This is a genomic window from Streptomyces diastatochromogenes (genome assembly GCF_002242805.1).
Taxonomy (GTDB): Bacteria; Actinomycetota; Actinomycetes; order Streptomycetales; family Streptomycetaceae; genus Streptomyces; species Streptomyces diastatochromogenes.
This window is the reverse complement of record NZ_MCGQ01000013.1, coordinates 389,387-444,940: the sequence shown is the minus strand read 5'-3', so window position 1 is coordinate 444,940 and position 55,554 is coordinate 389,387. Positions and strand designations below refer to the sequence as shown.

General features: G+C 70.1%; 55 protein-coding genes, 1 tRNA gene and 2 pseudogenes (2 of these 58 only partly in view). 33 read left to right on the top strand and 25 right to left on the bottom strand.

Annotated features, from left to right (window positions below; translation table 11 throughout):
* From BEK98_RS16870 to mscL, 5 genes are all read left to right on the top strand, one after another.
* A protein-coding gene (locus BEK98_RS16870; RefSeq protein ID WP_094217334.1) for an MFS transporter crosses the window boundary here: on the top strand, positions 1-580 show its final stretch. It extends 716 nt beyond the left edge of the window; the window shows 580 of its 1,296 coding nt (coding positions 717-1,296); the start codon falls outside the window, past its left edge; it ends in the stop codon at positions 578-580.
* Between the two features lie 68 nt (positions 581-648).
* Complete coding sequence (locus tag BEK98_RS16865; protein WP_094217333.1) at positions 649-969, top strand: FmdB family zinc ribbon protein; 321 nt, start codon at positions 649-651, stop codon at positions 967-969.
* A 102-nt stretch (positions 970-1,071) separates the two neighbouring features.
* On the top strand, positions 1,072-1,905 hold the full coding sequence (locus BEK98_RS16860; protein ID WP_094217332.1) for an S-methyl-5'-thioadenosine phosphorylase: 834 nt from the start codon (positions 1,072-1,074) through the stop codon (positions 1,903-1,905).
* Between the two features lie 187 nt (positions 1,906-2,092).
* The gene (locus tag BEK98_RS16855; protein WP_094217434.1) at positions 2,093-2,668 is read left to right on the top strand and encodes a CpaB family protein; all 576 of its coding nucleotides are present in this window, start codon (positions 2,093-2,095) and stop codon (positions 2,666-2,668) included.
* 138 nt (positions 2,669-2,806) lie between these two features.
* A complete protein-coding gene (mscL, locus tag BEK98_RS16850) occupies positions 2,807-3,265 on the top strand; it encodes a large conductance mechanosensitive channel protein MscL (protein WP_094217331.1) in 459 nt (152 codons plus the stop codon).
* A 55-nt stretch (positions 3,266-3,320) separates the two neighbouring features.
* On the opposite strand, the gene BEK98_RS16845 is transcribed toward mscL, so the two are convergent.
* Positions 3,321-3,497 carry a hypothetical protein gene (locus BEK98_RS16845; protein ID WP_094217330.1) on the bottom strand — a complete coding sequence of 59 codons (177 nt, stop codon included), beginning with the start codon at positions 3,495-3,497 and terminating at the stop codon, positions 3,321-3,323.
* A 136-nt stretch (positions 3,498-3,633) separates the two neighbouring features.
* On the opposite strand from BEK98_RS16845, the gene BEK98_RS16840 reads away from it, so the two are divergent.
* The 4 genes from BEK98_RS16840 to BEK98_RS16825 all read left to right on the top strand — a co-directional run bounded on the left by BEK98_RS16840 (position 3,634) and on the right by BEK98_RS16825 (position 8,203).
* Positions 3,634-4,872, top strand: coding sequence for a low temperature requirement protein A (locus BEK98_RS16840; RefSeq protein ID WP_094217329.1), 1,239 nt, complete (start codon positions 3,634-3,636; stop codon positions 4,870-4,872).
* A 40-nt stretch (positions 4,873-4,912) separates the two neighbouring features.
* Positions 4,913-5,938, top strand: a complete 1,026-nt coding sequence (locus BEK98_RS16835) for a P1 family peptidase (RefSeq protein ID WP_094217328.1) — start codon at positions 4,913-4,915, stop codon at positions 5,936-5,938.
* A gap of 143 nt (positions 5,939-6,081) precedes the next feature.
* Positions 6,082-7,299, top strand: a complete 1,218-nt coding sequence (locus BEK98_RS16830) for a L,D-transpeptidase (RefSeq protein ID WP_094217327.1) — start codon at positions 6,082-6,084, stop codon at positions 7,297-7,299.
* 157 nt (positions 7,300-7,456) lie between these two features.
* Positions 7,457-8,203 (top strand): DUF6227 family protein, encoded by a 747-nt coding sequence (locus tag BEK98_RS16825; RefSeq protein WP_094217326.1) that lies wholly within the window; start codon positions 7,457-7,459, stop codon positions 8,201-8,203.
* 31 nt (positions 8,204-8,234) lie between these two features.
* Here the strand turns inward: BEK98_RS16825 and BEK98_RS16820 are convergent, their stop codons facing one another.
* The 5 genes from BEK98_RS16820 to BEK98_RS16800 all read right to left on the bottom strand — a co-directional run bounded on the left by BEK98_RS16820 (position 8,235) and on the right by BEK98_RS16800 (position 14,394).
* Positions 8,235-8,468: a hypothetical protein gene (locus BEK98_RS16820; protein ID WP_094217325.1), complete on the bottom strand. Its 234-nt coding sequence runs from the start codon at positions 8,466-8,468 to the stop codon at positions 8,235-8,237.
* 111 nt (positions 8,469-8,579) lie between these two features.
* Positions 8,580-10,664 (bottom strand): PTS fructose transporter subunit IIABC, encoded by a 2,085-nt coding sequence (locus tag BEK98_RS16815; RefSeq protein ID WP_094217324.1) that lies wholly within the window; start codon positions 10,662-10,664, stop codon positions 8,580-8,582.
* A gap of 304 nt (positions 10,665-10,968) precedes the next feature.
* Positions 10,969-11,916 (bottom strand): 1-phosphofructokinase, encoded by a 948-nt coding sequence (gene pfkB, locus BEK98_RS16810; RefSeq protein WP_094217323.1) that lies wholly within the window; start codon positions 11,914-11,916, stop codon positions 10,969-10,971.
* Positions 11,913-12,674 carry a DeoR/GlpR family DNA-binding transcription regulator gene (locus BEK98_RS16805; protein ID WP_094217322.1) on the bottom strand — a complete coding sequence of 254 codons (762 nt, stop codon included), beginning with the start codon at positions 12,672-12,674 and terminating at the stop codon, positions 11,913-11,915. Before BEK98_RS16805 ends, pfkB begins: the two co-directional genes overlap by 4 nt.
* Positions 12,675-12,882: 208 nt before the next feature.
* Entirely contained in the window at positions 12,883-14,394 is a 1,512-nt protein-coding gene (locus tag BEK98_RS16800) for an MFS transporter (protein ID WP_094217321.1), read from the bottom strand.
* A gap of 62 nt (positions 14,395-14,456) precedes the next feature.
* Between BEK98_RS16800 and BEK98_RS16795 the strand changes: the two genes are divergently transcribed.
* A complete protein-coding gene (locus BEK98_RS16795) occupies positions 14,457-15,440 on the top strand; it encodes a helix-turn-helix transcriptional regulator (protein ID WP_094217320.1) in 984 nt (327 codons plus the stop codon).
* Between the two features lie 6 nt (positions 15,441-15,446).
* Here BEK98_RS16795 and BEK98_RS16790 read toward each other — a convergent pair whose 3' ends face one another.
* Both BEK98_RS16790 and BEK98_RS16785 read right to left on the bottom strand, forming a co-directional pair.
* Positions 15,447-16,058, bottom strand: coding sequence for a TetR/AcrR family transcriptional regulator (locus BEK98_RS16790; RefSeq protein WP_094217433.1), 612 nt, complete (start codon positions 16,056-16,058; stop codon positions 15,447-15,449).
* Between the two features lie 607 nt (positions 16,059-16,665).
* Positions 16,666-17,670 carry a sigma-70 family RNA polymerase sigma factor gene (locus BEK98_RS16785; RefSeq protein WP_094217319.1) on the bottom strand — a complete coding sequence of 335 codons (1,005 nt, stop codon included), beginning with the start codon at positions 17,668-17,670 and terminating at the stop codon, positions 16,666-16,668.
* Positions 17,671-17,860: 190 nt separating this feature from the next.
* Between BEK98_RS16785 and BEK98_RS16780 the strand changes: the two genes are divergently transcribed.
* Positions 17,861-18,379, top strand: coding sequence for a GNAT family N-acetyltransferase (locus BEK98_RS16780; protein WP_094217318.1), 519 nt, complete (start codon positions 17,861-17,863; stop codon positions 18,377-18,379).
* A 30-nt stretch (positions 18,380-18,409) separates the two neighbouring features.
* On the opposite strand, the gene BEK98_RS16775 is transcribed toward BEK98_RS16780, so the two are convergent.
* Positions 18,410-19,201, bottom strand: a complete 792-nt coding sequence (locus BEK98_RS16775; protein ID WP_094217432.1) for a dioxygenase family protein — start codon at positions 19,199-19,201, stop codon at positions 18,410-18,412.
* Between the two features lie 147 nt (positions 19,202-19,348).
* Here BEK98_RS16775 and BEK98_RS16770 point away from each other — a divergent pair, with 147 nt between their 5' ends.
* Positions 19,349-19,858, top strand: coding sequence for a MarR family winged helix-turn-helix transcriptional regulator (locus BEK98_RS16770; RefSeq protein WP_094217317.1), 510 nt, complete (start codon positions 19,349-19,351; stop codon positions 19,856-19,858).
* Positions 19,859-19,874: 16 nt separating this feature from the next.
* Here the strand turns inward: BEK98_RS16770 and BEK98_RS16765 are convergent, their stop codons facing one another.
* Both BEK98_RS16765 and BEK98_RS16760 read right to left on the bottom strand, forming a co-directional pair.
* Positions 19,875-21,413: an MFS transporter gene (locus tag BEK98_RS16765; protein ID WP_094217316.1), complete on the bottom strand. Its 1,539-nt coding sequence runs from the start codon at positions 21,411-21,413 to the stop codon at positions 19,875-19,877.
* Positions 21,414-21,556: 143 nt separating this feature from the next.
* Entirely contained in the window at positions 21,557-22,198 is a 642-nt protein-coding gene (locus BEK98_RS16760) for a TetR/AcrR family transcriptional regulator (protein ID WP_094217315.1), read from the bottom strand.
* A gap of 384 nt (positions 22,199-22,582) precedes the next feature.
* On the opposite strand from BEK98_RS16760, the gene BEK98_RS16755 reads away from it, so the two are divergent.
* From BEK98_RS16755 to BEK98_RS49030, 11 genes are all read left to right on the top strand, one after another.
* Positions 22,583-23,860: a M6 family metalloprotease domain-containing protein gene (locus BEK98_RS16755; RefSeq protein WP_094217314.1), complete on the top strand. Its 1,278-nt coding sequence runs from the start codon at positions 22,583-22,585 to the stop codon at positions 23,858-23,860.
* A gap of 60 nt (positions 23,861-23,920) precedes the next feature.
* Positions 23,921-25,534 (top strand): IclR family transcriptional regulator domain-containing protein, encoded by a 1,614-nt coding sequence (locus BEK98_RS16750; RefSeq protein WP_094217313.1) that lies wholly within the window; start codon positions 23,921-23,923, stop codon positions 25,532-25,534.
* Positions 25,535-25,638: 104 nt separating this feature from the next.
* Entirely contained in the window at positions 25,639-27,279 is a 1,641-nt protein-coding gene (locus tag BEK98_RS16745) for a glutamate--tRNA ligase (protein ID WP_094217312.1), read from the top strand.
* Between the two features lie 91 nt (positions 27,280-27,370).
* A tRNA-Arg gene (locus tag BEK98_RS16740) sits at positions 27,371-27,443 on the top strand.
* 378 nt (positions 27,444-27,821) lie between these two features.
* Positions 27,822-28,187, top strand: coding sequence for a hypothetical protein (locus BEK98_RS16735; RefSeq protein ID WP_094217311.1), 366 nt, complete (start codon positions 27,822-27,824; stop codon positions 28,185-28,187).
* Positions 28,177-32,496 (top strand): DUF6531 domain-containing protein, encoded by a 4,320-nt coding sequence (locus BEK98_RS16730; RefSeq protein ID WP_279635468.1) that lies wholly within the window; start codon positions 28,177-28,179, stop codon positions 32,494-32,496. Before BEK98_RS16735 ends, BEK98_RS16730 begins: the two co-directional genes overlap by 11 nt.
* Positions 32,496-32,963 (top strand): hypothetical protein, encoded by a 468-nt coding sequence (locus tag BEK98_RS16725; RefSeq protein ID WP_094217310.1) that lies wholly within the window; start codon positions 32,496-32,498, stop codon positions 32,961-32,963. Before BEK98_RS16730 ends, BEK98_RS16725 begins: the two co-directional genes overlap by 1 nt.
* A gap of 33 nt (positions 32,964-32,996) precedes the next feature.
* Complete coding sequence (locus BEK98_RS16720; protein ID WP_094217309.1) at positions 32,997-33,434, top strand: hypothetical protein; 438 nt, start codon at positions 32,997-32,999, stop codon at positions 33,432-33,434.
* A 503-nt stretch (positions 33,435-33,937) separates the two neighbouring features.
* Positions 33,938-34,144: a hypothetical protein gene (locus BEK98_RS16715; protein WP_094217308.1), complete on the top strand. Its 207-nt coding sequence runs from the start codon at positions 33,938-33,940 to the stop codon at positions 34,142-34,144.
* Positions 34,141-34,602: a hypothetical protein gene (locus BEK98_RS16710; protein WP_094217307.1), complete on the top strand. Its 462-nt coding sequence runs from the start codon at positions 34,141-34,143 to the stop codon at positions 34,600-34,602. The genes BEK98_RS16715 and BEK98_RS16710 overlap by 4 nt, the downstream gene beginning before the upstream one ends.
* A gap of 36 nt (positions 34,603-34,638) precedes the next feature.
* Positions 34,639-34,785 carry a hypothetical protein gene (locus BEK98_RS49030; protein ID WP_167444185.1) on the top strand — a complete coding sequence of 49 codons (147 nt, stop codon included), beginning with the start codon at positions 34,639-34,641 and terminating at the stop codon, positions 34,783-34,785.
* Positions 34,786-35,227: 442 nt separating this feature from the next.
* On the opposite strand, the pseudogene BEK98_RS16705 reads toward BEK98_RS49030, so the two are convergent.
* The 9 genes and pseudogenes from BEK98_RS16705 to BEK98_RS16665 form a co-directional block, all read right to left on the bottom strand.
* Positions 35,228-35,716, bottom strand: a pseudogene (locus BEK98_RS16705) (tyrosine-type recombinase/integrase); the annotation flags it as partial.
* Positions 35,717-36,042: 326 nt separating this feature from the next.
* A complete protein-coding gene (locus tag BEK98_RS16700; protein ID WP_143684123.1) occupies positions 36,043-36,690 on the bottom strand; it encodes a hypothetical protein in 648 nt (215 codons plus the stop codon).
* Positions 36,691-36,841: 151 nt separating this feature from the next.
* A complete protein-coding gene (locus BEK98_RS16695) occupies positions 36,842-37,465 on the bottom strand; it encodes a hypothetical protein (protein WP_143684122.1) in 624 nt (207 codons plus the stop codon).
* Between the two features lie 967 nt (positions 37,466-38,432).
* A pseudogene (locus BEK98_RS16690) lies at positions 38,433-38,714 on the bottom strand (dihydroxyacetone kinase subunit DhaK); the annotation flags it as partial.
* Between the two features lie 17 nt (positions 38,715-38,731).
* Positions 38,732-40,417 (bottom strand): phosphoenolpyruvate--protein phosphotransferase, encoded by a 1,686-nt coding sequence (locus tag BEK98_RS16685; RefSeq protein WP_094217303.1) that lies wholly within the window; start codon positions 40,415-40,417, stop codon positions 38,732-38,734.
* Positions 40,414-41,055 carry a dihydroxyacetone kinase subunit DhaL gene (gene dhaL / locus BEK98_RS16680; protein ID WP_094217302.1) on the bottom strand — a complete coding sequence of 214 codons (642 nt, stop codon included), beginning with the start codon at positions 41,053-41,055 and terminating at the stop codon, positions 40,414-40,416. The genes BEK98_RS16685 and dhaL overlap by 4 nt, the downstream gene beginning before the upstream one ends.
* 138 nt (positions 41,056-41,193) lie before the next feature.
* The gene (gene dhaK / locus BEK98_RS16675; protein WP_094217301.1) at positions 41,194-42,192 is read right to left on the bottom strand and encodes a dihydroxyacetone kinase subunit DhaK; all 999 of its coding nucleotides are present in this window, start codon (positions 42,190-42,192) and stop codon (positions 41,194-41,196) included.
* Complete coding sequence (locus BEK98_RS16670; RefSeq protein ID WP_094217300.1) at positions 42,189-42,956, bottom strand: MIP/aquaporin family protein; 768 nt, start codon at positions 42,954-42,956, stop codon at positions 42,189-42,191. Before BEK98_RS16670 ends, dhaK begins: the two co-directional genes overlap by 4 nt.
* A gap of 350 nt (positions 42,957-43,306) precedes the next feature.
* Positions 43,307-44,086 carry an IclR family transcriptional regulator gene (locus BEK98_RS16665; protein WP_094217299.1) on the bottom strand — a complete coding sequence of 260 codons (780 nt, stop codon included), beginning with the start codon at positions 44,084-44,086 and terminating at the stop codon, positions 43,307-43,309.
* Between the two features lie 60 nt (positions 44,087-44,146).
* Here BEK98_RS16665 and dhaM point away from each other — a divergent pair, with 60 nt between their 5' ends.
* From dhaM to BEK98_RS16650, 3 genes are all read left to right on the top strand, one after another.
* Entirely contained in the window at positions 44,147-44,539 is a 393-nt protein-coding gene (dhaM, locus tag BEK98_RS16660) for a dihydroxyacetone kinase phosphoryl donor subunit DhaM (RefSeq protein WP_094217298.1), read from the top strand.
* On the top strand, positions 44,523-44,822 hold the full coding sequence (locus BEK98_RS16655) for an HPr family phosphocarrier protein (RefSeq protein ID WP_094217297.1): 300 nt from the start codon (positions 44,523-44,525) through the stop codon (positions 44,820-44,822). The genes dhaM and BEK98_RS16655 overlap by 17 nt, the downstream gene beginning before the upstream one ends.
* A gap of 73 nt (positions 44,823-44,895) precedes the next feature.
* Complete coding sequence (locus BEK98_RS16650; RefSeq protein ID WP_094217296.1) at positions 44,896-45,351, top strand: ATP-binding protein; 456 nt, start codon at positions 44,896-44,898, stop codon at positions 45,349-45,351.
* A gap of 148 nt (positions 45,352-45,499) precedes the next feature.
* Here BEK98_RS16650 and BEK98_RS48570 read toward each other — a convergent pair whose 3' ends face one another.
* Entirely contained in the window at positions 45,500-45,958 is a 459-nt protein-coding gene (locus BEK98_RS48570; protein ID WP_143684121.1) for a hypothetical protein, read from the bottom strand.
* A gap of 381 nt (positions 45,959-46,339) precedes the next feature.
* On the opposite strand from BEK98_RS48570, the gene BEK98_RS16640 reads away from it, so the two are divergent.
* The 3 genes from BEK98_RS16640 (at position 46,340) to BEK98_RS16630 (ending at position 48,493) form a co-directional block, all read left to right on the top strand.
* Positions 46,340-47,518 (top strand): PP2C family protein-serine/threonine phosphatase, encoded by a 1,179-nt coding sequence (locus BEK98_RS16640; protein WP_244201877.1) that lies wholly within the window; start codon positions 46,340-46,342, stop codon positions 47,516-47,518.
* On the top strand, positions 47,515-47,808 hold the full coding sequence (locus BEK98_RS16635) for a hypothetical protein (RefSeq protein WP_094217294.1): 294 nt from the start codon (positions 47,515-47,517) through the stop codon (positions 47,806-47,808). The genes BEK98_RS16640 and BEK98_RS16635 overlap by 4 nt, the downstream gene beginning before the upstream one ends.
* A gap of 475 nt (positions 47,809-48,283) precedes the next feature.
* A complete protein-coding gene (locus BEK98_RS16630; protein ID WP_094217293.1) occupies positions 48,284-48,493 on the top strand; it encodes a hypothetical protein in 210 nt (69 codons plus the stop codon).
* 218 nt (positions 48,494-48,711) lie between these two features.
* Here BEK98_RS16630 and BEK98_RS50000 read toward each other — a convergent pair whose 3' ends face one another.
* A complete protein-coding gene (locus tag BEK98_RS50000) occupies positions 48,712-49,917 on the bottom strand; it encodes a M23 family metallopeptidase (RefSeq protein ID WP_107428277.1) in 1,206 nt (401 codons plus the stop codon).
* 276 nt (positions 49,918-50,193) lie between these two features.
* Here BEK98_RS50000 and BEK98_RS16620 point away from each other — a divergent pair, with 276 nt between their 5' ends.
* The 3 genes from BEK98_RS16620 (at position 50,194) to BEK98_RS16610 (ending at position 52,644) form a co-directional block, all read left to right on the top strand.
* On the top strand, positions 50,194-51,123 hold the full coding sequence (locus BEK98_RS16620) for a slipin family protein (RefSeq protein WP_094217291.1): 930 nt from the start codon (positions 50,194-50,196) through the stop codon (positions 51,121-51,123).
* Positions 51,124-51,205: 82 nt separating this feature from the next.
* Positions 51,206-51,712 carry a glutathione peroxidase gene (locus BEK98_RS16615; protein ID WP_094217290.1) on the top strand — a complete coding sequence of 169 codons (507 nt, stop codon included), beginning with the start codon at positions 51,206-51,208 and terminating at the stop codon, positions 51,710-51,712.
* Positions 51,713-51,786: 74 nt separating this feature from the next.
* On the top strand, positions 51,787-52,644 hold the full coding sequence (locus tag BEK98_RS16610) for a MerR family transcriptional regulator (RefSeq protein ID WP_094217289.1): 858 nt from the start codon (positions 51,787-51,789) through the stop codon (positions 52,642-52,644).
* Positions 52,645-52,767: 123 nt separating this feature from the next.
* Here BEK98_RS16610 and BEK98_RS16605 read toward each other — a convergent pair whose 3' ends face one another.
* The 3 genes from BEK98_RS16605 to BEK98_RS16595 all read right to left on the bottom strand — a co-directional run bounded on the left by BEK98_RS16605 (position 52,768) and on the right by BEK98_RS16595 (position 55,005).
* Positions 52,768-52,959, bottom strand: a complete 192-nt coding sequence (locus BEK98_RS16605) for a DUF397 domain-containing protein (RefSeq protein WP_094217288.1) — start codon at positions 52,957-52,959, stop codon at positions 52,768-52,770.
* Between the two features lie 191 nt (positions 52,960-53,150).
* On the bottom strand, positions 53,151-54,008 hold the full coding sequence (locus BEK98_RS16600) for a helix-turn-helix domain-containing protein (protein WP_094217287.1): 858 nt from the start codon (positions 54,006-54,008) through the stop codon (positions 53,151-53,153).
* 241 nt (positions 54,009-54,249) lie between these two features.
* On the bottom strand, positions 54,250-55,005 hold the full coding sequence (locus BEK98_RS16595) for a GOLPH3/VPS74 family protein (RefSeq protein WP_094217286.1): 756 nt from the start codon (positions 55,003-55,005) through the stop codon (positions 54,250-54,252).
* A 195-nt stretch (positions 55,006-55,200) separates the two neighbouring features.
* Here BEK98_RS16595 and BEK98_RS16590 point away from each other — a divergent pair, with 195 nt between their 5' ends.
* Positions 55,201-55,554: the 5' end (the start) of a D-alanyl-D-alanine carboxypeptidase gene (locus BEK98_RS16590; RefSeq protein WP_167444184.1), read on the top strand. The gene runs 2,019 nt beyond the window's last position; only the first 354 of its 2,373 coding nucleotides appear in the window; the start codon lies at positions 55,201-55,203; its stop codon lies off the right edge, out of view.

Sequence of the window (55,554 nt, the reverse complement as noted above, 5' to 3'; positions counted from 1 at the left end):
GACCTTCCTGGGCATCGGGTCGGTCTTCGGCGGCATGCAGGTGTCGCTGGCGGCGTTCACCGAGTCGATCGGCGAGCCCGGCCTGAACGGCGTCCTGTACGGCACCTTCGCCGCGGGCAACATGCTCTCCGGCATCGTCTGCGGCGCCATCGCCTGGAAGGTCGCCCCGCAGCGGCGCCTGGTCCTCGGCTACGCGGCGCTCGCGCTGACCGCGTCCGCGCTGTGGACGGCGCACTCCGTGCTGCTGCTGGCCGCTCTCGGCCTGCTGGTCGGCATGTGCATCGCACCCGCCCTGATCACCGGCTACACGCTGGTCGAGGGTCTGGTGCCGGCCGGGGCCCGCACCGAGGCGTTCACCTGGCTGACCGGCGCCGTCGCGCTCGGCCAGGCGGCCGCCGTCACGGTCGCCGGACAGCTGGAGGACCGCCTCTGGGGCGGCGCGGGATTCCTGGTGCCGATGGCCGGCACCGTGCTCGCGCTGGCCACCCTGGTCGCCCTGCGTTCGCGGCTGGCCGCCCGGCCCCGGACCCTGACCGTCGCACGTGGCGTCGGTCACCGAGTGCCGGTGACGGTGGACTGATCCCCAGGGAATACGTCACTATGGACCGTTGTTAGCACTCATTGAGCGAGAGTGCCAGGAGGAAGACAGTGCCGACCTACCAGTACCAGTGCACCGAGTGCGGCGAGGGCCTCGAGGCGGTGCAGAAGTTCACCGATGACGCCCTCACCGAGTGCCCCAACTGCGGTGGCCGCCTGAAGAAGGTGTTCTCCGCGGTCGGCATCGTCTTCAAGGGCTCCGGCTTCTACCGCAACGACTCCCGCGGCTCCACGTCGAGCAGCAGCCCGGCGTCGAAGCCGTCCAGCTCCTCGTCGTCGAGCTCTTCCTCGTCCGACTCGAAGTCGTCCTCGTCGACGTCCTCGTCGTCCTCGTCCTCGTCGGGCTCGACCAGCAGCAGCTCCGCAGCCTGAGACCTCGCTCCCCGGGCCCTGCCGTCACGCGACGGCAGGGCCTTAGGCGTACCCCTCGGCACCGGCTCCCCCACCCTTTCCTGGCCAGCTAATGTGCTCGTCATGGCGAACGCAGAGATCGGCGTAATCGGTGGATCGGGCTTCTACTCGTTCCTCGACGACGTGACCGAGATCCAGGTGGACACCCCCTACGGGCAGCCCAGCGACTCCCTCTTCCTCGGCGAGATCGCCGGCCGGCGGGTCGCCTTCCTGCCCCGGCACGGCCGCGGCCACCACCTGCCACCGCACCGCATCAACTACCGCGCCAACCTCTGGGCCCTGCGCTCGGTCGGCGTCCGGCAGGTCCTCGGACCGTGTGCGGTGGGCGGGCTGCGCCCCGAGTACGGCCCGGGGACGCTCCTCGTACCGGACCAGTTCGTGGACCGCACGAAGTCCCGGGTGCAGACCTACTTCGACGGGCTGCCGCTGCCCGACGGCACGGTGCCCAACGTGGTGCACGTGTCCATGGCCGACCCCTACTGCCCCGCCGGACGGGCCGCCGCGTTGAAGGCGGCGCGCGGACGGGACTGGGAGCCGGTGGACGGCGGCACGCTGGTCGTGGTCGAGGGACCGCGCTTCTCGACCCGCGCCGAATCGTTGTGGCACCAGGCGCAGGGCTGGTCGGTGGTGGGCATGACCGGCCACCCCGAGGCGGCGCTCGCCCGTGAACTGGAGCTGTGCTACTCGTCACTGACCCTGGTCACCGACCTGGACGCCGGTGCCGAAACCGGCGAGGGGGTCTCGCACGAGGAGGTGCTGCAGGTGTTCGCGGCCAACGTGGACCGCTTGCGGGGTGTGCTGTTCGACGCGGTGGCGGCGCTGCCGGAGACCGGGGCGCGGGACTGCCTGTGCAGGAACGCGCTCGGCGGGATGGATCCGGGCTTCGAGCTGCCGTAGCGCGAGGGGGGCGGGAGCGGGCGAGAGCGGGCCGAGGCGGGAGCGGGCCGGGGCGGAATTTCCCGTTCGAGTGGGCGGGTTGTCCACAACCTGCCAGTAGTCCACCGGCTCCGGCGGGCTTCGGCGCGAGACGTCATCGTGGCATCGCAAGCCGAATTCCTCGTCGCAGGCGGTGATCCCCGTGCCCTTGACCTCGTCGTCCCCCACTCCCCCCACTCCCTCCGCGCCCTCTCCCTACCTCCCGCGTCCACTGGGCACCGATGCCCCGGCGACCTGCGAGGTCCCGCACTTCGCCCCGGTGCGGGTGCGCGGCGGGCGGTATCAGCTGCAGCGGCTCGTACGGCATCGCAGGCGGGCTCTCGCGGCCGGCCTCGCCGTGACGGCGGCCGCGCTCGTGGCGGCGGGGCCGCGGACCGCGGCGGAACCCCACCGCGCCGAGCGGGTCCGCGGGCACCCGGTCACGGAACCGGTACGACGGCACGCAGCGGCGGACGTGGTGACGGCGCCGGTGCGGATCTCGGACGCCGCCACCGTCCGGTTGCTGCGGCCCGGCGACCGCGTCGACGTCATCGCCGCCGAGGACCCGTCGACCGGAGGCGGCGCCCGGGTGCTCGCACGCGGCGTGCGGGTGACGAAGGTGCCGGAGCCCCTGGAGGGCGCGTCCGAGAGCGGGGCGCTGGTCGTGCTGTCGGTGCCGCGCACCACGGCGGCGCGGCTCGTCGGTGCGAGCGCCACGGCACGACTGGCGGTGACGCTGTGCTGAGCCGCCTCGGCCGCTTCCTCGGCGGCCCGCCGTCAAGTCCTTCGATCAAGCTACGGAATTGGACACAATGGCCTACCCGTGCCGTAGGTTGCGGAGCGTTTCGTTCCACACCCGGTGCAGGCGAGGAGAGTCCCCGAAGTGAGCGTGAAGAAGCAACCGAGCATCTTGCAGGGCTTCAAGGCCTTCCTGATGCGCGGGAACGTCGTCGATCTGGCAGTCGCGGTGGTCATCGGCGCCGCCTTCACGAACATCGTCAACGCGGTGGTGAAGGGGATCATCAACCCGCTGGTGGGCGCGATCGGCACACAGAACCTGGACAACTACAGCTCGTGCCTCAGCGCCTCGTGCAAGGGGACGCACGGCATCCAGCTGATGTGGGGCTCCGTCCTCGGCGCCGCACTGACCTTCCTGATCACGGCGACGGTCGTGTACTTCCTGATGGTGCTGCCGATGTCGAAGTACCTGGCGCGGCAGGAGGCCCGCAAGAAGGCGCGCGAGGGCACGCAGGAGGTCATCGAGGTGACCGAGCTGGAGGTGCTCAAGGAGATCCGCGACGCGCTGGTCGCGCAGCGCGGATCGGGACACGACCAGCGCTGACGGCGATCCCGCGGGCGGCTCGGAGCCTGCGAGCGGGCCGGAGCCCGCGGGCGGCTCAGAGGTGGTGGGGCGGCTTCTCGTCGAGGAAGCGCTTGAGGTCGGCGGCGCTGTCGCCGTCCGGGCGCTCGCCCCACCCGCGGTCGGTGTCGTCCGAGGACTGCTGGCTCAGCGGGTCGTCGAAGATCAGCGCGGGCTTCGGGTCGCGCGGCTCGGGTGCGGGGGCGGTGCTCATGCCCCAAGGGTACGGCCCCGGCCCGAAAGCCAGGAGACGCCTTCCGACCTGGGGCTTCTCCCGGGGCTGTGGACCCCCGATTCCTTGTGAACGCGTTCACAAGATATTGCGGCGGTTTTCTGCTGTCCTGGGAGGCATGACGTCCAGTTCCACTCCGGCGCCCGCTTCACAGGGCGCGCAGAAGTCCCGGGGGCCCCTGCGGAGGCTCACAGCGCGTGGGCGCGACGAGGCGCACCGGGTCTCCTCACCACTAGAGCTGTTCTTCGACCTGTGTTTCGTCGTGGCCATCGCGCAGGCGGGCATGCAACTCGTGCACGCCGTGGCCGAGGGGCACGCGGGCAACGGGATCCTGAACTACGCGATGGTGTTCTTCGCCATCTGGTGGGCCTGGATGAACTTCACCTGGTTCGCCTCGGCGTACGACAACGACGACCCGCTCTACCGGGTGGTGACCCTGGTCCAGATCGCCGGCGTGCTGGTGCTGGCCGCGGGCGTCTCGCGGGCATTCGAGGAGCACGACTTCCTGGTGGTCTGGCTCGGCTACGTGATCATGCGGCTGGCGATGGTCGCGCAGTGGCTGAGAGTGGCGAGATCGGCCGAGGGCGCGGAGCGGACCGCGGCGCTCAGATACGCGTGCGGTGTGCTGGTGTGCCTGGTCGGCTGGCTGGGGCTGATCCTGCTGCCCGAGCCGGCCCGGCCCTGGGTGTTCCTGGTGATGGCGATCGCGGAGCTGTGCGTGCCGGTGTACGCGGAGAGGAACCACGAGACGTCCTGGCACGCGCACCACATCGCCGAGCGGTACGGGCTGTTCACGATCATCGTGCTGGGCGAGACGATCGCCGCGGCCACGGTGGCCGTGAAGTCGGCGGTGGACGAGCACGACGCGCTGGGTGAGCTGCTGCCGATCGCGGCGGGCGGCCTGCTGATCGTCTTCTCCGCGTGGTGGATCTACTTCGTGGTGCCCATCCATGGTCACCTGGCCTCCAACAGACAGGCGTTCCTGTGGGGCTACGGCCACTACCTGATCTTCGCCTCGGCCGCGGCGATCGGCGCGGGCCTGGAGGTGGCGGTGGAGCAGGCGGTCGGCAAGGCGCACATCTCCACGTTGTCCGCCTCGGCGGCCGTGACCCTGCCGACGGCGCTGTACCTGCTGACCGTGTGGGCGCTGCACTCGCGGCACTTCAAGGTCGGCATCAGCCAGCAGCTGATCCTCCCGGTCACCGCGCTGCTGGTGGTCTGCTGCACCTTCCTGGGCCAGTGGGCGGTGCTCGCCGCGGGGTTCGTGGCGGCGGCCGCGGTGGCGGTCGGGGTGACGCTCACGGCGCGCATGGTCGGCCGCGAGCGGCGCGCGAACGCGACGGCACCGGCCGCCTGAACTCTTCGGACGCGTCCTGGGGGTGGGCCAGACTGCCCCCATGACAGTTGACGCATTGACGGATGTGGCCGGGCTGCGGGTGGGACACGCCACCCGCAGCGGGGACGGCTGGCTCACCGGCACCACAGTCGTCCTCGCGCCCGAGGGCGGCGCCGTCGCCGCCGTGGACGTGCGCGGAGGCGGCCCCGGGACCAAGGAGACCGACGCCCTCGACCCGCGCAACGTGGTGCAGAAGGTCGACGCCGTCGTGCTGACCGGAGGCAGCGCCTACGGGCTCGACGCGGCGTCCGGCGTCATGGCCTGGCTCGAGGAGCGGGGACGCGGGGTGCCGGTCGGGACGGATCCGGCCCACGTCGTGCCGGTGGTCCCCGCCGCCTGCGTCTTCGACCTGGGGCGCGGCGGGAACTTCCGCGCCCGCCCGGACGCGGCGACCGGGCGCGCGGCGGTGGAGGCGGCCGCGGCGAGCGCGCCGGGCGCCCGGGTGCGCGAGGGGTGTGCGGGCGCCGGTACGGGCGCCGTGGCGGGGCAGCTCAAGGGCGGGGTGGGGACCGCGAGCGCGGTCCTCGGCTCGGGGGTCACCGTGGCCGCGCTGGTGGTCGCGAATGCCGCGGGGGCGGTGGTGGATCCCGAAACGGGCGTGCTGTACGGGGAGTTGTTCCAGGGGCGGGTGGAGTACCCGGAGGCGCGCGTGCACGAGGCCGCGCGCCGGCGGCTCGACGCGGCCGCGTCCAAGAACGCGCCCCCGCCGCTGAACACGACGCTCGCGGTGGTCGCGACCGACGCGGACCTCACCAAGGCGCAGGCACAGAAGCTCGCGGGCACGGCGCACGACGGCATCGCCCGCGCCGTACGGCCGGTGCACCTGCTGCACGACGGCGACACGGTGTTCGCGCTGGCGACGGGCGCGCGCCCGCTCGGCGGGCATCCGCTGGCGCTCAACGACATCCTCGCGGCCGGCGCCGATCTCGTGACGCGGGCGATCGTACGGGCCGTGCGCGCCGCCGAGTCGGTCGACGGGCCGGGTGGAGTGTGGCCGTCGTACGGGGAGTTGTACGGGGGCCGGTAGGACCGGGGTCGAGCCCCGGATTGTCGCGGTTCTGTCACGTGATGGCGTGCATGGGCAACGGAGGGAACCTCCCCCGGGGCCGGATCCCTCTTTCTCCACGCACTGGAACGGATCACGCACATCACACGAACCTGGAGCAGCCCGTGACAACGCCGGACATTGCAGCGCGGCGCGCACTGGGGGCCTGTGCCGCCCTGATGGTCGGCGCCCTCACCCTGACCGCCTGCGGCGGAAACGCCAACGCCACCGACGACAGCAAGGGCGGCAAGGACTCGCCCAAGACGTCGACGGCGAAGGTGGTGATCTCGGCCAAGGACGGTTCGACCGGCGCGTCCATCAACGCGACCGGCGTGAAGGTCAGCGACGGCAAGCTGACGGACGTGAAGATGACCGTGGCGGGGTCGGGGCAGACGGTGCCGGGATCGATATCCGCGGACGGCAGCGGCTGGAAGCCGAAGGAGCAGCTGGAGCGCGGCACGAAGTACGAGATCGACGCGACCGCGAAGGACGCGAGCGGACGTACGGCGGCGGCCAACTCCATCTTCACCACCGTCAGCTCGGCGAACAGCTTCATCGGCACGTACACGCCGGACAACGGTTCGACGGTCGGCGTGGGCATGCCGGTGTCGTTCACCTTCGACAAGTCCATCACCGACAAGAAGGCCGTGCAGTCGCACATCACGGTCAACTCCAGCAGCGGGCAGCAGGTGGTCGGGCACTGGTTCGGGGACCAGCGGCTCGACTTCCGGCCGCAGGAGTACTGGAAGGCCGGCTCCAAGGTCACGATGAAGATCGACCTGGACGGGGTGCAGGGCGCGAGCGGCGTCTACGGCGTGCAGAAGAAGACGGTGTCCTTCACGGTCGGGCGCTCGCAGGTCTCCACGGTCGACGTCAACACGCAGACCATGACGGTGGTTCGGGACGGCAAGACGCTCAAGTCGGTGCCGATCTCAGCGGGCAGCGCGCAGCACACCACGTACAACGGGCAGATGGTGATCTCCGAGAAGTTCGTGCAGACCCGGATGAACGGGTCGACGGTCGGCTTCGGCGGGGAGTACGACATCCCGGACGTGCCGCACGCGATGCGTCTGACGTCGTCCGGCACCTTCATCCACGGCAACTACTGGTACAACCGGGGCAACCCGCCGTTCGGCCGGGAGGGCACCAGTCACGGCTGCGTCGGCCTGGCGGACGTGCAGGGCGCGCAGGGCGACACCACGGCCAAGTGGTTCTACGACAACTCGCTCATCGGGGACGTCGTGATCGTGAAGAACTCCCCGGACACCACGGTGTCCCCGGACAACGGGCTCAACGGCTGGAACATGGCGTGGAGGGCTTGGACCGCCGGAAGTGCCGCCTGACCGGCAGGTTCTGACGGGTTGTGAGGCCGCGCGGGAACTTCTCGCGCGGCCCTCACGTTTTCCCGGCATACGTTTTCTCGGTTCCCGGACATGATGTCCGACCGAGGGGCTACGGTATGCACCCACAAGGTGACATGCAGCAACGCCGGGAGAAGCCTTGAGCGTTCCGTACGAGACGGCAGCGTACGAACCAGCCGAGTCGCCCGAGTCTCCGGAGGAGCATCTCGAGCGACTCCTCGGCCGTGCCCTCAACTCCTTCGAGCTGCCCGACGAGGTGATACGGCGGCTCGACTGCGCCCTGGCGCACGACAGTTCCCTGCGCTCCGCCCACCACAGCGCGGGGCTGCACCGCGAGACGTACCGGCACACCTGGCTGCTCGCCGACGGCTCGGCGGTGACGCTGTGGGAACTCGTCCACAACACCGTGCCGGGTGGCGACGCACAGCACGAGGTGTACGTCGACGAGGAGGAACTGCACACGGCCACCGCCCGGCTCGCGCTGCCGCCGGACACGCCAGACTTCGAGCTGCCGGTGCTGATGCAGCTGTCGTCGATTCCCGAGCCCCGGCATGTGTACGCCCCGGACGACTCGGCGGACCACGCGCGCCGGCTGCTGCGCCGTGCGGAGAACCCCGACCGGCCGGGCGCGGAGACCGCGGCGCTGCTGGCGACGGCGGTCGCGCACCAGATCACCCAGGCGTTCGGGCGGCCCGGCCGGGTCGGCCGGGCGGGGCTGAGCTTCGCGCTGTACGAGCACGCGTTCCTGCTGGCGGACGGCCGGGAGGTCTCCCTGTGGGAGGTCGAACACACGGCGACCCCCGATGGGCGACACATGTGCGAGGTCTACACGACGGAGGACGCGGCCCGGGACGCCATGGAGCGGCGCGCGGCGCGGCAGGGCTGAGGCGCCCGGCAGGAGCTTCGGCGTTCTTCCGTCAGCGGCCGTCGAGGCGTCGCACGAGGCCCGCGAAGGCATCCTGTTCCGCCGGGGTCAGTTCGACGTACTCGTGGACGGGGCCGACGTCCGGCTGGTGCGGGAGGGCCGGCAGAGCGGCGGCCTCGACGCGGGCGCGGCGCATCAGGCGCGTCACCGCGAGGGCCCAGACGACGCCCGCCACGGTGAGGACGGTCACGCCGATCAGTTGAAGAGTCGAGACGTGCTCAGGCATGCGGTCCAGTACACACCACGGTCCGGGACTTTGGCCCCGGACCGTGACGTATCTCGCATGAGCCGTGAACAACTCACAGCTCACCAAAGGGACAAGAGGTGGCCCTGCCGATCAGGCGGCGACCGGCTGCTTAGCCTCCTTGGGCGCCGTGGCCGGGTTCGCGGCGGGGTCGGTGGCCGCGGTCTCCGGGGCCTGCTTGCGCATGCCCTTGAGGAGGACGACCAGGGCCGTGGTGACGCACACACCGATCGCGATGGCGATCAGGTAGAGGAACGGGTTGCCGATCAGCGGGACCACGAAGATGCCGCCGTGCGGGGCGCGCAGGGTGGCGCCGAAGCCCATCGACAGGGCGCCGGTGATCGCGCCGCCCACCATGGAGGACGGGATGACCCGCAGCGGGTCCGCCGCGGCGAACGGGATGGCGCCCTCAGAGATGAAGGAGGCGCCCAGCACCCAGGCGGCCTTGCCGTTCTCGCGCTCGGTCTGGGTGAAGAGCTTGCCGCGGACCGTCGTGGCCAGGGCCATCGCCAGCGGCGGGACCATGCCGGCCGCCATCACCGCGGCCATGATCTTCATCGCGGAGTCGCTCGGGGTGGCGACCGCGATGCCGGCCGTGGCGAAGGTGTAGGCCACCTTGTTGACCGGGCCGCCCAGGTCGAAGCACATCATCAGGCCGAGCAGGGCGCCGAGCAGGATGGCGTTGGTGCCGGTGAGGCCGTTGAGCCAGTCGGTCAGGCCCTTCTGGGCCGAGGCGATGGGCTTGCCGATCACGACGAACATCAGGAATCCGACGATCGCCGAGGAGATCAGCGGGATCACCACCACCGGCATGATGCCGCGCAACGCCGCCGGGATGTTGACCTTCTGGATCGCCATCACCACGCCACCGGCGATCAGACCGGCCGCCAGACCGCCGAGGAAGCCCGCGTTGATCGTGAGGGCGATCGCGCCGCCGACGAAACCGGGGACGAGACCGGGGCGGTCCGCCATGCCGTAGGCGATGTAGCCGGCCAGGACCGGGACGAGGAAGCCGAAGGACACCACGCCGATCTGGAACAGCAGCGCGCCCCAGCTGCCCGTCTGGGTCCACACGAAGTGGTCCATGACCGACGGCGCCTTGTTGACCTTCCAGCCGCCGATCGCGAAGCCGAGGGCGATCAGCAGACCGCCGGCCGCGACGAACGGGACCATGTAGCTGACGCCGGACATCAGCCACTTGCGGAGCTTGGTGCCGTAGCCCTCGGTGGAGTCGCCCGCGCGCTCGACCGGCGTGCCCGCGGCGGCCGCCGCGGTGACCTCGCCGCGCTCGGCCTTGCCGCGCACCTCGGCGATCAGCTCGGCGGGGCGGTTGATGCCCGCCTTCACGCCGACGTCGACCGTCGGCTTGCCCGCGAAGCGGTCCTTGTCGCGTACGGGGACGTCGTGCGCGAAGATCACGCCGTCCGCCGCCGCGATCGCCTCCGGGTCGAGCCGGGTGAAGCCGGCCGAGCCCTGGGTCTCCACGATCAGCTCGACGCCCGCCTCGCGGCCCGCGTTCTCCAGGGACTCGGCCGCCATGTAGGTGTGGGCGATGCCGGTCGGGCAGGAGGTGACGGCGACGATACGGAAGGGCCGTTCGGCGGAGTCAGGGCCGGTGCTCGCGCCCGGCGCCGGTGCCGTACTGCCCGCCGCGGCGCCGGCGGAGGCCGCCCCCGGCGCCGCAGCGGTGTCTTCGGAGGCGTCCACAACGCCCTGAGCGCCTTCCGCCGAAGGCGCCTCGTCCCCGCGGATCAGCGCCGCCGCCGTCCCCGCGTCGCCCGCCGACCGCAGCGCATCCGTGAACTCGGTGTTCATCAGCTGGCGGGCCAGGGACGAGAGGATCGTCAGGTGGGCGTCGTCGGCGCCGGCCGGGGCCGCGATCAGGAAGATCAGGTCGGCGGGGCCGTCCGGAGCGCCGAAGTCGATGCCGGCGGCGCTGCGGCCGAAGGCGAGCGTCGGCTCGGTGACGTGGGCGCTGCGGCAGTGCGGGATGCCGATGCCGCCGTCGAGGCCGGTCGGCATCTGGGCCTCACGGGCGGCCACGTCGGCGAGGAAGCCCTCCAGGTCGGTCACCCGGCCCTTGGCCACCATGCGCTCGGCGAGGGCGCGCGCCGCCGCTTCCTTGGTATCGACGGACAGGTCGAGGTCGACCAGGTCCGCGGTGATCATGTCGCTCATCGCGGGCTCCTATGCACGCGTATCGCCCGGGGAGTGAGGTGGGCGGGGGTGGGGACGGGGGTGCTGTGGGGGGAGGCAGCGGGTTGGGCGGAGGCGGGGCCGGGGAGACCCCGCCTCCTGGGGGCGTCGGCAGAGCGGCTCGGGGCGCTCTGCCGGCCCGCTGAAGCGGCGAGTAACGGGGAGCCTCGCCGCTTCAGGACCGGTGGGTGGAGCGGCGCCGACGGCAGGGCCGGCGTGGTCGTACGGGCAGTGCCCGGCGGCATGGTCCGCATGGCCGGGGTGGTCGTACGAGCAGTGCGGACGTTCATGACACCGGCTCCGTCAGTTCGCGGTCGATCGGGATGTCGGCCGTGACCGTCACCGCGGCCGGGTCGAGGTCCGCGGGGGTCGGCATCACGCTGCCGGGGAGCTGGACGGCGGCGGCGCCGTGGGCGACGGCGGAGGCGAGGGCCTCCGGGCCGCTGCCGCCGGCGATCAGGAAACCGGCGAGGGAGGAGTCGCCGGCGCCCACGTTGCTGCGTACGGCGTCCACGCGCGCGCTGCCGAACCAGGCGCCCGCGTCGTCCACGAGCAACTGCCCGTCGGCGCCCAGGCTCGCGAGCACGGCGCGTGCGCCCATCTCGCGCAACTCCTCGGCCGCCTTCACCGCGTCGCCCACCGTGACCAGGGGCCGCCCGACGGCTTCCGCCAGTTCCTCGGCGTTCGGCTTCACCACGTCGGGCCGCGCGCGCAGCGCCTCCAGGAGCGCACGCCCCGAGGTGTCCAGGGCGATGCGCGCACCCCCGGCGTGCGCCCGCGTGACCACGTCGGCGTACCAGGAGGGCGCGAGCCCCCGGGGCAGGCTCCCGCAGCACGCGATCCAGTCCGCGTCGCGGGACTGCGCGCGGACGGTGTCCAGGAGCAGTTCCTGTTCGGCCGGGGACAGCTCGGGGCCCGGCGCGTTGATCTTCGTGAGCACCCCATCCGCCTCCGCGAGCGCGATGTTCGAGCGGGTGGCTCCGGTGACCGGGACCGGCGCGACCTCGATGCCCTGCGCGTGGAGCAGATCGGCGACGAGCGCCCCCGGCGCACCACCCAGGGGCAGAACGGCGACCGTGCGCCGCCCGGCGGCCGCGACGGCGCGCGAGACGTTCACACCCTTGCCGCCGGGGTCCATGCGCTCGCCGGTGGCGCGGATGACCTCGCCGCGCTCCAGGGAGGGGACCTCGTAGGTGCGGTCGAGGGACGGGTTGGGGGTGACGGTGAGGATCATGCGCGCACTACTTCCGTGCCGCCGCGCTCGATGACGGCGGCGTCTTCGGGGCTCAGCCCGCTGTCGGTGATCAGCAGGTCCACATCGCTCAGGTCGCCGAAGCGGGCGAAGTGCTCCTGGCCGTGCTTGGAAGAGTCGGCGAGGAGGACGACGCGGCGGGCGGCGGCGATGGCAGCGCGCTTGACCGCGGCCTCGGCGAGGTCGGGGGTGGTCAGACCGTGCTCGGCGGAGAAGCCGTTGGCTGCGACGAACAGGACGTCGGCGCGGATCTCGCCGTACGCACGCAGCGCCCAGGCGTCCACGGCGGCGCGTGTGCGGTGCCGTACGCGCCCGCCGACCAGGTGGAGCTGGATGCCCGGATGGTCGGCGAGGCGGGCGGCGATCGGCAGGCTGTGCGTGACGACGGTGAGGGAGGCCTCCAGCGGGATGGCTGCGGCCATCCGCGCCACCGTCGTACCGGCGTCGAGGACCATCGTGCCCTCGGCGGGCAGCTCGGCGAGGGCCGCCTTGGCGATGCGGTCCTTCTCGTCGGCGGCGGTGGACTCGCGTTCGTTGAGGTCCGGCTCGAAGTCGAGGCGGCCGACCGGGATGGCACCGCCGTGCACCCGGCGGACCAGGCCGGCCCGGTCGAGGGCCTTCAGATCCCGGCGGATCGTCTCCGCGGTGACCTGGAACTCCTCGGCCAGCGACAGCACGTCCACCCGGCCGCCGTCACGGGCGATCCGGAGGATCTCCTGCTGCCGCTCCGGTGCGTACATGTCCGTTCGCCTCCGACTCATGCCCGAACGTGTGGTTTCACCGCGAGAGTACGCGCGGATTTCCGGGAAGTAAACAGGTTCGGGCCAGAATCGGGCATGAACGGACTTCCGGCTGTGTCCGGGCGTCTGCCCGGCAGCTACCAGGACAGCTGCCCGGACACAGAAGGGCCCGGTACCTGGTCGGTACCGGGCCCCTCGTCGTGCCTGGTCAGGCCACCAGCTCGGGCTCCCGCTCCACCGCCGGAGCGTCGGCCGCGCCCTCCACGTGCTGCGCCGGACGCTTCGGCAGGGCGGACATCAGCAGGAAGATCACGCCCATCACGCCGGCCACCCACCACAGCGCGTGCTGGAAGCCGTGTACGAAGGCCGGGCCCACCTGGGCGCGGGTCAGCCGGTCGCCGATCACGCCGAAGAACACGACCGAGACCAGTCCGAGGCCGAGCGCGTTGCCCATCTGCTGCACGGTGTTGATCAGGCCGGACGCGGACCCCGCGTGCTCCTGCGGGACCTCCGAGAGCACCGCGTCCGTCAGCGGGGCGACGATCAGGCCCATGCCGGCGCCCATCACGACCAGCGGGAGCGCCATCTGCCAGGAGGCGATGGCGAGGCCGTACCGGTGCGCCTCCCAGATGTAGAGGAGGACACCCGCGGCCATCAGCAGCGCGCCCGCCTGGAGCACCTTGCGGCCGAAGCGCGGGACCAGCTTCTGCACGGACATCCCGGCCGCCGTCGAGACCGCGAGGGAGAACGGCACACCGGTCAGGCCCGCCCGCAGCGGGCGCCAGCCCAGGCCCACCTGCATGTACAGCGTCCAGACCAGGAAGAAGATACCGAGCGCGACACCGAAGACGGTCTGTACGGCGATGCCGGCGGCGAAGCTCTTCACGCGGAACAGCGACAGCTCGATGAGCGGGGAGCCGTCCCGGGCCGCCTTGCGCCGCTCGTACGCCACCAGCGCCGCGAAGACGCCGAGCGCGCCGGCCATCGAGACGTACCCCCACAGCGGCCAGCCCAGCTCGCGGCCGCGGGTGAGCGGGTAGAGCAGCATCAGCAGGCCGAGCGTCACCAGGGCGACGCCGACGAGGTCCAGCTTCAGGGCCTTCGGGGCGCGGGACTCGGTGATGTAGCGGCGGCCGAGGAGGAAGGCGGCGACGCCGACGGGGAGGTTGATCAGGAAGATCGGGCGCCACTCCAGACCGAACAGGTTCCACTCCGTCAGCAGGGCGCCGAGCAGCGGGCCGGAGACCGCGCCCAGACCGACGATCGCGCCGAAGAGACCGAACACCTTGCCGCGCTCGTGGGCGGGGAAGGTGGCGTGCACGATCGACAGGACCTGCGGAACCATCATCGCCGCCATGCCGCCCTGCAGGATCCGGGAGGCGACCAGCATCTCCGGGTTCGCGGCGAAGCCGCACAGGGCGGAGGCCAGGGTGAAGCCGCCGATGCCGATCAGGAACAGCCGGCGGCGGCCGTGGATGTCGCCGAGGCGGCCGCCGGTGATCAGACCGGCGGCGAAGGCCAGGGCGTAACCCGCGGTTATCCACTGGATCTGGCTGAAGGAGGCGCCCTCGTTCTGCTTGATCGAGGGGATCGCGATGTTGACGATCGTGACGTCGACGAGGTCCATGAAGGCCGCGGTCATCACGATCGCCAGGGCGAACCATCGGCGGCGGTCGCCTGGGGACTGCTGCGTACTGAGGGGCTGTTCCGTGGAGGTCATGCGCCCAAGCTAGGACCCCATTAGGTCAGATCGCGTCCTATTTCTACGGCATCCTCGACAGCATGACGACGGACACTCCGGCTCGGCTCCTTCAGCTGCTCTCCCTCCTGCAGACCCCGCGCGAGTGGCCCGGCGGTGAGCTGGCCGACCGGCTCGGGGTGTCCCGCCGTACCGTGCGGCGGGACATCGACCGGCTGCGGGAGCTGGGGTATCCCGTGCAGGCCAGCAAGGGTGCCGACGGCGGCTACCGGCTGGTCGCGGGCAAGGCCATGCCGCCGCTGGTGCTCGACGACGAGGAGGCGGTGGCGATCGCGGTCGGGCTGCGGGCCGGGGCCGGGCATGCGGTGGAGGGGGTGGAGGAGGCGTCGGTGCGGGCGCTGGCGAAGCTGGAGCAGGTGCTGCCGTCGCGGCTACGGCACCGGGTCTCGACGCTTCAGGCCGCGACGACGGCGCTGACCAGCGGGGACGGGGCCAGTATCGCGCCGGAGACGCTGACCGTGATGGCGTCGACGGTGGCGGGGCGGGAGCGGTTGCGGTTCGCCTACCGGGACAAGGACGGCAGCGAGTCGCGGCGGCTGACCGAGCCGCATCGGCTGGTGTCCACGGGGCGGCGCTGGTACCTCGTCGCGTACGACCTCGGGCGCGAGGACTGGCGGACGTTCCGGGTGGACCGGGTACGGGAGCCGTTCGCCACCGGTGTGCGGTTCGCTCCGCGGGAGTTGCCGGAGGGCAGTGCGGCGGAGTATCTGCGCCGGTCGATCCGGCGGGGGCCGGAGGCGCGGGAGACGTACGAGTTCGAGGTGCGGTTCGCCGGGTCGGTGGAGGTGGTGGCGGCGAAGGTGCCAGGGTGGGTCGGGGTGCCGGTGGCGGACGGGGAGGGTGGGTGCGTGGTGCGGGGGAGCAGCGGGGATCCGGTGGAGTGGCTGGCGGTGCGGTTGGCGATGGTGGGGTGTGAGTTCACGGTTCGGGGGCCGGATGAACTGGTGGAGTGCGTAAGGGAGTTGGGTGGGCGGTTGAGTCGGGCGGGGGGAGTTGGGGAGGCCTAGCGGGTTTCAGGACTCCTCGCCCCAGTCGAAGCCCGCCAACGCCTCCAGGTTCTGCAGGGCCAGGGCTGCCGGCCCGTCAGGGCCCGCCGGTGGGGACGTCGTCGTGGACCAGGATTCGACGGCCACCCGGATAGCCGCGCCGGCAACTGCCGCTGCGAAGCGGAGGTGTTGAGGGGCCGATGCCGGGTGGGCAACGTTGTCCTGGGGTTTGCCGGCGGACGCCAACCGCTCCGCCAGGATGTCCGCGAGCGTGCTCTCCGACGCCTGGCAGACCTCCGCCCAGACCTTGCGCAGGGCGGGGCTCGCGTCGGCCAGGCGGATCAGGGTGCGGACCCACTCCCAGGACGAGGCCGAGACGCCGACGCCCGGGGTGAGGGTGTGGTGGACCGCGTGGCGCAGGGCCTCCGGGACGGTGAGCGCGGGCGGGGCCTCGCGGACCGCCTGCGTCCAGCGCTGGGCACCCGCTGCGTAGAGCGGGGCCACCGCCTCTTCCTTCGAGGCGAAGTAGCGGTAGAACGTGCGCGGCGCGATGCCCGCCGCCTGGGCGATGTCCTCCGCGCGGGTGGCGCGCAGGCCCTGGCGGACGAACAGGGCGGCTGCCGCGCGGGCGATCTCCATCCGGGTCTCCGCCTTGCGGCGCTCGGTGAGGGACGCCGGGGCGGAGGCGGAGGCGGGGGCCGTGGCGGAAACAGGCTGGTGGGCGGTGTTGCCGGTGGTGCTGGGGGTGCTCACCTCGGCAGGCTATGCCGATGTGGCAGAATCTGCCATCCGGCGGGCCACCCCGGGGTTCAGGTACGGGGTGGCCCGCCGCTCCAGCATGTCCGCACCGCCGGCCTTCGGCACGCCCGGTGCTCCGCACCATCGGCCATACGCGCCGCGGCTCTCGCCCAACAAAAAGCCGGGCCCCGGCGCCTGGGGGGGGTAGGCGCCGAAGCCCGGCTCTGGGAAGGTCCCGGCGCCGGGGGGGTGGCGCGGGGACGTGGCTCACAGCTCGCGTCGGATCAGGTTGCTACGACGTGCTCGTCATGGCAGGTGTGGGGTGTCTGCGAAAAGCGGGAGTGCGGGCCCTCGGGGTCCAACTCCTGGGCCCTGAAGGGTTGTTCCCTCGGGCCCCGGGGTTGAAGCGATGGGACCACGCCATGTTTGCGCCGTCTTTCGCCACCGGGCGCACGCGGTCGTACGCCCGGTTGAGTCAGGGTCCGTCATAAACCGTAGGGCCGGTCCGTCAGGCTGCCGCGTCGAAGCCGGTGCTCCGGGCCAGCTTCTTCAGTTCGAGCAGCGCGTGCTTCTCGATCTGGCGGATGCGCTCGCGGGTCAGACCGTGCTCCTTGCCGACCTCGGTCAGGGTGCGCTCGCGGCCGTCATCGATGCCGTACCGCATCTTGATGATGGAGGCCGTGCGCTGGTCCAGACGGCCGATCAGGTCGTCCAGCTCCTCGCTGCGCAGCAGCGTCAGCACCGACTGCTCCGGCGACACCGCCGAGGTGTCCTCCAGGAGGTCGCCGAACTGGGTCTCGCCCTCGTCGTCCACCGCCATGTTGAGGGAGACCGGGTCACGGGACCAGTCGAGCACGTCGGTCACGCGCTCCGGCGTCGAGCCCAGCTCGGCGGCGATCTCCGCGGGCTCCGGCTCGCGCCCGTGCTCGCGGTTGAACTCGCGCTGCACGCGGCGGATACGGCCCAGCTCCTCCACCAGGTGGACGGGGAGCCGGATCGTGCGGGACTGGTCGGCGATGGACCGGGTGATGGCCTGACGGATCCACCAGGTGGCGTACGTCGAGAACTTGAAGCCCTTGCGGTAGTCGAACTTCTCGACCGCGCGCACCAGACCGGCGTTGCCCTCCTGGATCAGGTCGAGCAGGGGCAGGCCCGCGCGGGGGTAGCGCCGGGCCACTGCCACGACCAGGCGGAGGTTGGAACGGATGAAGACGTCCTTGGCCCGCTCGCCCGCGGCGATCAGGGCCTCCAACTCCTCGCGGGAGGCGTCCGTCCCGGACTCCTCCTCGCCGTCGAGGACCTGCCGCGCGAACACACCCGCCTCGATGGTCTGGGACAGCTCGACTTCCTTGGCGGCGTCGAGCAGCGGTGTACGCGCGATCTCGTCGAGGTACATGCCGACCAGGTCGCGATCGGCGATCTCGCCGCCATGGGCGCGAGCGCGAACACTGCTTGCCGAGTCGGCCGTCTCGCCGGTGGCGGACTGACGACGGGCGACGGCACGGGTTGCCATGCGTGCTCCCTTGCGATGGTGGGCGGGCGGGTGTCCTTTAAGGGATGCTCAGCACTCCTGGAACTCCTGGGACTCTCCCCGAGTGCCCGGCATCCGAAGGAAACAACGACTGGAATCCGGACAGAATTCCCAACCCTCCCCTCAATTTTTCTGATCATGCAGTACCCTGTCCGACCACAGGGGAGGCCAGATGCCGTCGGCACGTACAGAAGTGCAGGTCAGGCCGGGATTCGAGAGCGACCTCGAAGCCCTCACGGACATCTACAACCACTACGTACGTGAGACGCCCATCACGTTCGACACTGCGATCTTCACGCCGGAAGAGCGCCGCCCTTGGCTGCTCTCCCACCCGGAAGACGGCCCGTACCGCCTGATGGTTGCCACGGACGGACGCTCTCAGCGAATTCTGGGGTACGCCACATCCAGCCCTTACCGGGTGAAGCCCGCGTACGCGACATCCGTGGAGACTTCGGTGTACGTCGCTCCGGACGCGGGCCGCCGCGGGATCGGCACCCTGCTCTACGACGCTCTCTTCAAGGCCCTGGCCGACGAGGACGTCCACCGCGCCTACGCCGGCATCGCCCAGCCCAACGAGGCCTCCGAGCGGCTGCACACACGCTTCGGCTTCCGGTACGTCGGCACCTACCGGGAGGTCGGGCGCAAGTTCGGCCGCTACTGGGACGTGGCCTGGTACGAGAAGGACCTGTAGGACCTGCAGGACCCGTAGAGACCAGTCGGCTCAGCCGAACTGCACCGACCGCTTCGCCATCCCCATCCAGAACCCGTCGATCACGGACTTCTGCGCGTCCAGCTCGCCGCCCGCCTCCGCCGCGCCCATGGTGACGAAGAGCGGGGCGAAGTGCTCGGTGCGCGGGTGGGCGTAGCGGCCGGCCGGGGCCTTGTGGAGGAAGTCCAGCAGGCCGTCCCAGTCACGGGCCTCCAGGGCGTGCCGGCCCCAGTCGTCGAACTCGGAGGACCAGCTGGGCACGCCGCTGCCCGCGTGGCGCAGGGCGGCCAGGTTGTGGGTGAAGAAGCCGGAGCCGACGATCAGCACGCCCTCGTCGCGCAGCGGGGCGAGCTTGCGGCCGATGTCCATCAGGCGGACCGGGTCGAGGGTCGGCATGGAGATCTGGAGGACCGGGATGTCGGCCGCCGGGAACATCTCGACCAGGGGGACGTAGGCGCCGTGGTCGAGGCCGCGGTCGGGGATGTCCTGGACGGGGGTCCCGGGGGCGTGCAGCAGCTTGCGGACGGACTCGGCGAGTTCGGGTGCGCCGGGGGCGGCGTACTGGACCTGGTAGTAGTGCTCGGGGAAGCCCCAGAAGTCGTAGACGAGCGGGATGGTCCGGGTGGCGCCGAGGGCGAGCGGGGCCTCCTCCCAGTGGGCGGAGACCATGAGGATCGCCTTGGGGCGGGGCAGGTCCGCGGACCAGGCGGCGAGCTGGCCGGGCCAGACCGGGTCGTCGGCGAGCGGCGGGGCGCCGTGGCTGAGGTACAGGGCGGGCATGCGCTCCTGGGTGGCGGCGGACATGACGGCGGCTCCCAATGCTTCGGTGCGCATCACCAGGATGCGCTTCACTCAGATGTTCCGACCTGATGCTTTAACTCTCAAGCTCTGGATAACAGAGTACGCCCGACTTGTTCAAGTTTCAAGGAGATGCCCCGTACAGTGGGATACATGAACACGGCAACGGACCCCGCCGGCCGGCACCGCTGGCTCACCGACGAGGAGCAGCGCGTCTGGCGCGCCTACCTGCATGCCACTTACCTGCTGGAGGACCATCTCGACCGGCAGCTGCAGCGCGACGCGGGCATGCCGCACATCTACTACGGCCTTCTCGTCGGCCTCGCCGAAGCACCGCGCCGTCGGCTGCGGATGACCGAGCTGGCCATGAAGGCGAAGATCACCCGCTCCCGGCTGTCGCACGCCATCGCGCGCCTGGAGAAGAACGGCTGGGTCCGCCGCGAGGACTGCCCCTCCGACAAGCGCGGCCAGTTCGCGGTGCTCACCGACGAGGGCGCCGAGGTGCTGCGCCGGACCGCTCCGGGCCATGTGGCCGCCGTACGGCAGGCGCTGTTCGAGCGGCTGACCCCGGAACAGCAGAAGACCCTCGGCGAGATCATGGAGATCGTCGCCGAGGGCCTTCAGCCCAACGAAGCGGGTGCGGACCTGCCCTGGCTCCGCTAAGTCACGGTCCCGGGGGTCAGTGGGCGACCACCGGCACCGGCACCTCGTCCTCGACTCCCTCGCCGGAGGCCACCGTGGTGGAGCCCGGCCGGCCGGCGTTGACGAAGGTGAAGGCGATCAGCGCGGCGAGGCCCAGGATGCCGACGGCGAACCAGATCGCCGCGCTGTAGCCGTGCACCATGCCCTGCAGCTGGACCAGCTGCTGCTGCGGCTTGGAGGCCGCACCGCCGATGTGGTCCTTGATGAACGACGTCTGCGCGGAGGCGGCGATCGTGTTCAGCAGGGCGGTGCCGATCGCGCCGCCCACCTGCTGCGAGGTGTTGACCATCGCGGAGGCGACACCGGCGTCCCGGGGCTCGACGCCCATGGTGGCCAGGGACATGGCCGGCATGAACGCCGTACCCATACCGAGGCCGAGCAGCAGCATCGCGGGCAGCAGCAGGGTGGTGTACGAGGAGCCGACCTCCAGCTGGGTCAGCAGCAGCATGCCGAGTCCGGCGACCAGGAAGCCGGGGCCCATCAGCAGCCGGGCCGGGACCCGGGTCATCAGCCGGGTGCCGATCTGGGTGGAGCCCGTGATCATGCCCACGATCATCGGCAGGAAGGCGAAGCCGGTCTTGACCGGCGAGTAGCCCTTCACGATCTGCAGGTAGTAGGTCAGGAAGAGGAACAGGCCGAACATGCCGATGATCGCGAGGCCGAGCGAGAGGTAGATCCCGCCGCGGTTGCGGTCGGTGACCACGCGCAGCGGCAGCAGCGGGGCCTTGACCTTGGACTCGACCAGCACGAACGCGAGGAGCAGCACCGCGGACGCGACGAACATCGAGACGGTCACGGCGTCGCCCCAGCCGTCGGACTCGGCGCGCGTGAAGCCGTAGACGAGCGCGACCAGACCGAGGGTGGACAGGATCACGCCGGGGATGTCGAGCGGGGAGCGGTTGCGGCCGCCCTCGGGCTCACGGATGACGAAGTAGGCGCCGGCCGCGGCGACGATGGCGAACGGGACGTTCACGAAGAAGGTCCAGCGCCAGTTCAGGTACTCGGTGAGGAAGCCGCCGAGGATCAGGCCGACGGCACCGCCGCCACCGGCGATCGCGCCGTAGATGCCGAACGCCTTGGCGCGCTCCTTGGCGTCCGTGAACATCACGGCGAGCAGGGACAGCGCGGCCGGGGCGAGCAGGGCGCCGAAGACACCCTGGAGGGCGCGGGCGCCGAACATCATCGCGCCGGTGGTGGCGATACCGCCGAGCACGGAGGCGGCCGCGAAGCCGCTCAGGCCCAGGACGAAGGCGCGCTTGCGGCCCCACAGGTCGGCGATGCGGCCGCCGAAGAGCAGCAGCCCACCGAAGGCGAGGGCGTAGGCGGTGACGACCCACTGCCGGTTGCCGTCGGATATGCCGAGGTCGGTCTGGGCGGAGGGCAGGGCGATGTTCACGATGGTGGCGTCGAGGACGACCATCAGCTGGGCGAGCGCGATGAAGACGAGCGCCTTCCAGCGGTTGGCGTCGCCGCTCGGTGCGGCGGCGCCGGGAGCCTTGAGGGCTGTTTCGGACATGGGGATACCCACTTCGGGACTTCGTGACGGAAAAATGATCAGAAAACGGAAGACTGTCGGGCGTGCTGGAGGGACGGCTCGTCGTCGGTGACGGCCTGGGCTTGCTCGTACAGGAGACCGGTGTCGCGGTCCGAACTAATCGGTCAGGACCGGCGCAGCTCCTTGATGGTCACGGCCGTGCCGGGCAGGGTCGAGCGGGCCGGAGCCCGCAACCCGTCCAGGAACAGCTGCAGATGGCGGTGGACGAAGCGGTCGCTGCTCAGGCAGTCGGTGCCGGCCGGCGGCCGGCTGAGCTGGGCCACGACGACCAGCAGGTCGCCGACGCCCACGTCGGGGCGGAGCTGGCCCGCCTCCTTGGCCCGGCCCATGACCTCCTCGACGAGCTGCTCGACCCGTCCCTGGGACTCCACCAGGTCGGGGTGCTCCTTGTCGAAGGTGCTGGAGACCATCGGGCACAGCGCGCTGATCCGCTCGTCGGCGGCGGTGTGCACGAAGTGCTCCAGGGCGGCGAAGGCGTCCCCGGTCTCCGCGAGGGCCTGCTCGGCCGCTTCGGCCGTACGGTCCATGACGGAGCAGACGACCTCGCGGACGAGGGCATCACGATCCGGGAAGTTGCGGTACAGCGTGGCGTTGCCGACGCCGGCCCGGCGGGCGATCTCGTCGAGCGGCACGTCCGGGCCGTGCTCGACGAACATCTCGCGGGCGGCGGTGACGATCCGCTCCCGGTTGCGCAGGGCGTCGGCGCGGGGCCGGGGTGCCTTGCGCGTGGGGGTTGCGGTCTGCACGGTGTACTCCCTGAATCGGTGCGGCGGTCTTGGTCGGTGAGGCGGTCTTGGTCGGTGACAGCCGCCTGGGTCGGTGACTGTGGTCTGTGTCGGTGAGGCGATCCGGTGAGGCGATCCGGGGAAGGCGTCCCCGCTTCGATCGGACACAGGTCTAAACGGGGAGAGCTTCCCCGGTTATTTCCCGCCGCCGGAAAGAATTCCTGTGACCTGAACCACACTTGCCGAGCGCGGTCCCCACACTCACCGAGCGCGGTTCCCACCCGCGCGCACGCGGATTTCCCACGATCGGTCTCCTCCAGCGCGCGCCCTCCACCCCGGCGACACAGGGTGAGCGCAAGGGTGCAGCCGGAGACCAGCGGCTGCCGTGGAGCGGAAGGCCCCTGCATGCAGCCGCACTCGCCCCGCCGCCGCATACGCCCGCGCCGTGTGGCCGCCCTCGCCGCGGTGACCGTACTGACCCTCACGGTCAGCACCTCGGCCGGGACCGGGCATCTGACGGCGCCCACCACCGCCGGGCCCATCGGCCTGGCCCGCTCCACCGCCCTCTCCCCCTGTCTGATCCGCAGCGGCCTGGACGTCCAGATGACGGAGGGCCTGCCCACCCCGGCCGGTTACTCCCGCTCCACCGGCACGGTCCACGCCCTGACCCTGATGGTCGACTTCTCCGACGCACCCGGGCAGGGCAGCGCGCTCGACCGCTTCCACGAGTTCTTCCCGCAGACCCAGGACTGGTTCCGCACGGCGTCGTACGGCCGGCTCGACTACCACCCCGAGACCCCGATCACCACCTGGCTGCGGATGCCGAAGTCCTTCAAGGAGTACGGGATAGAGCGCGGCGCGCCCTTCGACCCCGGCTACCGGCAGCTGGTGCAGGACATCGTGGCCGCCGCCGATCCCGAGGTGGACTTCCGCTCGTACGACCTGCTGAACGTGCTGGTCACCCCGAACGCCGGCCCCTCCGCCCTGGACACGGTGCTGTCCGTGACCTTCGCGGGCAACGGCGACGCCCCGGTCGCCGACGGCGTCCCCATCTCCAACGCGTCCTTCGTCTACTCCCGCCAGGACGACGGCTCCGGCTCCTACGCCCGCACCGGCTACCGCGTCCTGCCGCACGAGAACGGCCACACCTTCGGCCTGCCCGACCTCTACACCCAGGACGGCGGGGGCACGGTCGGGCACTGGGACATCATGAGCGAGGACTGGGGGGCCAACAACGACCTGCTCGGCTGGCACAAGTGGAAGCTGGGCTGGCTGGACGGCAACCAGGTCGGCTGCGCGGCGGCCCCGGGCACCGTCACGTACACGCTGACGCCGCTGTACAAGGCGGGCGGCGGGAAGCTGGTCCTCGTGCCGGTGAGCGCGCGGACCACGTACGCGCTGGAGCTGCGCACCCCGGGCGGCAACGACGAGGCGGTGTGCAAGCCCGGCATCCTCATCTACCGGGTCGACGCCACCGTGGACACCGGACGCGGCCCCGTCACGGTCTACGACGCCCACCGCAACAGCGGCGGCTGCACCCGCAGCCCCAACGTCCACGCGGAACTCTCCGACGCCCCCTTCTCCCCCGGCGAGTCCTTCAAGGACCCGCGGCAGGGGATCACGGTCGAGGTACTGGACCCGGACACCTCCGGGAACTACAAGGTGCGGATCACCAGGAGCTAGCAGGGCGGGAGACGGGGCGGGTTTACCGTAGGCGTGCCTGGATGCCGTATCGGAGAGCTGATGCCCGCGAACACCGCACTGGACGCCGAGGTCCGCGCCGGGGTGCCGGCCGAGGCGGTCGCGCCGCTGATCCGTGGGATCGCCGTGCTGCGGCGGCTGACCGAGGCGGGCGGCACGCTGAGCCCGAGCGCGCTGGAGCGGGCCACCGGGCTCGCCCGGTCCACGGTCGACCGGATCACCGCCACCCTGGCCCGCATGGGGTACGTCCGCCACGACGGCCGGGACATCGTCCTCACCCCCCGCGTGATGGAGCTGGGCAACGCCTACCTGGCCGCCCTGCGCCTGCCCGCGCTGCTCGACGCGCGCGCCGACGCCCTCGCCGACGAACTGGACGAGTCGGTGTCGCTCGCGGTCGCCGACCTGGACGGCATCCGCTTCATCCACCAGGCCACCCGCCGCCGTGCGATGTCCGTGAGCTTCCGGATCGGCGACCTGCTGCCGGCCGAACGCACCGCGCCCGGACCGCTGTTCGCGGCCGGCTGGACGGAGGCGGACCGGCAGCGGTGGCGGGCCCGGCGGGCCGAGGATCCCGGGGACGCCTCCTTCCCTGCCGTACCGCCCCGGTCCGCGTCCGCCCCGGACGACTTCGAACGACGCGTGGAACAGGCCCGCCGGGACGGCTGGGCGCTGGACGACCAGTTGATCGAGCCGGGCCTGGTCGCGGTCTCCGTACCGGTACGGGAGCCGGACACCGGCCGTGTCGTCTGCGCGGTGAGCGTGGTCAGCCACACCAGCCGCCACTCCGCGGCCGGCCTGCGCACCTCCCTGCTCCCCCGGCTGCGTACGGCGGTGGCGGCGATGGAGGCCGACCTGCGCGAGGCGGCGCGGCCGCAGCCCGGCCCGCCGCCCTCGGGCCTGGCGACCTGGACGACGGCGTCCAAGCACGAGCTGGGCCGGGAGTTCGTCGAGTCCCTGGCCCGGGGCCTGACCGTGCTGACCGCGTTCGGCGAGGGCCGCTCGGCGCTCACCCTGACCGACGTGGCCCGGGCGACCGGCCTGGCCCGCGCCACGGCCCGGCGGGCGCTGATCACGTACGAGCACCTGGGCCTGGTGGCCGCGGGCCCCGACCGCACCTTCACCCTCACGCCCCGCGTCCTGGACCTGGGCTTCCCACCCCTGTCCCGCAGCACGCTCCCCCGCCTCGCCGAGCCCCACCTGAGGGCCCTCACCGACCGGTTGCACGAGCCGACGGCACTGGCGGTCCTGGCACCGGGCACGGAGGCGGAGATCCAGTACACGGCCGGGGCGGGCGCGAGCCGGGTGCTGACCGTCGACATCACGGTGGGCGCGCGACTGCCGGCCGCGTCGACGTCCCTGGGCCGCGTACTCCTCGCGGACACCGACGAGCCCCTGTCCCCCGCCCTCACCAAGGTCCGCGCGCAGGGTTACGCCCTGGTCGACGAGGAACTGGAGTCGGGCCTGCGGTCGATAGCCGTGCCGGTACGGGACCGTACGGGCCGGGCGGTCACCGCGGTGAGCGTGGCCACCCACCCGGCCCGCCGCACCCTGGAGGACTGCGTCCACGACCTCCTCCCCGCCCTGCGTGCGACCGCCGACCACATCCAGACGGACCTGCACACCGCGTCCCGCTTCACACGGGTCCCGCCGGCCTGAGCGGCAACCTCCCGCCCAACTTCGGCCCCGCCGAAGCCGAACAGCCCGTTGATAGCCTGAACTCCCCTTCCAAACTCCTCCTACGCCGGAAACCGAGACCCTCCATGCTCGACGCCAGCACCATCGACGCACTGTTCCCCGCGGACCTTCCGGAGCCCGCGCACTGGGAACAGCGCTACCCGGCCCGTGACCTGCCCGCCGGCGCGCAGGTCACGCGGCTGGCGCCGTCGCCGACCGGCTTCGTCCACATCGGCGGGATCTACGCGGGCCTGATCAACCAGGCTGTCGCGCACCGCACCGGCGGCAGGTACCTGGTACGCATCGAGGACACCGACCAGTCGCGCCAAGTCGACGGCGCCATCGAGCAGTTCAACCGGGCGTTCGACTACTTCACCCTGCCCGCCGACAGCCCCACGGCCATCGGCGACTACGGCCCCTACCTCCAGTCGGCACGCCAGGACATCTACCTCAGCCACGTCCGTGCGCTGCTCCGGACGGGCCAGGCCTACCTCTGCTTCGCCACCCAGCAGGAGCTGGCCGACATCCGGCAGCGCCAGGAGGACACCAAGGTGCCGACCGGGTACTACGGCGACTGGGCGATCTGGCGCGACGCCGACCCCGGCGAGGTCACGGCCAGGCTCGCCGAGGGCGCGCCCTACGTGGTGCGTTTCCGCTCGCCCGCCCTGGCGGGTGCGCGCCGTGCCTTCACGGACGCCATCCGCGGGCGCCTGGAGCACGAGGACAACCGCAACGACGTGGTGATCCTCAAGTCCTCCGACAGCGCAGTGCGGTTGCCCACGTACCACTTCGCCCACGTCGTGGACGACCATCTGATGCGGGTCAACCTCGTCATCAGGGGCGAGGAGTGGATCTCCTCCGTCCCCGTGCACCTTCAGCTCTTCGAGGCGCTCGGCTTCGAACCGCCCGTGTACGCGCACATCGCGCCGCTGATGAAGCAGATCAAGGGCGGCAAGCGGAAGCTCTCCAAGCGCAAGGACCCCGAGTCCACCGTCGACTTCTACCTCGGCGAGGGCTACCCGGCCGAGCCGGTCCTCCACTACCTCCGCGGGCTCGCGAACGGCCGCCTGGCCGAACTCCCCCTCGCCCAGGCGCTTCAGGAGCCCATCAGGCTCGAGGACTGCGGGGTGGCGGGTCCGCTGGTCGACCTGGTGAAGCTGGAGGGCATCAGCGCGGACCACATCGCCACCCTGACCAGCGAGCAGATCCTCACCGCCGTGCGCGAGTGGGCCCTGTCCCACGATCCCGACCTCGTGCCCGTCCTGGACGCCGAGCGGACCCTCGCCCTCGCGGCCGTGGACGTGGAGCGCGTGGGCGTGGACAACCCCCGCAAGGATCTCCGTAAGTGGGCGGACTTCCGAGACGCCTACGGCTTCTTCTTCCCGCAGCTGTTCACACCCGTCGCCGCCGGGGACGAGCGGCTCGGCGGCCTCGACGAGGACCTGGTCCGCGCCTTCGCACAGGACTTCGCGGACCGGTACGCGGAACTGGACGATCCCCAGGCCTGGTTCGACCAGATCCGGACCCTCGCCGCCCAGCACGGCTTCGCCGCGACGCCCAAGGAGTTCAAGAAGAACCCGGACGCCTACCCCGGTTCGATCCGCGAGGCCTCCCAGCTGATCCGCGTGGCCCTGACCGGCTCGACCCGCAGCCCCGACCTCTTCGCCGTGGCCCGCACACTGGGCCGCGAGGAGGTACTCCACCGCGTGACGACGCTGACCTCATAGCGTCACGTACCGGGACGAGGCATCAGCCGCGGCCCCACCACCTCGACCTGATCCGCTACCCTGTCAGAGACCGCCTTCAGTGGCGGTCCCCGCCTTCGTAGCTCAGGGGATAGAGCACCGCTCTCCTAAAGCGGGTGTCGCAGGTTCGAATCCTGCCGGGGGCACAGAGAAACACCTGGTCAGAGGCCACATGGACCCTCCGTGGACGTCACGGGGGGTCCTTTGCGTGCTCTATGGGAACATCCTGGGAACGGGATGATGGTGGATTTAGGCAACTTTAGGCCGATCATGCCGGGCGTGCCGTACACGGCCGGCGGGTGATTCGAGCGTCTCCGTCGCGCCACGCGGGTGAGCGATGTAGCCGGGCATGACGATCACGAGGCGGATGCTGTCGCCCAGTCGGCCGAAGGCGACGAGCTCGACCGTCGAGGAGCACCCCACCGCCGACGCATTACCTGCACATGCCTTCAACATGACCTTTCCTTGATCACTCTCCCCTAGGGTCAGAAGCTGCAGCTGCGAACCGGGGGGAGACGACAGCGATGGGCGACGGCAAGGTCCCCGGCAAGGTGCTGGACATCAAAACCGCCGACATCAAGGCGGCGGCACCCGCCTTCCAGCAGGGGGCCATCGATCTGAGCAAGGCGCTGACCACTCTCATCCAGGCCCTGGACGGCCTGGGTGAGCCCTGGGGCCACGACGAACAGGGCGACAAGTTCGGCAACGCCTACAAGCCGCAGCAGAAGAAGATCGAGAGCGCGGCGGGCATCCTGGTGCTCGGGCTGACGAGCATTCACGAGGCCATGGTGGACATGGCCGACGGCACCGTGGACAACGACCAGCTCATCGCCGGCATGTTCACCGAAGTGAAGACCGACAAGCAGAGCGACGGTGCCGGTGAGCATTGAGGACAAGGCCCGGCACATCCTTCTCAAGCTGGGCATGTGGTGGCCCGAGGCCGACTCCGGCCAGCTGCGGGAGGCTGCAAAGGCCTGGCGCACCTTCGCCGGGGCCGTCGACGACGTCCGCTCCCCCGTGCACCGCAACGCGTCGTCGATCATCCACCACAACACCGGTGAGTCGATCGAGGCGTTCGACAAGTTCTGGGGCCGCTATGCCAAGGACCAGGACGGCGGCTGGCTCAGTGACCTCGCGAAGTCCTCACGGGAGATGGCCAAGGCACTCGACAAGTTCGCCGACGCCATCGACGACGCCATCAACAAGCTCTGGACGCAGATCGGTATCGACGCGGCCGTCATCGCGGGCGGAGTGACGCTCGCCTTCTTCACCGCAGGCCTCGCCTCTGGGGCGGCCGTCGCGGCGGCGGACGCGGTCATCGAGTTCGGTGCCACGATGGGCGTCGCCGTCACCACGACGGTGGCGGAGATCGCCGCGGGCACCCTCGTCGCCGCCGCGTTCGGCGGGGTCGAGTCGGTCGCCGTCGATCTCGCCATCGCCCAGCCGCTGAAGATGGCGACGGGGCTGCAGCACGGCTTCAGCCTGGACGAGGTCAACCAGGCCGCCAAGGACGGCATGATCTTCGGCGGCGCGCTGGGAGCGGGCGGCGGTCTGCTGAAGGCGAGCATGGAGGGCGGGCTCAGCGACACCACCCCGCTACTGCTGCGCCCGCCGTCGCTCCGTCCCGACCTGGTCGAGCTGGGCCCGGCGGCCCGCAACGCCGAGCGCACCCCGTGCGTGGGCGAGCCGATCGACGTGGCGACCGGCGCGATGCTGATGACACAGACCGATCTGACCCTGCCGGCCGCTCTCCCCTTCGAGTTCACACGCACGCACCTGTCGTCCTACCGGGGTGGCGTCTGTTTCGGCCCGACCTGGATATCCACACTCGACGAGTGCCTCCAGATCGACGGCGAGGGCGTCGTCTTCGCCGCGGCGGACGGCATGCGCCTGGTGTATCCGGTGCCCGAACCAGGCGTGCCGACCATGCCGGTGAAGGGCGCCCGGTGGCCCCTGGAGTGGGACGGCAAGCCGGACAGCGCGATGACGGTCACGGACCCGGCGACGGGCGTGGTCCGCACCTTCGCCGCGCCCGTTCCCTCACCCTCCTTCGGCGTGTTCCACCTGGCCCTCGACTCCTGGACGGACCGCAACGGCAACCGCATCGATGTCGAACGCGACGACGAGGGCATCCCGTTCGGCATCCGCCACTCGGGCGGCTACTACGTCGCCGTCGACACCCAGGGCCCCCGCATCACAGCCCTGCGCCTCCTGGACGAGCCACCCTCCCGCTACCGCCCCGGCACCGCGGCCGACGAGGGCACCGTCGTCATGCGCTACGGCTACGACCCGTCCGGCAACCTCACGGAGGTCATCAACTCCAGCGGCGAGCCCCTGCGCTTCACGTACGACACCGAGGGCCGCGTCACCCGCTGGACCGACCGCAACGGCACCTGGTTCTCCTATGTCTACGACGAGCGCGGCCGCGTGGTCCGCACCGAGGGCGTCGACGGCATCCTCTCCGGCGCCCTGACCTACGACGACACCGCCCGCACGACGACGTACACGGACTCCCTGGGCCGCGTTTCGGTGCACCGCTACAACGCCGAGGGCCAGGTCGAGGAGGAGACGGATCCGCTGGGGCACGTCACCCGAACCCGCTGGGACGAGTACGGCGCCCGGCCCGTCGCCGTCACCGACCCCCTGGGACGCACAACCCGGTACGCCTACGACGCCTCGGGCAACCTGACGGAACTCACCCTGCCGGACGGATCGGTCGCGCGGGCTGCGTGCAACGCGTTCGGGCAGCCGACGGAGGTGGTCGAGCCGGGTGGGGCGGTCTGGCGGCACACCTACGACGAGCGGGGCAGCCTCCTCACGACCGTCGACCCCACGGGGGCCGAGACCCGGTACACGCACGACGAGGCGGGCCGCCCGACAGCGATCACCGACGCCCTCGGCCACACTCGCACCATCGCGTACGACCCGGCCGGGCTGCCTGTTGCGACGACCGACGAGTTGGGCCACACCACGACGATCCGCCGGGACGCCTTCGGCCGGATCGTCGAGGTGACCGATCCGCTGGGCCACACCACCCGCCTGGGCTGGACCACCGAGGGCAAACCGGCGTGGCGCCAACACCCGGACGGAGCGCGCGAGTCATGGGCCTGGGACGCGGAAGGCAACCTCCTCGGCCACACCGACGCCGCTGGCAACACGACCCACCACACTCCAGGCCCCTACGACGTTCCTGCCACACGGACGGACCCGGATGGCGCCCGTTACGAGTTCGCCCACGACACCGAGCTCCGCCTGACCGGTGTCACAAACCCGGAGGGGCGCACCTGGTCGTACGTCTACGACGAGGCAGGCCGGCTGGCCGCGGAGACGGACTTCAACGGCCGCACGCTGACGTACGTCCATGACGCGGCCGGGCAGTTGGCCTCCCGGACCAATGGCGCCACGGAGACCCAGCACCTCACTCGGGACGCGGTGGGACGGGTCGTGGAGCAGCGGTCCGGGGCGGGCGCCGTCACGACGTTTGCATACGGTCCCGACGGCGGTCTCGCGCACGCCGCCAACGCCGACGCCGAGGTCGTACTGGAGCGGGACTTCTTGAGCCGCGTGCTGTCGGAGACGGTGAACGGCCGCACGACCACGCATGCCTACGACGCTCTCGGCCGCCGTGTCCGCCGGGTGACACCGTCCGGCCTGGCCTCGGAGTGGACGTACGACCCGGCGGGCCGCCCGCTCACCCTGCGCTCACCCGTGGGCGAACTGCACTTCGCCCACGATCCCGCGGGCCGCGAGACGGAGCGCCGCCTCGGTACGGAGGTGAGGCTGGCCCAGAGCTGGAACCCGCGGAACCTCCTGACCAGGCAGAGCCTGACCTCCGGCCCGGAGGCGGACGGCGTGGACCGCCTCCTCCAGCACCGCACCTACACACACCGCGCCGACGGCTACCTCACCGAGATCCGCGAGCTGACCTCGGGTACCCGGCGCTTCGACCTCGACGGCATGGGACGCGTCACCGGAGTGCGTGCCCACGGTTGGACCGAGACCTACGCCTACGACGCGGCGGGCAATCTGGCGGACGCCACCGCGCCCGCCCACGACGCGCCCGGCGAGCGAGAGTTCGACGGCACCCTCGTCCGCTCGGCGGGCGCAACCGCGTACGAGCACGACGCGCAGGGGCGCCTGGTCCGCAGAACCCGCAGGCTCCTGAACGGCCAGAGCCGTACGTGGACCTACGTCTGGAACGCCGAGGACCGTCTGGCGGAGGTGGTCACCCCGGACGGCGACCGCTGGCGCTACGCCTACGACCCGCTGGGCCGGCGCATCTCCAAGCAGCGGGTGGCCGAGGACGGCTCGGAACACGACCGCACAGAGTTCAGCTGGGACGACACGCTGCTGGCCGAGCGGACCGCACCGGATGGCCGCGTGCTGACCTGGGACTACAAGCCGGGAACCCCTCGCCCGGTGGCCCAGACCGACCACGAGCCGTCAGTCACGGAGTCGAACGGGTCGTTCCTGGCGCGCCTGGCAGAGGAGACGAACCCCGAGCGCTCGGCTCGCTTCCACGCCGTGATCACGGACCCCGTCGGTACCCCCATGGAACTGGTGTCCGGGTCCGGAGACCTGCTCTGGCAGCGCCGCACCACTCTGTGGGGCACCTGCTTCCCGGTCTCGGACGATGACGCCGGGCCCGTCGACTGCCCGTTGCGCTTCCCGGGGCAGTACGCCGACGACGAGACGGGGCTGCACTACAACCTGCACCGCTACTACGACCCCGGAACGGCCCGGTACATCAGCGCGGACCCGCTGGGGCTGGAGCCGGCGGACAATCACCACGGCTATGTGCGCACTCCGCTGACCTGGATCGATCCCCTCGGTCTTTCCCCCTGCAACTATGGCACCGACGACTTGTACCAGGCGGCCGCCGCCGTCAAGAAGGGCCAGCTGTCGCCGGCCGGCAGGGCTTTGCAGAAACACGGTGACCCAAGCCCTGGCAATCTGGCCAAGCGGGGTCAAGCTCATGTCGATATGTACAATTTCGGCAAGGTCACCAACAGTGAGCGGACCGAGATCGCCAATGAGATGATCCAGGACATACTCACCGACCCGAACGTGGTCGAGAAGGTCAACACCTCGGCGTCATCTCAATACGGCGGCATCACCCGGGACTTCAGGGTTCCCGGAGGCTGGGGCGCCCGATGGAGCTGGCGTGGGGGCCAGCTCACTTTCGAAGGATTCCTTTAATGGTTGGGCAGCACGAGGCCGAACCGGCCTACCGGGCAGAGGACTTCGTCGCAGACGGAGCACTGCGGGACGTCTGCGTCCTCGACACCACGATCGACGACTGGCGGCGCGTCTTCGACGGGCTGCGCGCGGTCCCGGGGCACCACGTCCTTACCTGGACGCTCTCCGGCATGACGGAGAGCGGCGCCTTGGACGCCTCTGCCGTGTGGTCCCGACTCGAGCAGGATCCGGAGGAATCGGCGAGCCTGGCCATCGACGTCGACGGTGTGTGGTTCACCTGCTACTTCTTCGACATCGAAGAGATCGAGTTCACCTTCGACCCCTCCGACGTGGTCGACAAAGCAGCCTTCGCACCCGTCCGCACCTTTGTGACCTGGCTGGGAACGGCGACGGGCCGGGAAGTCATCGTGACGATGGAAGGCACCGACCACGCTGCCATGCCTGCCCTGATCCGGTGGCGGCCGTGAGGTTCGTGAACCGGTAGGAAAGAGCTGCATACCGTGATCACTGTGCAGTTCACTGTACGGCCCGGCCAGGGCGACGCCAGCGGGTTCGACATGGGTGACATGGTCGTCGCCGGGAACTCAGGCACAGCCGACTCGGCCGGCCACGTCCCCGATCAGGGCATGATGATCTACCTTTCGGTCGTCCAGTTGCTGGACAGCCTGGGCGACTTTCTCCGGGGCAACGCCCGCGTGCTCAGCTTCACCGGCGCCGACACCTCCTTCAGTCTTGTCGTGCGACGGACCAAAGACGGCCTGTCGGTCGCTTGCAAGGACGGCGTCATCGCTCGGACGACAGTGCCGGAGCTCACCTCCGCCGTCCTGCGCGCGACGGAAGACCTGGGTCCCGCCCTCCCTCCGGAAGACCCGGTCGCATCCGACTGGGAAGCTGCCCTCGCCGCATTCCGTCCCCTCGTACCGAGCAGCAAGGGGTGAGTGCCGGCAGCCGGGACGACGAAGGCCAAGGAAAACGTAGTCACCAGCTACGGGCCCAGCCCTGCCAGACTCCCGAAGAGACCGCCCGCCTTCTCGGTCACATGGCCGACTGGCTGATCGACACCTTGCGTCGACTTCGGTGACGCCCCGGCTCAAAACCGCCCTCGGCATCGTGGGAAACCAGTGGTGGGACTACACCTGCTACTGGCCCGGATGCTGCAAGGGAGAGTCCCTTCCCGCTGGCGACCACCCCGAGAGCGTCACCGCCCAATGCGCGCCCACGGCTACACCTCCGCCCGCCCCAGCAGCGAGATAGCCGGAGCTCGCCGACGAGGCGCTCCGGCGTTACACGGCACTGCACGAGCGGGCGATCCGGAAGGCTCGCTGACGTTCTGCGGCTGGGAGCCGCCGATTCCCTCGCGCCGAGAGGTGCGGTGAGGGAAGGCGTTGACCTGGCTCCAGGACATCTTCTCCGTCAGCAACCACTTGGCGCCGACGTACCCGTGGGGACGTTCCGCAGCGACGGCTGGTTCAACAAGCACAGCCTCAAGGCCGAGGAGGTCGACGTTCAGCCGGGCGTGGAGAATGCCATCAAGGGCCGGGCCATCGACACGATGCGCAGGCTCGGGCGCATCGGCCCCAAGGGGACCGAGGACATCACCGGAGGCAAATGGAGGCGACCGCCTCTCGCCGCGGAAGGTTGCAGATGAAGTACGTCACGGCCGTCTGGGACGACGGCGGGTTCTTCGTGGATCCGAGGGCTTATCTGGCCGAACTCTCCAAGCTCCGCGACCAATTGCCAGCTGGGGCCTGGGCCTTCGCGTCCGATCCGGCGCATTACGCTTTGGGGCACGGCAACAGTCACTGTGTCAAGGATCTGGAGTTGTCCGGTATTCAGGTGGCCACCGACAAAAGCGGGGGGCTGACTCTGGAATTCGCTCCCAATCAGTGGAAGCACGACTCCGGGCTGCGCATCAGCTATTCAGGCGTGACGCACTTCTCCATCGACTATGAGCACTCCATCGGCTGGATGCTGGTCGACACCGTGCTCCTCGACGAGATCCTCCCGGACGAGGACGGCGGTTGCGTGCACGAGATCGCGCTCACCGACGCGTCGATCACCGTCCGCTGTGCGGACCTGCAAGCCGTATGGGGAGACGCGAGCTGAGCTCGGAAGCCTTCGACCGACACGGACGACCAGGGCGTGCTGGAAGGGGCACTCGAGCCGCTCCGCACCGACACGTGCGTGGTCCATGGCCTCGCCGACGAGGACACCGTCGAGATTGCCGAGGCACTGGCGCGAATCCGCATCACCCTGGACGGTACTCACCGGGAAGCACCGGGGGCCTGACGGCCATGCGGAGCACGCCTCGCCCGCCGACTGATGTCGTACGGCTCGACGCGTGGGGCCGACCTCACACGTCCACTGACGGGGCGATGCTTTGTCGCCCCCAAGAGGTGCGCGATGCTCACCGCTTCGTCGACCGCAGCTGACCTCAGCGGACTCCCCAGCCCCTCGTTTCCAAGGGTTCATGGAGGCCCTATGGGAACGTCATGGGAACGGAAGGCCGAGTAAAGGCGGGGAACGATCAGGCAAGGGCGGAAGGCTGCACCCCGCTGACCAGTAGGAACGGTGAAGCCGGGGAGAGATCATCACAAACAGGGGACGCCATAGGCCCTCTCCTGAAGCGGGTGTCGCAGGTTCGAATCCTGCCGGGGGCACCAGGCAAAAGGCCCCGGACCGAACATGGTCCGGGGCCTTTGACATCCAGTTCTGACATCAACACGGTCGGTCACTGACGACCGGGGCGCCTCTTCCTGAGCAGCCGGTCCATGTGGCTCATGGCTTCGCGCTGGGTGTCCTGGACTACGTGGGTGTAGACGTCCATGGTGATGCTGATCTGGGAGTGCCCGAGGATCTCCCTCACCACTCGGGGCGCGACTCCGGCCGCCGCGAGAAGGGTGGCCGTCCCGTGGAGGGCGTCGTGGAGCCGGATGACGCGGAGGCCGGCGGACCGCGCGACGCGGGTGAGGGATCGGTAGACGTTCCGGGGCTCGACCGGGCGGCCGGTGCGGGTCGTGAAGACGCAGTCGAACTCCTGCCACCTCTCCCCCGCCTTGGCGCGGGTGTCCGCCTGCCGCATCCGGTGCCAGCGCAGGGGCGCGATGCAAAGGGCAGGCAGCGGGACGGCGCGACGACGGCGGCTCTTCGGGGCGTCGTCGTACAGGACGCCACGGCGCCGCTGGGTCTGCTGCCGGACGTACAGGACGCGGTTTTCAAGGGCCCGCGCAAGGCGCGGGCTGGCCCCTTGGGCCGACCCCCACACGCCTTCGGCGCAGGGGCCGGCACCGGGATGGAGGGGGCGCCGTTCGCGACTGCGGGTCCGTAGAGGCGTGCGCGAGGTGCTCCCATCCCGTACACCATCGGCCCAGGCAGAGCCGAGCAGGCGTGGTTCATGGCGTACAGGATGGGAGCTGGGGTGAGTGGTGGGCAAGGCGAGTGTTTAGGGCGCGGCCTGAGAAACCGTTAGTGTCCTGCGCCGGAAGTTCCTAGGCAGTTCCGGCTGAGCCGCGGACGGTCAACGAGCCTGGTCGGCAGAGTGAATCCTCAGGCGTCGGGGTTCTTACCCGTGGCCGCCGTCTTGATCCGGTCGATCTGGACTTTGGCCAATGTCTGGTAGTCGGGCTGCCTGTCACCGCCCGGGCCTCTCAGACTGACGACGACGCCGCCAACACGCATGATCACATCGGTGTGGTCCGTGAGGGTGAACGCCTCAGTCTCCTCTGCATCGGTTGAGATCCGAGGGGGCTTCGATCCATCAACCGAGTACTTGCGGTCATGGGCGACGAAAGCCTTCATGGTCACCTTGGCATCATCCGGGCTTTGGAAGGCGTAGACGCGGATCTCCACCGAGTCCAGATTCTCGTCTTCTGGACTGATGGTCGACCTGCCGACGGTCGACAATCCGACACAGTCCGAGCTCGTGTTTTCCCGGCACACCTCCGTGACCTTGTCACTGTCGAAGAGGTCACCCCCTCCGCCCTGCCATCCCTTCGGAGCTGCGGCCTTGCTGATCAGCGCCCTGAGCACCATGTCAGGATCCAGCACGATCGGAGAGGTCTTCTTCGGGTCGCTGCCGCCGCCCTGGCCGCCATCGCTGCTTCCACACGCAGTCAATGCCGCCATCAGCACCACACCGAATGCGATCCCCCGTACTGCTTTGAACACTGTCAACCTCCGGCCTTCCTTGATCACCTGACGTGCAGGCAATCGTACTGATGCGTACCTGCCAACCCCGCGGATGCACCAGAGATCGGCTCCAGGCCATCGCCCGTCACTGCCACCACCAGCGGCGGCCCCCGCGCCCCTCCCCGGCATAGATCACGAGGTCGCGCTGGAGTACTAGTTAAGCCACCCGTACTTCTTCACGGATCGCCCCGACCACCGAGGCGAACGCATCGAGGTCCACATCCGCCGAGTCAACAGGACCCATGGCCTTAGCCACCTTCACCACAGTCGAAGCATCGGCCCACGTGCACGACGCCTCCATGGAGGTGTCATCTGAGGCAGGCATCTTCCTCTCCGCTACCCGGCATTGCAGTGGCTCCTTCGAGCCAGACGGAGTGATCACGCGAGGGCCGACGAGGACGTTCGGCCCCTCATCTCGCTTGTCCAACACCTTGACGAGTTCGTCGCGGGCAGTAACCGGACTGAGGACTGTGCCATAGACGCCGGTGACAGTGAGGACAAGACCGTTCTGTTTATTCGCAACGGTCGGGTCGTAGGCACCGAAGGCCGCTGTCGGATCTTGCACCTGGCCGGCCATGACTTCCGCCAGCGTGCGATCCGGATCGGCCGCGTCGTGATCACGCTTGTAACGGCCCTTCGCCACGGTGTCTGGCATGGTCAGCCGATAGTGTTCAGGCTTCCCTGCATCGGGGCTGTGCACAGAAGACCCCGGCTCCGACTTGCCGCATCCGAACAGCATCACCGACGCCGCCGCAAGCATGGCCCACCCCGTGCGGTTCACCAAGTCCCCTTGTCGCTACGCGAGTACAACCGTCACTGATCATGCAGACGATCACACTAGCGCGTACGGCGCTTCGGAGACGGTCGCTGAGTGTCGACTAGGCTCGCTTGCAGCTCAGGGGATTCGCGCCAGCCCAAAGGGCGGGACAACGGCATCTGTGCCCCCTGCGTGTCCGATCCAAGGGCACGAGGCGGGGAACAGCGGGGAGTCACAGCGACCGAGCCAGGAAGGTGCAGGTCCACCGCGTCCGCGCAAGCAAATGCCGATGCCGCCAAGCACATATGGTGCCACTGGCGTCGCTTTCGGGAAGTGGCCATCGGGTCGACGCTTGCGCGCAGCACCCCCACGACTACCCTCACTTACTCAGATTTCGGCATTAATCAGAATCCGGTCGGCTTTCATTGCCGTCGGCTGCAACCACGCGCAAGGCGGACAATAGGATCATGGTCTGGAATGCGTCAACCCGTGCAGCTGAACGCGTGCCCGGTGCGTGCCCGACCGGTTGGTAAGTCGCGGCCATCTACGGGCTCCCCCCCGCCCTGGACCAGAAACCGCGAACCACTACTGGGACCAGCACGGACAGATCACCGAGTACGCGCGCGACTACATGGGGCCAGGCCGCGTTCTGGCGGCGGAGTACGACCTTCAGTAGGCAGCCTCATCCACCCGGCTGCTTTGCCGCCCCAGTTACAGGTTTCTCTACCTCATCAGGCCCCGGCTGCGCTCCGCGCGGGCTGTGCCGACGCGCGCCCTGGAAAGGGTTGGCCGGCGACATGAGGTCGGAACACGTCGTGGCTGGGGCGGTCGGCTTTATGGCTTTAGGCAGCCACCATGGGGCGAGCCTCGAAGATCATGGCCCCAACGGCCATGATCACTCGCCCCATGGCAGCTCCCGCCCAAAGCCGCTACGCCACCCGCGCTGTACCGTGCACGCCGTGAGTGGAGAGACGAGTTCGGACTGAGGCCGCTCGACGGCCCGCGTGGCGGCGAGGATCTGGTCCGGTACGGGAGAGGTGAACACCTCACCGGGGCAGGCCGCATCGAGCATCCCGTACCCGACGAAGCCGCCGTGCAGCGGTTCGTGCCCGGATCCGCCTCCTGACACCAGGCCGGTCTTTCCAGGGGTCGGCCCGCCCGCGCGGGCGATGTAGCGGTCGGGTGTGTTGACCGTCAGCGACGGGTGCGCGGCGGCCACACCGACGAGGGCATCGGCAAGTACCTCATCGGGCGAGTTGATGAGCTTCTTCACGGTTCAGCCCCTTCTTCTCAGGGCAGCGACGGCCGGCAGCACTGCTCGACGAGTTGCCAGACCTCTTCGGGGGTTTCGCGAGTGAGGGCGACGGCGGCCAGGGAGGCACAGGTGTCGAGGCGGAGCCGGCGGATGCGGGCCCGGACCTCGTCGAGGGCGGCGGGACCGACCGAGAGACTGTCGCAGCCGATGCCGATGAGGAGAGGGGTCACGAGGGGGTGTGCGGCGGCGTCACCGCAGACGGAGACCTGACGATCGTGGCGGTGGGCGGCGGTGACGACGCGGGCGATGGCGTCGAGCACGGCGGGGTGCGCCGCCATCGCGGGTGTGGCGGTGGGGTCGCGCCGGTCCAGGCCCAGGATCTGACAGGTGAGGTCATTGCTGCCGATGGAGAAGAAGGAGGCTTCGCGGGCGAGTTCGTCGGCTACGGCGACCGCTTCGGGGAGTTCCACCATGATGCCCAGGGGTGGCACCGGTACGCCGGCTTCGGTGGCCGCCGCCTCAAGGAGGCGTCGGCAGGCGCGCAGTTCGTCGACGCTCGCGACCATGGGGATCATGATGCGCAGGTCGGTGTCGGCTCCGGCGCCGAGCAGGCTGCGGAACTGGTCGGCGAAGGCGTCCGGTTGGGCAAGCATGAGGGGGAGGCCGCGGCCGATCCGCGCGCCCTGGAGGCGGGCGAGGAACGGCGGCAGTTTGTCGTCGGCGAAGTCGAGCGTGCGAGCCGTGACGACCTGCCCGGCGAGAGCGCGCAGGACGGGGACGAGGGTGGCCGCGTGCTGAGCGCGGGTGGGCCAGGCGGGATGGTTGAGGAAGGGCAGCTCGGTGCGGAGCAGGCCGACACCCTCGGCGCCCGTGGTCACGGCCGCCCGCGCCTCGGCCGGGGTGGCCACGTTGGCCCGTAGCACGATGCGGTGCTGGTCGAGCGTCTCGGCGGGCAGGTGGCGCTCTTCGGCGAGGGCGAGCCTGCGAGCTCGGGCGGTCTCCATGGCTCGCAGGGCGCTGGTGCGTTCCTCGTCGTCGGGGTGGGCGACCGCGCCGGCCTGGTCGGCGTCGAGCAGGATCTCGTGCCCGTCCGGCAGTTCGAGCAGCTGGGGGTCGACGCCCAGGAGGAGCGGGATGCCCAGCGCGCGGGCGACGATCGCGGCGTGCGAATTCGGGCCGCCGGTCACGGAGATGGCTGCGGTCACCGTCAGGCCGGGTTCCAGCAGGTCGGCGGCCCCGATCTCGTGGGCGACCAGGACGAGCGGCTGGTCAGGGGTGGGGCCGGTCTCGCCGTGGAGGTGGGCCAGGACGCGGCGGCCGACCTGCCGGACGTCCGCGGCGCGTTCGGCGAGGGTGGGATCGTCCAGGGCGGCGATGGTGCCGGCGTAGGCGTCGATGGCCTGGCGGACGGCAACAGGTACCGGCTGACCGTCGTTCGCCCTCTTCACGGCCTGCTCGCGCAGATCCTGGTCCTGCGCGATGTAGCTGTTGACCTCCATGATGTCGGCCTGTTCGTCCTTGCCCTGTGCGCGCAGCGAGGTGGACAGGTCGAGCAGGCGGGCGGCGACGGCGTCGAAGGCGTCCGTGATCTGCTCCGTGGGGTCGCCACCGGCGCGGTGGGGCAGCGCGGTTCTGGTAGGTGGCCGGTCGGTGCGGTGGACGACGCCGAGGGCTATGCCGGGTGCGGCGACATGCCCGGTGTAGGTGCGACGGTCGGTCATCGGGCCCCCAGCGTCTCGGCCAGGGCGCGGAAGACCAGGGCGGTGGAGGTGGCGCCCGGGTCCTGGTGGCCGATGCTGCGGGCGCCGAGGTAGGAGGCGCGGCCTTTGCGGGCCTGCATCGGGGTGGTGGCGCGCATGCCCTCTTCGGCGGCGTCGGCGGCGGCCACGGTCGCGGCGGCCAAGTCGGCTCCTGCGTCGGCCTGCTGCTGGAAGGCGGTCAGTGCGGGGGCGTAGGCGTCGATCATGGTCTTGTCGCCGGGTGCGGCCGCACCGAGCTTCTGGATGCTCGCGAGGCCGGCAGCCAGTGCGGCGGCGACCTGCTGTGTGTCGGCGGTTGGGGTGTCCAGGGCTTTGCCGATGGCACGGAAGGCACCGCCGTAGAGCGGTCCGGAGGCGCCGCCGACGGTGGAGATGAGGGTGGTGCCGGTCTTGACGAGTACGGCACCGACGGTGTCCGGCTCGTAGTCGGCCAGGGCCGTGACGGCGGCGGAGAAGCCGCGGTGCATGTTGGTGCCGTGGTCGGCGTCGCCGATGGCCGAGTCGAGCTGGGTGAGGTGGTCCTTGTGCTGGTCCACGGCGGCTGCGATGGCCTGCACCCACGTGCGGGCGAGGTCGGTGTCCACGGAGTCTCCGTTCATGGTCGGTACGGGGCTGGTCGGCGGTTGGGTGAGCCGGGGGCGGGGGGGGAAGACGCGGGGGTGCGGCCCGGGCCGGCCGGCAGCGGGAAGGCTCCGGCCCGGCCCTCGCGTCGCGCGTGGCCCCGCCCCCGGCTCGGTTCAGATGCCCCAGCGCAGCGCCGGGGTGTTCACGGGCGCGTCCCACAGGGACAGCATGTCGGCATCGGCCTTGCACACGGTGAGAGAAACGCCCGCCATGTCCAGGCTGGTCACGTAGTTGCCGACGAGGCTGCGGGCGACGACCACGCCCTTGTCCGCGAGTGCGGCGGCAACCTCGTGGAAGACCACGTACAGCTCGATGAGCGGGGTGCCGCCCAGGCCGTTGACCATGACGATGGTCTCGTCGCCGGCCGTCAGCGGCTGGTCGGCGAGGATCGCGTCCAGCGCCGTTGCCACGATGTCCCGGGCGGGGCGGAGCTTCTCACGTCGGCGGCCGGGTTCGCCGTGGATGCCGACGCCGACCTCCATCTCGTCCTCGGGCAGGTCGAATCCGGGCTTGCCGGCGGCGGGGGTGGTGCAGGCGGTCAGTGCCACGGCGAAGGACCGGGAGGCGGCGTTGACCCGCTTCGCCATCTCCGCCACCGCGGCGAGGTCGGCGCCCTGCTCGGCGAGCGCGCCGGCGATCTTCTCGACGAAGACGGTGGCTCCGGTGCCTCGGCGTCCGGCCGTCCAGGTGGAGTCCTGAACGGCGACGTCGTCGTCGACCAGGACGGTCTCCACGGTGATGCCCTCCTCGGTGGCCAGTTCGGCGGCCATCTGGAAGTTGAGGACGTCGCCGGTGTAGTTCTTCACGATGAACAGCACGCCCGCGCCGCCGTCGACGGCCTGGGCCGCGGCCAGCATCTGGCCGGGGACGGGTGAGGTGAAGACCTCGCCGGGACAGGCGGCGTCGAGCATGCCCGGTCCTACGAAGCCGCCGTGCAGAGGTTCGTGCCCGGAGCCGCCGCCGGAGACGAGGGTGACCTTGCCGGGCTTGGTGCCCGCGGTGCGGGAGATCACCTTGTTCTCCGCGTCGACCTTCAGTTCAGGGTGGGCGGCGGCGATCCCGGACAGCGCCTCGGCCAGCACCGCTTCAGGGGCGTTGACGAACTTCTTCATGACAGAGCTCCTTCAGCGGCGGCGACCGGCCCGGCCGTCGCATCGGTGGTGGCGGTGGCGCGGCGGGCGTTCAGGGCGACGTACAGGAAACCGGCGGCAACCGCGCCCACGACGTCGCCGATCAGGTAGACCGGCAGCTGGTTCCAGTGGACCGTGCCGTTGAACACTTGGCCGACCAGCATGGGGCCGACGACGCGGGCCGGGTTGATCGCGGAGCTGGTGGCGGGTCCGACCACCATGATGACGGCGAACACCGCCAGACCGATGGCGAGTCCGGCGAAGCCGCCGGCCGAGCGGCGGTCGATCGCGCCGAAGACGACGAAGGCGAGGATGGCGGTGCCGACGGCTTCGGCGAAGAAGGCTTGGCCGGCACTGACCTGGGGACCGTACGAGGCGATGCCCAGACCGACGGTGACGGCCTGGTGGCCGAGCACCCCGATGATCGCCAGGGCGCCGAGGACCGCGCCGACGACCTGGGCGGCTATGTAGCCGGGGACGTCCCGCCAGGGCATCTTCCTCGTCGCGGCGAGTGCGAGGGTGATGGCCGGGTTGATCTGGCAGCCGGATATGTGGCCGATCGCGTAGATCATCGCGATGACGACCGTGGCGAACGCCAGCGAGATCATGCCCAGGTCGGCGAAGGTGAACGGGGCCTTGCCGTTGACGATGAGCGTTGCGGGGACTGAACCGACGCCGATGAACACCAGCATCGCGGTGCCCAGCATCTCGGCCAGAAGCTTCTGTGGGTAGGTGTTTTCTTCCATGAAGGCGCCCAGCGCCGGAGCGGCGGCTTGGGCGTCTCACCTCCTCCGCGTGGAGCGGGCTGTGAAGGGAGGTGGCCGCCAGGTTGATCAGGGTCGGGGCAACCTGGCGGCCGCTCAGGGGGAAGCCGGGCGGATCGAGCATCCGGCTAGCAACGCGTTCATCATGGATGAACGTTGTTCCGAAAATTAAGGCTGCGTTTCCGGCCTGTCAAGAGGTTCGGCAGACGCTCGCGTGCCGCTGACACGAAGAAGGCCCCACGGCGGCGTGCCGAGGGGCCTGGAGCAGGGTGCGGGGTGCGGGGTGCGGGGTGCGAGAAGGAGGATTGCCGCCGCCCGGCCGTGGGGGCGGGTCAGGTCATCGTGGTGCGTGCGGCCGCTCCACGGGGGGCGCCCAGGTCGCGGGACAGGTTGCGGGCGGTCTCCCGGACGGCGACCGCAAGCTCCTGACGTGCCGATTCCGCCAGGAGCCGTTCGACGGGACCCACGATGCCGAGAGCGCCGACCACGTCGCCGGAGCGGTCGAAGACGGGAGAGGCGATACCCGCGTCACCGATGGCGGACTCCTGCTCCTCGATCGCATAGCCCGTCCTGAGGGCCTCCTTCAACTGCCCGGCCAGCTCCTCCGGGTCGGTGATGCTGGCGCCGGTGAGCACCGCCGGCTCACCCGCGAGCAGCCGCTCACGCTCGCCGGCCGGAAGGAAGGCCACGATGGCCTTGCCCAGGGCACACGTGCTCCACGGGATGCTGGCGCCCACCTCGAGGATCTGCACAGCTCCCTCGGGCCGGAAGGCATGGTGCACCACCATGACGTGGTCACCGGTGAGCACGGCAACCCAGACCGCCTCGTTCGCCCGGTTCGCCAGCTGGTCCGCCCAGGTCAGCGAGCGGGTGCGCAGCTCCTGCGTGTCCAAGTAGGCGTTGCCCAGCTGTACCAGGTCCGGCCCGAGCTGGTACTTCGAGCTGTCCCGGTCCTGCACCACCAGCCCCTCGGCCTCCAGCGTGCGCAGCAGCGCGTGCACGGTCGGCTTGGCCACACCCAGGCGGTCGGCCAGCTCGGTCACCCCGAGCCGGGGCCCGGTGGACGCGAGCTCCCGCAGGATCTGCACCGCCCGCTGTACCGCCTGCACCATCGAAGATTTCTCCCTGTTCACTATTGATGAACGGCGTTCCGAGATTTACGGTAACTGTTCATGAGCGCATCTGTCGGCATCGTACTCGTGTCCCACAGCGCCGAGCTCGCCGCGGGCCTTCGCCTGCTGGTGGAGCAGATCGGCTCCGACACGGTCCCCCTCGCCACCGCCGGAGGCACCGACGACGGCCGGATCGGCACCAGCTACGACCTCGTCCTCAACGCCATCCGCAGCGTCGACCGCGGCGGGGGTGTCGTCGTCCTGCCCGATCTCGGCAGCTCCGTGCTGACCGCCCGCACCGTCCTGGAAGACCATCCCCACCCCGACGTGCTGATCGTCGACGCTCCCTTCGTCGAAGGAGCCGTCGCAGCCGTCGTCACCGCCGCATCCGGCGCCGACCTGAAGACCGTCGCCGACGCCGCCAAGGAGGCCCGTCATGTCCACAAGTTCTGACCCCGCCATCGCGACCGCCGCGACCGCGCCCACGCACGAGACGGCCGTCGTCCTGCCCGCCAACCTCCACGCCCGGCCCGCAGGTCAACTAGCCCGAGCCGCAGCCGACTTCACCAGTGCCATACAACTGGAGTACGCCGATCGAACGGTCAATCCGACCGGTGTCCTCGCCGTCATGGGCCTGGGCGCCACTGCCGGAAGCACCGTGACCGTCCGCGCTGAAGGCGACGACGCCGAACAGGCTGTCACGGCGTTGGCCCAGATCCTCGCGGCGGCCGAGTAACCCGGCCGCCACGCGGCATGAAGCCCGCAGCCTCTCCGTCATGAGAAGCAAAGACCAGTGGAGGTGGCCGAGGATGAGCGCCCCTGCCACGAGCACGTCCGACGCCCCGGTGGACCCGCCCACGCGGGTCGAGCACGTCTGCCCGCTGCCGCACATCCCCGAAGCCGTCTCCACCGTACGCCGACGGGCACGCACCGTCCTTACCCAATGGCGCGTGCCCACCCCGACAGCCGACGATGCCCTCCTGGTGATCTCGGAGCTGACCACCAACGCGATCGTCCACGCACTGCCTCCGGCAGTGCTGCGGTTGTCCCTGCCCGAGGCCGGCAGCCGCCGCACCCTCCGCATCGAGGTCACCGACGCCGGACCGGTACCTCGACGACGCCCACCGCACGACAGCCGCCACCCCGCCGAACACAGGGAAAACGGTCGCGGGACCGACATCGTCGTGGCCCTCTCCACACGACACGGAATATCCCGCCACCCCGAGAGGACCACCCGATGGGCGGATCTTCATATGGGGGCTTGACCATCCGTAGAACGGCCGCCCTCATCCCTGGGGACTTGTGGCAGGTACGAGGTACGGCCCCAGGCTTCCTCTCCGGGCTCCCACACCATCCCGGCTTCGTCCAGCAGCAGCGCGAAGGGCCGGGAGAGATACCCGGCCCTTCGCACTCTCAGTCTTTGACCATCCACACGGTGAAGCTGACATTCCGGCCGGACGTGTATTCGGTGTGGTCCCACACCGACAAGTGGGCGCTGTCCCTCAGGGTCACCTGCAGTACCTCGTCCGCGTTGTTCCAGTTGTAGGAGAAGAACCGGAAGTTCCTGTCCGGGGTGGCTTGCAGCTCCTTCGGGCGCGCTCCCCAGCTGCAGTCACGCGTCGAGTTGTTCTCACAGGTGGACCAGGCTTTGGCGTAAAGGCGGCAGTCCTCTCCAGGCCACACGTCGATACGACTCAGTCTGTCATCGGATGAACGCCACCTTCCTTCAAACCCACCTGCGGCACACGAGGCGGATGCATGTTTCGCCGAGGTGAGCGTAAGCGTCACCGAGAGGGAAAGCGTCAAGGCGGCCGTCACGAACAGGACCATGATGCGGCGTAGGCGACGGCAGGCAGAAAAGACGTGCGTCATCGTGAACCTCCGGTTGATACACCACTCCCCGCCCGCCAGCTGAGCGCTATACGCATTCGGGCCTGCACTAATGCCCTTTACCCCTAGCTATTCCAGACCAGCACTCTTAGACCCTGATCGCAAGTCGAGATATCCTATTTCGCGCACCGTTCAATGATAAATGCCATCCAATGTGGATCGGTCAATGAGTTTCAATACGGGTAGGGATTTCAATGCGTGCAGGGCAATACAGGCCGGGTCCTGGACGCGGCGGCCCCCGTCCCGGAAGCCATGGATCTTCGATGCTGTGCCGCTGTCCCTGCGCACCGTCGGGCTCGGCGACTTCTCGCCGACCCGTAGCCGGTTTCGTCACGTGTCCTCGGCGGTGGCAATGTAGAAGATGTGAGTGCCGGGCACGGCTGGGCTGATGTGCGGCAGCTACGGCAGTCGAGCCACGCGCTGTTGCTGATCCCGATCGTGCTCATCGTGGTGATCACGGCGGTGGACCAAATGGTCCCGGAGGACGTACATCTCGGCCCGCTCCTGGTCATCGCCCCTGCGATCACCGCCTCGTTCGCCGGTCCCAGGCTGACCGGGCTGATCGGGTTCCTGGCTGTGGCGGCGCAGGCATACATCGGCTGGCACTTCGGCGTGCTGTTCTCGCGCAATGTGCTGGTCCAGATTCTCGCCCTGACGGTGCTGTCAGCCCTGATCGTGTTCTTCTGCATCGTGCGCGAGCGACACCAGCGCCAGCTGGCCCAGGTGCGTTCGGTCGCAGAGGCCGCGCAGCACGGCCTGCTGTGGCCGCTGCCGGAGCGGATGGGCCCCGTGCGGATCGCCTGCCTGTATCTGGCCGCCGAGGACGAAGCACAGATCGGCGGTGACCTGTACGCGGCCACCCGCATCACCGGCGGCGTGCGCATCATGATCGGAGATGTGCGGGGCAAGGGCCTGTCCGCCATCGGCGAAGCCGCCCTCCTGCTCGGGGCCTTCCGTGAGGCCGCCCACCGGCACGCCACACTCCCCGATCTCGCCGCCACCCTGGAACAGAGCGTGACCCGCTATCTGGCCGACTTCGAGCCGCCCGCAGAGGCCGGCGAACGCTTTGCCACCACCTTGCTGCTGGAACTCCCCGACGACGACCACATCACCCGCATGATCAGCTGCGGGCACCCCCCTCCCCTGGTGCTCAGTCCCGATAGCGGCCTGACCATCCCCAGCCTGCACCCCGCGCCGCCGCTGGGGATCGCAGAGACGGGACCGGACGGATACACCATCGACGTGGTCTCCTTCGAGCCCGGCGACACCCTCCTGCTCTACACGGACGGCGTCGTCGAAGCCCGTGACGCCGACGGCCGCTTCTATCCCTTCGAGGCACGGGCCGCCCAGTGGAACAAGGCCGGCCCCGAATCGCTGCTCCACCACGTCCAACGCGATCTGATCGCCCATACCCGCGGACGGCTCGACGACGACGCGGCGCTCGTCGCCCTCCACCGCGAGCCCGAGAGCCACCGACGCCGCCACCGGCATGTCATCCACTCAAGCGGGTTCAGTCACACCTCGACAGGATCGGCTCCATGAGCACCGAGACGGACTGGGTGTACCGGGTGGACGAGCCGCACGGCTCCGAGGGCTGGCGCCCCTACGGCGACCATCCCGAGCGTTGGCGGGGGACCATCACCACGGACGACCCGAACGAGGACGCCGAGTACGTCGCCGCCCTCGTCGTCACCGACCTGGTGTCGGAGTGGGATCGCCGCGGCGCCGTCCGGAAGCACGTGCGGGTGATCGTCTGGGAGGACCAGGAAGGCGCCGGCCCCGAGGAGGCGGCCTTCACGGTCGAGATCCAGCCGGACATCGATGGTGAGTGACGCCCCGACAGCCACACCGCATACGGTCTGCTGTCGCCCCGCAACGCTCAGTGTCGGGGGTGGAGTGGTGTTGCGGCTTCAGTGAATCTGCACATCGAATGCGCAACCGCTGCGCGGTGCGCGATGGATCTGCATAAGGGCCCCCGCATGAAACTCTGTTGGTACGGAGTGTCCCATTCATAAACGTGGTCGCCATACCCAGTCGGCTCCCGGCGCCGTGCAGTAAATGGAGAAGCTGTCGTCAAGTCGTGCGTGGGCCTGCATGGATGCGTAGCCCTTTCGTTCAGCTTCCTGGGTGTGCAGGCCAGTTGATTGGATGCCCGGCGCCCTCCGTGCTTTGATCCTCTGCACCGCGGGGCCCGTGCGAAATTCTCCGGAAACGGGTGTCGCACGCCTGCGGCCGAGGCAGGCCCGCTATCCGTCCCCGGCGGGGCCGCCCCCCTTGTGGATCATCCATACGAAGGGAAGTTTCCTCATGAACTCCGCTCCCCAGGTCGAGGCCGTTGAGATCTCCGACGCCGAGCTCGACAACGTCTCCGGTGGCCTGAGCCCGCACGCCGGCCTCGCCGTCGGCCCCACGGCGGTCAGCGACGCGGACGTCCTGGCCCAGGTCGGCGCTGTCAGCAACGAGGTCCTGGGCACCGTCGGCCAGTACAACCACGTCGGCTTCAGCGCCTCCCTCTGATCGGCAGCAAAGCTCCTGGCAGCGACGGGTTCTTGATCCAGATCACCATCTCTGTCAGGAGCTTCAACTGCCTGCCACCCCAAGTGCCGCCAGCAGGACCAGGATCAGGGTCGCGGCGCCGAGGATGCCGAAGGACGTCCAGGCCAGGGCCGAGCGGTCGGCGGCGAGGTAGACGATCCAGACGACCAGTCCGGCGGCCGCGAGCAGGAAAAAGCTCCTCAGACCCTGATCCTGCGCCCCCGGTACAGCCGCCCCCGGACGTCCGTGAACCGCAGGTCCAGGCCGAGACCGTCGCGTTCGGCGTGGAGGTGAAGATGGGGTTCGGTGGAGTTGCCGCTGTTGCCCACCTCGCCGAGGAGTTCGCCCGGCTCGACGACGTCGCCCGGCTTCACCGTCACCGAACCCGGGCGCAGGTGCGCCAGTTTGACGATCTCCCGGCCCGTGTCGAGGAAGACGTGGTTGCCGTAGAGGGGTTGGTAGCGGATCTCGCCCGGGCGCTGGTCGGGAATCGTCGTGGCGGCCGAGATCACGCGGCCGTGGCAGGGGGAGCGGACGGGACGGCCGTAGGCGGCGTAGGCGGTCAGGTCGCGGTCGGGGCGGGTGCGGCTGCCGTGCGGGCCGAGGCCGACCAGGTCGAGTGCGGCGCGCTGTTCCGGGACTCTGACGTGGTGGTTGAGGGGGCGACCGCCGCCCTGGATGACGTACCAGGTTCCTTCCAGGGGGAACAGGAGCGGCTGGGAGACCGGGGTGCGCCAGTGGTGGAGGCGGGCGGCGGCCAGCAGGCACACGGCTCCGGCCAGGAGGGCCAGGGCCGTGCCGAGGGCCGCGCTGAAGTGGCCCGTCGGGAGGGTGGGCAGGCGGTAGGCCGAGGCGAGGGCGGTGATGGCGGCCGCCTCGGCCGTGCGGCGGCGGACGCGGGCGTGCTGGGCGGGGGCGCCGTAGCCCTCGGCGAAGACGAAGAAGGCCGCCAGGGTGGCCGCGCCCGCGCACCAGGAGGTGCGGTCGGCGGCCGTCCAGAGCGTGAAGACGTTCCAGAGGGCCAGGACGAGGACGTAGGTCAGCCAGACGACGGGGGCGGGGAGGGGGCTGCGGCGGGCTGGAGGGGCGTAGGGGGCTCCTTCGAGGAGCAGGCCGGTGATCTCCTGCCCGTCGGGCGTCTGCCGGGCCCAGGCGCGGACGCTGCCCTGCGGGCCGGTGACGATCAGGCCGTCGGGGCTGTCCGTGACGGTGACGGGGGTTCCGGTACGGGCGAGCGTGGCCTCGACGATCTCTTCCATGCGGTCCGCGCCGACCGCTTCCGCGACGGCCGGCGCGAGGCGGGCCCTCCCCACCGGGTCCGCCGCGAGGAAACGGGTCAGGGTGGCCGCCTCCGGTGGCTGAGCGGAGGACGAGGGCGGCGCCGCCTCGGGTGTCGGATCGTGCATGTGGCCCCCCGGTCGCAGGTCTGGCGGTGGTCGCGGCCGCGCGGTGCTCCTCGCGGCCGTCTGGAAGACGATCAGAGGCGGCGCGGGGTTCGTCTCCCGGCGTGTTGAGCCGGCGCCGGTCTCTGCATGGATCCGGACTCTCCACGGATCCGGACTCTCCTCGGATCCGGTTTCTTTACGGATCCCTGACACCCCCGGCGCATCCATCGGCGCCCTCCGTGATGTCATCCCCGTTGTCCGGAACCGGATGGAAGTCGCGTCGGAGAATGGAGTGCCATGGAAGGCACCGTCGTCGCAGTGGTCGTCGTGGCCGCGTTGTTCCTGCTCGTGCTGAAGAGCGGCATGCGCGTCGTCAACCAGGTGGAGCGCGGGGTGGTGTTCCGGTGGGGCAAGGCCCTGCCCAGCCACCGGCAGCCGGGCATCACCTTCCTCATCCCGTTCGCCGACCGGATGCGCAAGGTGAACGTGCAGATCGTGACCATGCCGGTGCCCACCCAGGAGGGCATCACCAAGGACAACGTGTCGGTGAAGGTCGACGCCGTCGTCTACTTCCGGGTGACCGACCCCGTGCGGGCGGCCATCGAGGTGCAGGACTACCACTTCGCCGTCGGGCAGGTCGCCCAGTCCTCCCTGCGCTCCATCATCGGCAAGAGCGACCTGGACGATCTGCTGAGCGACCGGGAGCGGCTGCACGAGGGGCTGGCCCTGATGATCGACAGCCCTGCCGCGGGGTGGGGCATCCACATCGACCGCGTCGAGATCAAGGACGTACAGCTGCCCGAGTCGCTGAAGCGGTCCATGTCGCGGCAGGCCGAGGCGGAGCGGGAGCGGCGGGCCCGGGTCATCACCGCGGACGGCGAGTTCCAGGCGGCGCAGCAGCTCGCCAACGCCTCGCGGATCATGTCCGACACCCCCGAGGCCATGCAGCTGCGTCTGCTCCAGACCGTCGTCGAGGTCGCCGCCGAGAAGAACTCCACGCTCGTGATGCCGTTCCCGGTGGAGCTGCTGCGCTACTTCGACCGGGCGACCAAGAAGCTCGACCAGGAGGTCGAGAAGAACGAGGTCGAGAAGAACCAGATCGAGAAGAGCGCGCGGGCGGCCGATGGGCTCAGGGCCGGGATCGAGCAGATCGCGGCCGTGGCCGACAAGTTCGCGCCGGCGGCCGAGCTGCCGGGCCCAGACTCCGCTCCGGCCGAGCAGCAGTAGCCGTCGTCGGCGTCGGCGGACCCGAGGCCGTAACCCGATCCCGCGCCCCGGGCCCGTCATCCTCCGGAGTTAGCATCCGCTCATGACGACTACTGATCAGAACGGCTCCGTGCTGGACACCGAGATCGGGGCCCTCAAGGGCGGCTCCGCGAATCTGGCGCAGTACGCCGGCAAGAGCGTGCTCATCGTGAACGTGGCCTCCAAGTGCGGCCTGACCCCGCAGTACACGGGCCTGGAGAAGCTGCAGGAGCGGTACGCCGAGCAGGGCTTCACCGTGCTCGGCGTGCCCTGCAACCAGTTCCTCGGGCAGGAGCCCGGCACCGCCGAGGAGATCGCCGAGTTCTGCTCGGCGACGTACGGCGTGACCTTCCCGCTGACCGAGAAGGTCGAGGTGAACGGGGAGGGCCGGCACGCGCTGTACGAGCGTCTGGTGGACTTCGCCGACGCCGAGGGGCACACCGGGGACATCCGCTGGAACTTCGAGAAGTTCCTGATCGGCCGCGACGGGCAGGTCGTCGCGCGCTTCTCGCCGCAGACCGAGCCGGAGTCCGCGGAGGTCGTGGCGGCCATCGAGAAGCAGCTGGGCTAGCCGGTTGACCTTGCCCCAGGGGCAGGGCTGAGCGTCCTTGTCACCGGGCGGGAAGGACCGCCCGGTGACGGAGGATGGCAATCGTGAACGAGGAGCTGCTGACCATCGGCGCGTTCGCCGCGCGGGCCCGGCTCTCGGCCAAGGCGCTGCGGCTGTACGACCGCCTCGGCCTGCTCGCCCCGGCACACGTCGACGAGGCCAGCGGTTACCGCTACTACCGCGCCGACCAGGTGGAACGCGCCCGTCTGGTGGCCCTGCTGCGGCAGCTGGACATGCCGCTCGCCCGGATCGCCGAGGTGGTCGGGGCGCGGGGAACCGAGGCCGCGGATCTGCTCGCCGCCTACTGGGCGGACGTGGAGACCCGGGTGGCCGGGCAGCGCACCCTCGCCGAGTACCTCCGTGGACGACTGTCGGGGAGGAGCTCCGAGATGTACGACAAGTTCGTGGTCGAGACGGTGGACGTGCCCGCGCGGGTGGTGATCACCGAGACCCGGCACACGCTCGCGGACGAGCTGCCGGCCTGGATCGGCGGATCGCTGACCCGGCTGCTGGAGGCGGCGCGGGAGTGCGGGGGCGTGGCGGGGGCACCGTTCGTCGTCTACCACTCCGAGGTGTCGATGGAGAGTGACGGGCCCGCCGAGTCCTGTGTTCCGGTGGCGGACGAGGCGGCGGCCCGGGCGTGGGTGGAGGCGCACGGGCGGACCTGGGCGACCCGGGTGCGGGTGGAGCCGGCGGCCCGGCTGGCCTACACCCGGATCACCAAGGCCCAGGTGGCCCACCCGCAGATCCTCGCCGCCTTCGAGGCGGTGGAGCAGTGGATGGGCCGGGAGGGCCTGGAGATGGCCGGCCCCTGCCGCGAGGTGTACTTCGCGGACTGGGACGCGGCCGGGCCCGGGGATCCGGTGTGCGATGTGGCCTTCCCGGTGAAGTAGCCCCGGGCCGGGCATGGCCGAGCCCCCTCGGCAAGGACGGCGACTCGTCGAGAGGGCTCTGCGGGGTGACGCGTGTGCAGTTGTCGTCGGACGTGTCTGCGAGGGAACGTCAGGGAGGGCTCCCTACGCCTTGACCGAGGACACGAAGGCGTTCCACGCGTTGGCGGGGAAGGCCAGGATCGGGCCCTCGGTCACCTTGGAGTCGCGTACGGCGAGCTCCGCGGCGGTGGGCGACTTGACCTCGACGCAGGCGCCGTTGCCCGCGGAATAGGAAGACTTCATCCACGTCTCCGAAGCGCCCTGAATCAGTGCCATGTCCACTCCTGTTGCGAGTTGCTGGTGGTGCGGTTCACGCCAACCTTGTCGTCTGATTGGCGTGATCGACGCTACCGGGCAACCGCCTCTGCTGGAGTAGCCGTTCACTCAAGCGGATGGCATATTCCAGGTGGGCCTTCCGCTGAATCGTCACCACGGTGTACGATCCGGCACTTCCTGTGGAGCAGGGCTCAATCGGCGTAGGATTTCGCCACGTCGGAGATGTATTGCCGGGATTGCTCCACATTGAGGGACTGTGCCCTCAAGTGCTCGTACATCACGGCGTACTTCTGCACGTCCTGCGCCTTCTCCAGGTACAGGTCGCTGGTGACGCCCTCCAGGTAGACCACGCTGGAGTCGGCCGCGTCCGTGAACTCCAGGATCGCGTACTGCCCGTTGAGCCCCGGGTGCGCGCCCACCTCGAAGGGCAGCACCTGCACGGTGACGTGCGGCAGCTGGGACATCTCGATCAGGTGCTCCAACTGCTCACGCATCACCAGCTTGCTGCCGACGACCCGCTTCAGCGCCGCCTCGTCCAGCACCACCCACAGCCGCAGGGGGGTGCCCTCGGCGGTGATACGTTCCTGTCGGCGCATGCGCACCTGCACGCGCTTCTCGATCTCCGCGGTCGACGTCTCCGGCAACGCGCCCTGCACCAGGGCCTCCGCGTACGCGCGGGTCTGCAACAGACCGGTCACCAGCTGGGGTTCGTAGACCCGCAGCGACTCGGCGTCGGTCTCCAGGCCGATGTACACGCTGTACGGGATGTCCCCGAACGTGTGCCACCAGCCCTGCTGCCGCGAGTCCCGGGCCATCTCCATCAGCGAATCGACGATCCGCTGGTCCTCGACCTCGTACACCCCGCACAGATCGCGCACGTCACGCTGACTGATGCTTCTGCGGCCGTTCTCCAGCCGACTGATCTTCGACTGCGACACGAGCAGCCGCTCCGCCACCTCTTCGGCCGTCATGCCCTTGAGCTCTCGGAGCCTGCGCAGCTCCTGGCCCAGCCGGCGTCGTCTGACGGTGGGATTGACATTGGACGCCACGGGACGTGCACCTCCGGCTGCCTGCCTGTACCTAACACTTTGTGTATCTGCTGTTGAGCAGACTGCCACCAAGGTGGTTTCTACCGCTGGGAAACAGTGGATATGCGGCGCGTACGCGTCAGTTCGGGCACGGATTTACGGGTCCGAACGCGGTTGAGCGGGGTGGTGAGACCACGAGGGTCTCGCCACCCCGCTCGAACCAGCGGCTCCCGAACCGGTTCTTGGGGACTGACGGTGCGGCTCAGTGGGCCACGGCGCGCGCCATGGACCCGCGGTGCGGCTGCATCGGAACCCCGCGTGCGGGTTCCGCCGCGGCCCTGGCTCCGGGCCCCGCCTGGCGGCCGGCCGTGGCCGGACCGCGCCGCGGCTGGGCCGCCGCGCCGTTCTGTACGTCCATCACGGCATGCGCGACCAGCCCGCCCATGGGGTCGTGCCGGATCAGATCCCGCAACCGGGAACGCGAGGAGCGGCCCTCGTTCCCCGGATACAGGTGCTTGCCGAGTCCGACGGCGTGCGCCAGGGCGGCGAGCGCCGCGGTCCGCGGGTCCGGCGGTACGCCGGTGCGGATCGCGGAATCCAGCCGGGCACGGATCTCCCGGCTGATCTCTGTGTCCGTCGCCTGGTAGCGAGTCGTCGGCAGCACCCCGCACATCTGTCCCGGTACGGCGGCAACCATGCCGCACCGTTCGAGATGCGAGAGGTAGATCTGACGCAGCCCCAGCCGGGGCCCGCCGATCCAGTGGACGGCGCGTACGGGAGCGCCACGCCTTCGCAGCAACTCCAACGCACTGTCCAAAGTCGGATCTCCAGTCGGCCGTGGTACCACCACGGCGATACGATCCCCGTCTGGGGCTATCCGTCCGGCCAGCGCCAGCTCCACTAGCTGCGCTCCGGCCAGACCGAGGTCGAGCGACTGCGGCTGTGCAGTGGTACCCGTGGCCGGGTCCAATGCCAGCAGCAGAAGCTCCTCCGGAATTGTTCTGCGGCTCCTGCCCATCCATGCCTCCCCGCGTGGATGACAGACAGGGTGACCCCTCTCACATTGGTCTGTCGAGGGTGCGTGACCGGTTCGTGAGGGAACCGGTAGGTATGTCGTTCTCGTCTACCACAGGGGCCAAGCCCTCACACAGGACACTGGTACATGGTTCGGACAGGGCGCGCGCGTGGGCGTGCGGCGCACGAGGAGGCATCGGTGGCGGGCGAGTCCCCCGACAGGTCGAAGCAGCACGAGTCGTCGGCGGAACCGACGCCGGGGAGCGCGGGTACGGTTCCCGAGCCCCGCGATCCGCGCCTCGCGGTGTCCCGCGAAAAGGATTCCGCGAGCGCCGCGGTGGACACGGCGACGAAGGTCCTCTCCATCCGCGACGCGAAGCCTGCCGCCAACTCCGAGGACGACGACACCGCCCTGCGCGAGGCGGTCTCGGCCTGGGTCCGCTCGGCCGACACCCCCGAAGACCCCGAGCAGGAGGCCGAGTCCGACCAGCCGGAGACAGCGGAGGCTGAGGCGGACACGGAGACCGAGCCGGAGACTGAGGCGAAGGCGGAG

Excerpts from the sequence above, each read along its gene's own strand:
- BEK98_RS16845 (WP_094217330.1), bottom strand. The coding sequence starts at position 3,497 with ATGAGCACCGCCCCCGCACCCGAGCCGCGCGACCCGAAGCCCGCGCTG.
- BEK98_RS16620 (WP_094217291.1), top strand. The coding sequence starts at position 50,194 with ATGGAAGGCACCGTCGTCGCAGTGGTCGTCGTGGCCGCGTTGTTCCTG.
- pfkB (WP_094217323.1), bottom strand. The coding sequence starts at position 11,916 with ATGATCCTCACCGTCACCCCCAACCCGTCCCTCGACCGCACCTACGAG.
- BEK98_RS16800 (WP_094217321.1), bottom strand. The coding sequence starts at position 14,394 with ATGACCTCCACGGAACAGCCCCTCAGTACGCAGCAGTCCCCAGGCGAC.
- BEK98_RS16770 (WP_094217317.1), top strand. The coding sequence starts at position 19,349 with ATGAACACGGCAACGGACCCCGCCGGCCGGCACCGCTGGCTCACCGAC.
- BEK98_RS16710 (WP_094217307.1), top strand. The coding sequence starts at position 34,141 with ATGAAGTACGTCACGGCCGTCTGGGACGACGGCGGGTTCTTCGTGGAT.
- BEK98_RS16795 (WP_094217320.1), top strand. The coding sequence starts at position 14,457 with ATGACGACGGACACTCCGGCTCGGCTCCTTCAGCTGCTCTCCCTCCTG.
- BEK98_RS16860 (WP_094217332.1), top strand. The coding sequence starts at position 1,072 with ATGGCGAACGCAGAGATCGGCGTAATCGGTGGATCGGGCTTCTACTCG.
- BEK98_RS16595 (WP_094217286.1), bottom strand. The coding sequence starts at position 55,005 with ATGGGCAGGAGCCGCAGAACAATTCCGGAGGAGCTTCTGCTGCTGGCA.
- BEK98_RS16790 (WP_094217433.1), bottom strand. The coding sequence starts at position 16,058 with ATGGAGATCGCCCGCGCGGCAGCCGCCCTGTTCGTCCGCCAGGGCCTG.
- BEK98_RS16750 (WP_094217313.1), top strand. The coding sequence starts at position 23,921 with ATGCCCGCGAACACCGCACTGGACGCCGAGGTCCGCGCCGGGGTGCCG.
- BEK98_RS16775 (WP_094217432.1), bottom strand. The coding sequence starts at position 19,201 with ATGTCCGCCGCCACCCAGGAGCGCATGCCCGCCCTGTACCTCAGCCAC.
- BEK98_RS16755 (WP_094217314.1), top strand. The coding sequence starts at position 22,583 with ATGCAGCCGCACTCGCCCCGCCGCCGCATACGCCCGCGCCGTGTGGCC.
- dhaK (WP_094217301.1), bottom strand. The coding sequence starts at position 42,192 with ATGAAGAAGTTCGTCAACGCCCCTGAAGCGGTGCTGGCCGAGGCGCTG.
- BEK98_RS16655 (WP_094217297.1), top strand. The coding sequence starts at position 44,523 with ATGTCCACAAGTTCTGACCCCGCCATCGCGACCGCCGCGACCGCGCCC.
- BEK98_RS16835 (WP_094217328.1), top strand. The coding sequence starts at position 4,913 with ATGACAGTTGACGCATTGACGGATGTGGCCGGGCTGCGGGTGGGACAC.
- BEK98_RS16685 (WP_094217303.1), bottom strand. The coding sequence starts at position 40,417 with ATGACCGACCGTCGCACCTACACCGGGCATGTCGCCGCACCCGGCATA.
- BEK98_RS16820 (WP_094217325.1), bottom strand. The coding sequence starts at position 8,468 with ATGCCTGAGCACGTCTCGACTCTTCAACTGATCGGCGTGACCGTCCTC.
- BEK98_RS16765 (WP_094217316.1), bottom strand. The coding sequence starts at position 21,413 with ATGTCCGAAACAGCCCTCAAGGCTCCCGGCGCCGCCGCACCGAGCGGC.
- BEK98_RS16735 (WP_094217311.1), top strand. The coding sequence starts at position 27,822 with ATGGGCGACGGCAAGGTCCCCGGCAAGGTGCTGGACATCAAAACCGCC.
- BEK98_RS16670 (WP_094217300.1), bottom strand. The coding sequence starts at position 42,956 with ATGGAAGAAAACACCTACCCACAGAAGCTTCTGGCCGAGATGCTGGGC.
- BEK98_RS16665 (WP_094217299.1), bottom strand. The coding sequence starts at position 44,086 with ATGGTGCAGGCGGTACAGCGGGCGGTGCAGATCCTGCGGGAGCTCGCG.
- BEK98_RS16745 (WP_094217312.1), top strand. The coding sequence starts at position 25,639 with ATGCTCGACGCCAGCACCATCGACGCACTGTTCCCCGCGGACCTTCCG.
- BEK98_RS16815 (WP_094217324.1), bottom strand. The coding sequence starts at position 10,664 with ATGAGCGACATGATCACCGCGGACCTGGTCGACCTCGACCTGTCCGTC.
- BEK98_RS50000 (WP_107428277.1), bottom strand. The coding sequence starts at position 49,917 with ATGCACGATCCGACACCCGAGGCGGCGCCGCCCTCGTCCTCCGCTCAG.
- BEK98_RS16635 (WP_094217294.1), top strand. The coding sequence starts at position 47,515 with ATGAGCACCGAGACGGACTGGGTGTACCGGGTGGACGAGCCGCACGGC.
- BEK98_RS16605 (WP_094217288.1), bottom strand. The coding sequence starts at position 52,959 with ATGGCACTGATTCAGGGCGCTTCGGAGACGTGGATGAAGTCTTCCTAT.
- BEK98_RS16610 (WP_094217289.1), top strand. The coding sequence starts at position 51,787 with ATGGCAATCGTGAACGAGGAGCTGCTGACCATCGGCGCGTTCGCCGCG.
- dhaM (WP_094217298.1), top strand. The coding sequence starts at position 44,147 with ATGAGCGCATCTGTCGGCATCGTACTCGTGTCCCACAGCGCCGAGCTC.
- BEK98_RS16615 (WP_094217290.1), top strand. The coding sequence starts at position 51,206 with ATGACGACTACTGATCAGAACGGCTCCGTGCTGGACACCGAGATCGGG.
- BEK98_RS16650 (WP_094217296.1), top strand. The coding sequence starts at position 44,896 with ATGAGCGCCCCTGCCACGAGCACGTCCGACGCCCCGGTGGACCCGCCC.
- BEK98_RS16785 (WP_094217319.1), bottom strand. The coding sequence starts at position 17,670 with ATGGCAACCCGTGCCGTCGCCCGTCGTCAGTCCGCCACCGGCGAGACG.
- BEK98_RS16805 (WP_094217322.1), bottom strand. The coding sequence starts at position 12,674 with ATGTACGCACCGGAGCGGCAGCAGGAGATCCTCCGGATCGCCCGTGAC.
- dhaL (WP_094217302.1), bottom strand. The coding sequence starts at position 41,055 with ATGAACGGAGACTCCGTGGACACCGACCTCGCCCGCACGTGGGTGCAG.
- BEK98_RS16780 (WP_094217318.1), top strand. The coding sequence starts at position 17,861 with ATGCCGTCGGCACGTACAGAAGTGCAGGTCAGGCCGGGATTCGAGAGC.
- BEK98_RS16630 (WP_094217293.1), top strand. The coding sequence starts at position 48,284 with ATGAACTCCGCTCCCCAGGTCGAGGCCGTTGAGATCTCCGACGCCGAG.
- BEK98_RS16840 (WP_094217329.1), top strand. The coding sequence starts at position 3,634 with ATGACGTCCAGTTCCACTCCGGCGCCCGCTTCACAGGGCGCGCAGAAG.
- BEK98_RS16725 (WP_094217310.1), top strand. The coding sequence starts at position 32,496 with ATGGTTGGGCAGCACGAGGCCGAACCGGCCTACCGGGCAGAGGACTTC.
- BEK98_RS48570 (WP_143684121.1), bottom strand. The coding sequence starts at position 45,958 with ATGACGCACGTCTTTTCTGCCTGCCGTCGCCTACGCCGCATCATGGTC.